The sequence below is a fragment of the Chromatiaceae bacterium genome (genome assembly GCA_016714645.1).
Taxonomy (GTDB): domain Bacteria; phylum Pseudomonadota; class Gammaproteobacteria; order Chromatiales; family Chromatiaceae; genus M0108.
Genome location: JADKCI010000001.1, coordinates 57295 through 114965, shown reverse-complemented (window position 1 = coordinate 114965; position 57671 = coordinate 57295). Strand labels below are relative to the sequence as shown.

The 57671-nt window shown below is 66.5% G+C and carries 42 protein-coding genes and 7 pseudogenes (2 of these 49 only partly in view); 25 read left to right on the top strand and 24 right to left on the bottom strand.

Translation table 11 applies throughout. The annotated features are described in order from the left end of the window. The 5 genes and pseudogenes from IPN92_00500 to IPN92_00480 form a co-directional block, all read right to left on the bottom strand. Positions 1-290, bottom strand: partial view of a DUF3991 and TOPRIM domain-containing protein gene (locus tag IPN92_00500; protein MBK8636808.1) — the 5' portion only. It extends 700 nt beyond the left edge of the window; only the first 290 of its 990 coding nucleotides appear in the window; the start codon lies at positions 288-290; its stop codon lies beyond the left edge, outside the window. Next, complete coding sequence (locus tag IPN92_00495; protein ID MBK8636807.1) at positions 287-592, bottom strand: hypothetical protein; 306 nt, start codon at positions 590-592, stop codon at positions 287-289. The genes IPN92_00500 and IPN92_00495 overlap by 4 nt, the downstream gene beginning before the upstream one ends. A gap of 139 nt (positions 593-731) precedes the next feature. Then, positions 732-1460 carry a ParB N-terminal domain-containing protein gene (locus IPN92_00490; GenBank protein ID MBK8636806.1) on the bottom strand — a complete coding sequence of 243 codons (729 nt, stop codon included), beginning with the start codon at positions 1458-1460 and terminating at the stop codon, positions 732-734. Positions 1461-1466: 6 nt separating this feature from the next. Beyond that, positions 1467-1946: pseudogene (locus IPN92_00485) on the bottom strand (nucleotidyl transferase AbiEii/AbiGii toxin family protein). A gap of 242 nt (positions 1947-2188) precedes the next feature. After that, positions 2189-2773 carry a Uma2 family endonuclease gene (locus tag IPN92_00480; GenBank protein ID MBK8636805.1) on the bottom strand — a complete coding sequence of 195 codons (585 nt, stop codon included), beginning with the start codon at positions 2771-2773 and terminating at the stop codon, positions 2189-2191. Between the two features lie 357 nt (positions 2774-3130). Here IPN92_00480 and IPN92_00475 point away from each other — a divergent pair, with 357 nt between their 5' ends. The 4 genes and pseudogenes from IPN92_00475 (at position 3131) to IPN92_00460 (ending at position 5681) form a co-directional block, all read left to right on the top strand. Next, positions 3131-3949, top strand: coding sequence for a Fic family protein (locus IPN92_00475; GenBank protein MBK8636804.1), 819 nt, complete (start codon positions 3131-3133; stop codon positions 3947-3949). A 119-nt stretch (positions 3950-4068) separates the two neighbouring features. After that, on the top strand, positions 4069-4413 hold the full coding sequence (locus IPN92_00470) for a type II toxin-antitoxin system Phd/YefM family antitoxin (protein MBK8636803.1): 345 nt from the start codon (positions 4069-4071) through the stop codon (positions 4411-4413). Beyond that, positions 4395-4883 carry a DUF3368 domain-containing protein gene (locus IPN92_00465; GenBank protein ID MBK8636802.1) on the top strand — a complete coding sequence of 163 codons (489 nt, stop codon included), beginning with the start codon at positions 4395-4397 and terminating at the stop codon, positions 4881-4883. Before IPN92_00470 ends, IPN92_00465 begins: the two co-directional genes overlap by 19 nt. A 35-nt stretch (positions 4884-4918) precedes the next feature. Continuing rightward, positions 4919-5681: pseudogene (locus IPN92_00460) on the top strand (Fic family protein). A 6-nt stretch (positions 5682-5687) separates the two neighbouring features. On the opposite strand, the pseudogene IPN92_00455 reads toward IPN92_00460, so the two are convergent. The 7 genes and pseudogenes from IPN92_00455 to IPN92_00425 all read right to left on the bottom strand — a co-directional run bounded on the left by IPN92_00455 (position 5688) and on the right by IPN92_00425 (position 14671). Next, positions 5688-6659, bottom strand: a pseudogene (locus IPN92_00455) (IS481 family transposase). Between the two features lie 176 nt (positions 6660-6835). Continuing rightward, positions 6836-7765 (bottom strand): nucleotidyl transferase AbiEii/AbiGii toxin family protein, encoded by a 930-nt coding sequence (locus IPN92_00450; protein MBK8636801.1) that lies wholly within the window; start codon positions 7763-7765, stop codon positions 6836-6838. Beyond that, entirely contained in the window at positions 7762-8385 is a 624-nt protein-coding gene (locus IPN92_00445; protein ID MBK8636800.1) for an AbiEi antitoxin N-terminal domain-containing protein, read from the bottom strand. The genes IPN92_00450 and IPN92_00445 overlap by 4 nt, the downstream gene beginning before the upstream one ends. A 247-nt stretch (positions 8386-8632) precedes the next feature. After that, the gene (gene fdhF, locus IPN92_00440) at positions 8633-11374 is read right to left on the bottom strand and encodes a formate dehydrogenase subunit alpha (GenBank protein ID MBK8636799.1); all 2742 of its coding nucleotides are present in this window, start codon (positions 11372-11374) and stop codon (positions 8633-8635) included. Between the two features lie 78 nt (positions 11375-11452). Beyond that, positions 11453-13096, bottom strand: a complete 1644-nt coding sequence (locus tag IPN92_00435) for an SLBB domain-containing protein (protein MBK8636798.1) — start codon at positions 13094-13096, stop codon at positions 11453-11455. 35 nt (positions 13097-13131) lie between these two features. Next, positions 13132-13644, bottom strand: a complete 513-nt coding sequence (locus IPN92_00430) for a histidine phosphatase family protein (protein ID MBK8636797.1) — start codon at positions 13642-13644, stop codon at positions 13132-13134. Between the two features lie 145 nt (positions 13645-13789). Next, on the bottom strand, positions 13790-14671 hold the full coding sequence (locus IPN92_00425) for a fructosamine kinase family protein (GenBank protein MBK8636796.1): 882 nt from the start codon (positions 14669-14671) through the stop codon (positions 13790-13792). Positions 14672-15172: 501 nt separating this feature from the next. On the opposite strand from IPN92_00425, the gene IPN92_00420 reads away from it, so the two are divergent. The 3 genes from IPN92_00420 (at position 15173) to IPN92_00410 (ending at position 20030) form a co-directional block, all read left to right on the top strand. Beyond that, positions 15173-17362, top strand: coding sequence for a primosomal protein N' (locus tag IPN92_00420; GenBank protein ID MBK8636795.1), 2190 nt, complete (start codon positions 15173-15175; stop codon positions 17360-17362). A gap of 111 nt (positions 17363-17473) precedes the next feature. Continuing rightward, positions 17474-19234 carry an arginine--tRNA ligase gene (locus tag IPN92_00415; protein MBK8636794.1) on the top strand — a complete coding sequence of 587 codons (1761 nt, stop codon included), beginning with the start codon at positions 17474-17476 and terminating at the stop codon, positions 19232-19234. 1 nt (position 19235) lies between these two features. Then, on the top strand, positions 19236-20030 hold the full coding sequence (locus IPN92_00410) for an SPOR domain-containing protein (protein MBK8636793.1): 795 nt from the start codon (positions 19236-19238) through the stop codon (positions 20028-20030). Between the two features lie 83 nt (positions 20031-20113). On the opposite strand, the gene IPN92_00405 is transcribed toward IPN92_00410, so the two are convergent. After that, positions 20114-22180, bottom strand: a complete 2067-nt coding sequence (locus IPN92_00405) for a GTP-binding protein (GenBank protein MBK8636792.1) — start codon at positions 22178-22180, stop codon at positions 20114-20116. 37 nt (positions 22181-22217) lie between these two features. On the opposite strand from IPN92_00405, the gene IPN92_00400 reads away from it, so the two are divergent. Further along, positions 22218-23180, top strand: a complete 963-nt coding sequence (locus IPN92_00400) for a L,D-transpeptidase family protein (GenBank protein MBK8636791.1) — start codon at positions 22218-22220, stop codon at positions 23178-23180. On the opposite strand, the gene IPN92_00395 is transcribed toward IPN92_00400, so the two are convergent. Next, on the bottom strand, positions 23159-23344 hold the full coding sequence (locus IPN92_00395) for a hypothetical protein (GenBank protein ID MBK8636790.1): 186 nt from the start codon (positions 23342-23344) through the stop codon (positions 23159-23161). The genes IPN92_00400 and IPN92_00395 overlap by 22 nt on opposite strands. A gap of 284 nt (positions 23345-23628) precedes the next feature. Between IPN92_00395 and lpdA the strand changes: the two genes are divergently transcribed. From lpdA to ruvB, 4 genes are all read left to right on the top strand, one after another. After that, positions 23629-25296, top strand: coding sequence for a dihydrolipoyl dehydrogenase (lpdA, locus tag IPN92_00390; protein ID MBK8636789.1), 1668 nt, complete (start codon positions 23629-23631; stop codon positions 25294-25296). A 60-nt stretch (positions 25297-25356) separates the two neighbouring features. After that, positions 25357-25896, top strand: coding sequence for an FUN14 domain-containing protein (locus IPN92_00385; protein ID MBK8636788.1), 540 nt, complete (start codon positions 25357-25359; stop codon positions 25894-25896). Positions 25897-25950: 54 nt separating this feature from the next. Continuing rightward, entirely contained in the window at positions 25951-28044 is a 2094-nt protein-coding gene (gene pbpC / locus IPN92_00380) for a penicillin-binding protein 1C (GenBank protein ID MBK8636787.1), read from the top strand. A gap of 92 nt (positions 28045-28136) precedes the next feature. Next, entirely contained in the window at positions 28137-29201 is a 1065-nt protein-coding gene (gene ruvB / locus IPN92_00375; protein MBK8636786.1) for a Holliday junction branch migration DNA helicase RuvB, read from the top strand. Positions 29202-29310: 109 nt separating this feature from the next. Here ruvB and IPN92_00370 read toward each other — a convergent pair whose 3' ends face one another. Further along, on the bottom strand, positions 29311-29886 hold the full coding sequence (locus IPN92_00370) for a L,D-transpeptidase (protein MBK8636785.1): 576 nt from the start codon (positions 29884-29886) through the stop codon (positions 29311-29313). 222 nt (positions 29887-30108) lie between these two features. Here IPN92_00370 and IPN92_00365 point away from each other — a divergent pair, with 222 nt between their 5' ends. The 6 genes and pseudogenes from IPN92_00365 to IPN92_00340 all read left to right on the top strand — a co-directional run bounded on the left by IPN92_00365 (position 30109) and on the right by IPN92_00340 (position 35999). Then, on the top strand, positions 30109-31122 hold the full coding sequence (locus IPN92_00365; protein ID MBK8636784.1) for a U32 family peptidase: 1014 nt from the start codon (positions 30109-30111) through the stop codon (positions 31120-31122). 26 nt (positions 31123-31148) lie between these two features. Beyond that, entirely contained in the window at positions 31149-32048 is a 900-nt protein-coding gene (locus IPN92_00360; GenBank protein ID MBK8636783.1) for a U32 family peptidase, read from the top strand. Between the two features lie 27 nt (positions 32049-32075). Beyond that, positions 32076-32657 carry an SCP2 sterol-binding domain-containing protein gene (locus IPN92_00355; protein MBK8636782.1) on the top strand — a complete coding sequence of 194 codons (582 nt, stop codon included), beginning with the start codon at positions 32076-32078 and terminating at the stop codon, positions 32655-32657. A 193-nt stretch (positions 32658-32850) separates the two neighbouring features. Next, positions 32851-33207: a transposase gene (locus IPN92_00350; protein ID MBK8636781.1), complete on the top strand. Its 357-nt coding sequence runs from the start codon at positions 32851-32853 to the stop codon at positions 33205-33207. 154 nt (positions 33208-33361) lie between these two features. After that, positions 33362-35149 carry an SLC13 family permease gene (locus IPN92_00345; protein MBK8636780.1) on the top strand — a complete coding sequence of 596 codons (1788 nt, stop codon included), beginning with the start codon at positions 33362-33364 and terminating at the stop codon, positions 35147-35149. A 712-nt stretch (positions 35150-35861) separates the two neighbouring features. Then, positions 35862-35999 (top strand): annotated as a pseudogene (locus IPN92_00340) (DUF4338 domain-containing protein). A gap of 42 nt (positions 36000-36041) precedes the next feature. On the opposite strand, the gene IPN92_00335 reads toward IPN92_00340, so the two are convergent. Then, complete coding sequence (locus IPN92_00335) at positions 36042-36989, bottom strand: IS481 family transposase (protein ID MBK8636779.1); 948 nt, start codon at positions 36987-36989, stop codon at positions 36042-36044. A 425-nt stretch (positions 36990-37414) separates the two neighbouring features. Here IPN92_00335 and IPN92_00330 point away from each other — a divergent pair, with 425 nt between their 5' ends. Next, positions 37415-39283, top strand: coding sequence for an IS1634 family transposase (locus tag IPN92_00330; protein ID MBK8636778.1), 1869 nt, complete (start codon positions 37415-37417; stop codon positions 39281-39283). 134 nt (positions 39284-39417) lie between these two features. On the opposite strand, the gene IPN92_00325 is transcribed toward IPN92_00330, so the two are convergent. From IPN92_00325 to IPN92_00315, 3 genes are read right to left on the bottom strand one after another with little or no spacing between them, the layout of a single operon-like run. Beyond that, entirely contained in the window at positions 39418-39762 is a 345-nt protein-coding gene (locus tag IPN92_00325) for a two pore domain potassium channel family protein (GenBank protein MBK8636777.1), read from the bottom strand. A 14-nt stretch (positions 39763-39776) separates the two neighbouring features. After that, positions 39777-40202, bottom strand: coding sequence for a PIN domain-containing protein (locus tag IPN92_00320; protein MBK8636776.1), 426 nt, complete (start codon positions 40200-40202; stop codon positions 39777-39779). Then, positions 40189-40410, bottom strand: a complete 222-nt coding sequence (locus tag IPN92_00315; GenBank protein MBK8636775.1) for a MerR family transcriptional regulator — start codon at positions 40408-40410, stop codon at positions 40189-40191. Before IPN92_00315 ends, IPN92_00320 begins: the two co-directional genes overlap by 14 nt. 205 nt (positions 40411-40615) lie before the next feature. Here IPN92_00315 and IPN92_00310 point away from each other — a divergent pair. Next, positions 40616-41224: pseudogene (locus IPN92_00310) on the top strand (transposase). Between the two features lie 351 nt (positions 41225-41575). On the opposite strand, the gene IPN92_00305 reads toward IPN92_00310, so the two are convergent. Next, entirely contained in the window at positions 41576-43426 is a 1851-nt protein-coding gene (locus IPN92_00305; GenBank protein ID MBK8636774.1) for a peptidase M4, read from the bottom strand. 4 nt (positions 43427-43430) lie between these two features. After that, a complete protein-coding gene (locus IPN92_00300; GenBank protein ID MBK8636773.1) occupies positions 43431-46265 on the bottom strand; it encodes a caspase family protein in 2835 nt (944 codons plus the stop codon). 238 nt (positions 46266-46503) lie between these two features. Here IPN92_00300 and IPN92_00295 point away from each other — a divergent pair. After that, positions 46504-47692: pseudogene (locus IPN92_00295) on the top strand (ISNCY family transposase). 1002 nt (positions 47693-48694) lie between these two features. Here IPN92_00295 and IPN92_00290 read toward each other — a convergent pair. From IPN92_00290 to metH, 3 genes and pseudogenes are all read right to left on the bottom strand, one after another. After that, positions 48695-49644: pseudogene (locus IPN92_00290) on the bottom strand (IS481 family transposase). Between the two features lie 79 nt (positions 49645-49723). Further along, positions 49724-50317, bottom strand: coding sequence for a hypothetical protein (locus IPN92_00285; protein ID MBK8636772.1), 594 nt, complete (start codon positions 50315-50317; stop codon positions 49724-49726). Positions 50318-50406: 89 nt separating this feature from the next. Continuing rightward, positions 50407-54111 (bottom strand): methionine synthase, encoded by a 3705-nt coding sequence (gene metH / locus IPN92_00280; protein ID MBK8636771.1) that lies wholly within the window; start codon positions 54109-54111, stop codon positions 50407-50409. 193 nt (positions 54112-54304) lie between these two features. Between metH and IPN92_00275 the strand changes: the two genes are divergently transcribed. The 4 genes from IPN92_00275 to IPN92_00260 form a co-directional block, all read left to right on the top strand. Then, positions 54305-54529, top strand: coding sequence for a hypothetical protein (locus IPN92_00275; protein ID MBK8636770.1), 225 nt, complete (start codon positions 54305-54307; stop codon positions 54527-54529). 8 nt (positions 54530-54537) lie between these two features. Then, positions 54538-55008, top strand: coding sequence for a 23S rRNA (pseudouridine(1915)-N(3))-methyltransferase RlmH (gene rlmH / locus IPN92_00270; protein ID MBK8636769.1), 471 nt, complete (start codon positions 54538-54540; stop codon positions 55006-55008). A 134-nt stretch (positions 55009-55142) separates the two neighbouring features. Further along, positions 55143-56597 (top strand): ribonuclease G, encoded by a 1455-nt coding sequence (rng, locus tag IPN92_00265; protein MBK8636768.1) that lies wholly within the window; start codon positions 55143-55145, stop codon positions 56595-56597. Between the two features lie 28 nt (positions 56598-56625). Continuing rightward, on the top strand, positions 56626-57671 hold the 5' end (the start) of the coding sequence (locus IPN92_00260; protein MBK8636767.1) for a TIGR02099 family protein. It continues 2635 nt past the right edge of the window; 1046 of the gene's 3681 nt are visible here — the first part of the coding sequence; the start codon lies at positions 56626-56628; its stop codon lies off the right edge, out of view.

Here is a 57671-nt window from a genome sequence, read left to right as displayed (position 1 = left end):
ATGGAGCACCGGCGCCGGTGCTGGATGAAGTCGATGACCGAGCCGTTGTCGCTGTCGTCGCGCACCGAGAAGTAGATCCAGTGGTCATCCTCCCCGCGGGCGATGATGATCTTGTCGCCGCTGGGGTGGCGCATGACCACGGAGTTGCGGGAGCTCGCCCGGCGGTCGAGGCGATAGCCCTCGGCCGCGGCGTACTTGGTCAGGTTGATGGCGGTCTTGAAGCGCTCCAGCTCGTCGCGCTGGCGCGGGGTGTCGGAAGGGGCAGGGTTTTTCGCATGCGAAAGTCTCATGCCTCCCCTCCCCCGCCGACCTGGCCCAGGACCTCCGCGACGGCCGTTTGCTCGTCTGGGTCGGCCAGGGCGGCATGGGCATGCAACCAAGAGGCCGCGGCCTGGACCGCCCAGAGGGGGGCCTTGGTCGCCGTCGCCCACTGCTCCAGGGCGGACCCCGGGGGCGGCCGGCGCGGATCGGAAAGCCCCCGGGCGACGGCAAAGGTCGTCAGCAAGGCGGCGGCCTCGGCCGGGGACCGATGGCAGTGGAACCGGAACGCCGAGATCACTTGCCGCCGCGTGGCATTGGGGATCGGCATCATGGGGACTGGCGCACCGGCAGGCGCACCACCTTCGGCGGTATCCCGTCATCCAGCACATGGCGCACCCCCAAGAGAAGCATCGGCGGGGCGGCCAGGATGGCCTCGCGCAGCGCGGGGAGCCTCTCGGCCAGGCGCGCGCTCAGGTCCGCCAGCGGCTCGGCGCTGCTGGTCCAGTCGCGGGCGACATGGGCACGAACCTGCTCCTGATGCGACGCCAGTTCACGCAGCAGGAGGTCCATGGGGCTTTGCTCGGGGGCGGCACGCTGGCGCAGCCGGTCCGCGAAGCCATCGACCGACTCGGGCTGAATGAGCCAGTCCGCGTTGCTGTAGCGATCGAGCGCCAGCAGGTCGATGACGGTGGTCTCCAGGCGGTTCGGGTCGAAGGGAAAGGACATCGCCAGGAGTCCGGCCGCCTCCCGGTAACGCGCCTCGCGCTCGGCTTCGGCGGCCTTCTCCTGGCGTTTGGCCCGATCCTTCGCCAGCTCGGCCGCTCGCGCGAGGCGCTCGCAGGTACCCCTGGCCTCGGCGAGGCCCTCGCGCTCCGGCAGCGACAGATAGGGGCTGATCTCCAGCTCGCGCAGCGAGGTGACCAGGCGCCGATAGCGGGCCTGGTCCTTGGCCCTGTCCTTCGAGCCTCCGAAAGACCGCCGGGCCATCGCCTCGGCAAGCTGAAGCTCAGTGAGCGGCTCCCGATCCTCGATGCGAACTCGCACAGGAAGCGCCGCGTCGGCGCCTCGATGTGCTGGGCGTGGATCACGGCGACCGTCGCCAGGCCGGCCATACCCGCCGCCCGCCAGCGCCGTTCCCCGGCCACCAGGAGGTAATGCCCCAGGGTCTCGGGATGCAGAGAGACGATCAGGGGCTCGATGACCCCCTAGGCAGTGGACGGCCTGGCCTCGCCGTATCTCGCCCGATTGCAGGGGTAGAAGCGCTGCTTGAAAGCGACGACTTCCGCGAGCAGCGGCAAGTCGGCCAGCGCCACCGCACGGACAGCACTCTCCGCGAGGCGGAATAGGTCGTAGCAGTGGCGCGAATAGCGACTGGGGATCGCCCGAGGATTGTGAGCCTGCTGGTGCAGGATGGTCGCCTATTCCCAGAAGGTCCGCTCGGCCCTGATCGCAATGACCGGACAATCGGGTTCGGCAAAGATCTTGGGGAAGGCATCGGCAGCATAAGCTCGGAAGCTGTACTCGTCGTGGGGAACCCAGGATGCCAGGGGACCGATTTCCAGTCGCACCTCGGGGCGCAGGTAGGTCTGGGCAAAGGCGGCCGGATAGTGGATCTCCACCACTTGCCCTTCGTGGTCATCGATAGACAGCCTGACTGCCGGACAAATGCCAAGCAACACCGCCAGTTGCGGGCACGGGTCTCACGGATGTAGGCCGCGGCGGCTTGGCCCGGCTGGTAGCGCGGCTGGAGCCGCTGGTGTGTATCAAGGGGTGAGGCGCCCCGCGGTGGGGCCATGTCCAGGGCGCGCCGTTACGAGGTGTCACATCAGGCGCCAGCCTTGGTGATGTGGAATAGGCTCCCGCCAGCTTGTCTTCGCCGCGCAAGTCAACCACTTGCTCTGGCAGAGAAAGGCGTGCGCGGGTTATCTCACCGCGCGATGGGGTCGCCAGGCGGCCAGTGAATCGCCATGCCCGCGATCACGCCCACCGGGGTCGGCTCCTCTAGCGCCCGGATGTCCGGCTTGCCGAAGGTGCCATCCTCGCCCAGCCGATAGATGGTCAATACCCGGTCGACCGGGTGTAGCAGCCAGTATTCCCGGACCCCGTGACGCTCGTAGAGTGCCCGTTTACGGATCTGATCATGGGCGGCGCTGGCGGGGGAGAGGATCTCGATGATCCAGTCCGGGGCACCCCGGCAGCCTTTGTCATCCAGCTTACGGGGATCGCAGATGACCGCTACGTCGGGTTGTACCACCGTATCCACGCGCGCGTCGGCCTCGTCTTTTCTGGGCAGGCGCACATCGAAGGGGGCGACATAGATGCGGCAGTCCGTTCCCTCCAGATGGGGATGTATCTGGGCGGCCAATACGACGACGAACTCCTGATGCAACCGCATCGGCGCGGGTGCCATGGCAAAGGCCTCGCCGTCGATCAACTCCCAGCGCTCCCCCTCGGGCCACTGGCAATAGTCCCCATAATTGAAGTGGTCCATTTTGCGGGCCGCCTTGGGCATCTGGGTGTCTCCTTCTTGCTAGGGATCATCGTGTCCTGTATTCGAACAAAATAGATGTTACGTCACGTCTGGCAAGTGACCAAGAGGAGCGACCCCCCTGTTCATGCACAGGTTTCATGCCGAGTTCAGTTGAAAGATAGAAGGTCCAGATGCGGCGGCAGGTTTGGTGATGCCCCTCTGGTGTAAAGGCTGCCACGGCGACCTAACCGCCGCGTAGAATCCACCTTTCCCCTTGCCTTGGAACCATGCCCATTCCAGGCCTACAGGCACGCCCTTGGGGAGGGTGTTCAGCCGGTTCGTGTTCAGGAATTCAGTGCCCTTACCCTAGCCAGTGAAGATCAGCCACGGAGCCCCGCTATGAATATTCCTCGCCTCAAGGTCCTGGCAGGGCTGGACCCGGACATTCGGGCGGCCCTGATGGCTCAGGTGCGGGACCTCTGGACCCACGGTTCCACCGCGCTCGAAGGTAATACCCTGACCTTGGGGGAGACCAAGTTTGTCATCGAGGAAGGGCTGACGGTCGGGGGCAAACCGCTCAAGGACCATCAGGAGGTGGTGGGCCATGCCCGCGCCATCGAGCAGATCTACGCCTGGACGGAAGAACCGGTGACTCTGGATCGGCTGTTCGATCTGCATCGGGCCGTGCAGACCGCCGAGGTGACGGATATCTATATGCCTAATGGCGCCTGGAAGCGTGAGCCCAACGGGGCCTACGCGGTGACCGCCGATGGCCGCCAGACCTTCATCGAATACGCCATGCCCGGTGATGTGCCCCTGCTCATGGCGACCTGGTTGACGGCATTGAACCGCTTTTGCGTCAAGCCCCTGAGCGAGGATGAGGCCCTGGCCGCTTATGCCCGGCTCCATCTGGGCTTTGTCCACATCCATCCCTTCTGGGACGGTAATGGGCGCATGGCCCGCCTGCTCGCGAACCTGCCACTGTTGCACTCCGGCCATTTGCCGGTGGTGATCGAACTGAAGGATCGCAAGCGGTATATCGAAATCCTGGCTGCCTACCAAATCCAGGCCGGACAGCTTGGGGGCCATACCGGCGTCTGGCCCAACCCGGGGCTTGAATCGGCTTTTGTATCCTTTTGCCAAGCCTCTTACGAGGCCACGCGTGCCCTGCTGTCCCAGGCCAGGGCGCAACAGGCGCGCCGCGGGCCAGGGATATGAATAGGGGAGTCACTTCCAGAGGCACCTAGAGTCGCGAGGCGACCTGTTTTCTTGGGGACTGGCGCATCGGGGTTTGCTGTTATGCTTCTTCCTATGGAACATTCCCATGGGAGCTAGGCATGGAGACGGTCAACGTCAGTGGGCTCAAGAATAACCCCAGCGAGGCCCTGCGTAAGTGCCACCAGGGCGTCGTCGTGGTGTTGAACCGCGACAAGCCCGATGCCCTGATGGTCGGGATCGAGCTGGCCGGCGTTCTGAACGCTAAGGGCGTCAAGCCCGCGTTGGCCACGGCACTGTTCCGCGACGGGAATCTGTCCCTGGCGCGGGCTGCCCATCTGGCCGAGATGCCCCTCGGCGACTTCGTGGCCCACGTCTCCCGCCTCGGCATTGCCGTAGTGAGCCTGGATGCGGACGAGGCGACGCGGGACCTGGACACCCTGGAGTCATGGCTCGCCTCGTCCTGACCGATGCGAGCCCCTTGATCGGGCTGGCCCGGGTCGACGGCCTGGCCTGGCTCGGTGCCCTGTTCGGCGTGGTCTGGATGCCCCCCGAGGTCCGCCGGGAGGTCTTGCCGAACCGGGGCCTACCGGATGAAAGGGTGATCCTGGCCGCGGAGGCAGCAGGCTGGCTGCGCGAGAGCGACCCGCCGCCGATGGGTCCGGAGCTTCCGGATCTCGACGAAGGCGAGGCGGCCTGCATCCGCATTGCCCTCGCCAGTCCAGAGCCCAGCCTGCTATTGATAGACGAGCGGGCCGGCCGGGCGATCGCCACCGAGCGCGGCCTGTGCGTGGCCGGCACCGCCGCGATCATCGGTATGGCGAAGGCAAGGGGGCTGATCGGGTCGGCGCGGGAGGTGTTCGCGCGGCTGCATGGCTCCGACTTCCGCATTTCGGCCCAGGTGATCGAGACCGTACTGCGACGGGTCGGGGAATGAATGGGGCCGGAACTGGCAGACCCAGCCAGACTGCCATGGGAGCGCCGTTTCCGCGCAGACCCAGCGTCTGCCCTGAGGAAAGGGGAAAAGGCGGGGAAAAGCGGCGGGGAAAAAGGCGTCACCATTTAGCTGTCCTGTTCAAACCAGGCTCCGGGGTCAGGTCGGCGTGCCCCGCCTGTCCCGGCGCGACGCGCGTCGGGGTCAGCGCAACATGCGCGTACGGGGTATTGCCGTTGGCCAGGGTGCGGGATCTCTGGACCCACGGTTCCACCGCGCCCTAAGGTAATACCCTGACCCTGGGGGAGCCCCAGTTTGTCATCGAGGAAGGGTTGAGGGTCGGGGGCAAACCGATCAAGGACCATCAGGAAGTGGTGGGCCATGCCCGGTGATGTGCCCCTGCTCATGGCGACCTGGTTGACGGCATTGAACCGCTTTTGCGTCAAGCCCCTGAGCGAGGATGAGGCCCTGGCCGCTTATGCCCGGCTCCATCTGGGCTTTGTCCACATCCATCCCTTCTGGGACGGTAATGGGCGCATGGCCCGCCTGCTCGCGAACCTGCCACTGTTGCACTCCGGCCATTTGCCGGTGGTGATCGAACTGAAGGACCGTAAGCGGTATATCGATACCCTGGCTGCCTACCAAGTCCAGGCCGGACAGCTTGGCGGCCATACCGGCGTCTGGCCCAACCCTAGGCTTGAGTCGGCTTTTGTGCTCTTTTGCCAAGCCTCTTACGAGGCCACGCGAGCCCTGCTGTCCCAGGCCAGGGCGCAACAGGAGCGCCGCGGGAAAGGGATATGAATAGGTGTCAAGACCCGTGAGATTATATACCTTCTTTTTGAACAGCTCTGGGCATTTCTCCTGCCAATCTTGCAGGGCCTGAACCGGCGCGATGTGCCCTAACGCGCGCTGGGGAATGTGATGATTATACAGGCGCACATAGCGGCTCAGGGTGTCCTCCAGGCGCTGGGCCGAATCGAAGCGGGTGGTGGCCAGCACCGCGCTGATGCGGCCATTGCAGCGCTCGACCCTGCCGTTGGTCTGGGGATGACGGGGCTTGATGAGGCGGTGGTCGATGTTGTGGCTCTCGCAAGTGCGATCAAAGCGATGACGCCCGGTGGGGTCACGTTCGCCGGTGGCGCAGAAGCGATCGGTGAATTCCTGGCCATTATCGGTCAGGACTTTTTGCACCGGGAAGGGGGCCTTCGCGACGAGTCGCTGCAGGAAACTGGCCGCATTCACGGCGGTTTTCTCGCCGAGAATCTCCACGTACACCCCGCGTGAGGCGCGATCGATGCCGACGAACAGCTAGCGATGTGCGTCTTCGTCCGGCATCTGTGGCAGATACTTGACATCGACATGGACGAAGCCAGGTTCATAATCCTTAGTGGTTTTCGTTGGTTGCTCGTCGGCTTCCGGCTGGGGAATTAGGGCCTGGAGGTGCGAGACGCCCTGCCGCCGCAGGCAGCGATCCAGACCCGAACGCGAGACCGCGGGATTGAGGAACTCGCGCGTCACCGCCAGCAGGTCATCCAGGGGCAGGAGCAAGGTTTTACGCAACTCGACGACGACCAGCTCCTGGGCCGGGGTGAGCGTGGTGTGCAGGCGATGGGGACGATGTGAGGCATCCTGACCGTTATCACGGCGCCGCCATTGGCGCACCGTGGCGCGGTTCAGATGGTACTCGCGCGCCAGTTCGCGCTCTGACTGGGTGGATTCGCGCAGTTCCTGGCGGATGGCCGGGGTGGTGCGCGCGTTCTTATGCAGGTTCAGATTCATCGTAGGCCGGTCTCCGGGTGGCTCGTTGCGACGTCGTGCGTGCCTCTTCTCTCAAGAGGCGCAGCACCTCCCTGGCTAAGAATAACGGATAACTCCGTCTCGGCATATAATCACACGGGACTGGACAGTGGATCTCCTCGTGGATGTCATGCACCGCATTGTATGTGCGGATACGGTCAATTGGCTCCCCGCCACGGGCGGCGCCAGTCGCCGCTGGCTTGCCAGTGATCAACCAGCGAAGTGCCGTCACTGGCGGCGTTCAGCGGCGGCAGCAGGAAGCGCCGCAGCAGGTCCAGGACATCAGCGAGCAGCACCGGGGCGAGGGCATTCTTGGCGAGGAAGGCCCTCCACTGGGTCTGTTTCTGGCGGTCCTGGGCGAAGTCCTCGGTGAGACCGAAGGGTACCCCATCGGGGAGCGTGGTTGCGCGCCGGTCGAAGGTCGCGTGGATCGCCTGGGTGAGAATGTCCCCGTCGAAGTCCGCCTGGCAGGCCAGGACCCACAGGTCGAAGTAGTCTTTCATGCGGCTGTTGGCGATGCCCAGCGTGACCAGGGCCTCGAACTTCTCGGCGACCACGGTGTAGCGCGGGTAGGCGCGAAGTCTGGGGGCCGGTAGCTCGGGGAGCATGACCGGGTAATCGACCGGCTCCGGGGCGGGCGTCACCGCGTCGCCGAAGCCGACATCGACCTGCACCGAACAACGTGCGCCCGCCAGAAGCCCGACCAGGGTGACGCGGATGCCGGCATAGTTGGCCTCCTTGCGGATCTCCCCGCCGCGGACCGTCTCTGCCTGAAAGCGAATACCGTCGTCGGGCTCGCTGGCGGCGGCGCACAGGTCGCGGAAGACCGCCTCCAGGATCGGGATCTCCGCCGGGCCGAACCCCAGGAGGTCCACGTCACGGGTCGGGCGGTGGGGGATGTCGAACCACAAGTCGAACAGCAAGGCGCCCTTGAGGAGGAAGCGCTCCGCGTGGCTGGAGCTACCCAGGCGGTACAACAGGCGCTCCAGGGCATAGCGGGTCAGGACTAGGTTGAAGTCCTGACCCTCGGCCTTCGCCTTGTTGAGCAACCGGGCGCGGATGGACGCACCGATGTCCAGCCCCGTCACGCCAGGCTCTCCAGGTAGGGGCGCATGACGTTGGCGACCCGATCAATCTGGGCGTAGCGCCAGATCTCGTCGATGCCCGCCCGGCGCGCCTGGCCATCACGTCCCAGGACATCCTTCAGCGCCTCTAGGGCCACGTCCAGTCCGATCTTGTTGCGGTATTTGAAGCAGTCCGCCACGGTCCTCGCCACCCCGGTGATGCGCACCGGCACCTCGTCGATCATGTGCTCTTCGACGCCCTCGGTTAGGCCGGCATCGGAGAACCGCACGGTGCGCAGCGGCCCAGAGAGATGCAGGCTGTCCAGGCGCGGGGGGCGGGCCTTGTTCGGGATGGCGAGCCAAACCTCGAAGGGGGCTTGGGTCGTGATGTCGTGGAAGCGTAGCGCCGAGAGTAGGCAGACCACGGCTCGGGGGTGCATGCGGGCGACCTCGGCCAGGGCGGCGTGCTCCGACACCTCGCGGTCCGGGAGGGAGTAGAGCCCGCGCCCAACCCGGGCGAGCCGACCCTGGCGCACCAGCCGGGTCAGCGAGGCCCGGGGCAGCCCGTGGGCGGTCAGGTCCAGGGGACGGAGGAGCCCGCGGGTCCGCGCAAGATCAAGGATGGATTGTTGGGTTGTCTCCATGCCCGGAGCATGCTCCAGAATACCGGTAACAGTCAACCGCAGCCTGCTTTTAGCAGCAATTCCCGCTCGCTGAATGCACAGCCGAGGCAGACAGCCACTTGGCAGTAATGAGCCGATGCGGGCACGGCGCACCCCTTGCCGCCTGGCGGCGATGCGAAGGCTTCAGGTGCGGATGCGCGCGGCGCAACTCTGTGAGCAGCCGCTTGGCGGCGTTGCGCTCGCAATCGTTCTTGCGCGCGCCATCGGGCTAGCCTTCGGGCCAGGCGGGTAGCTTGCCTGGTCCGGGGAACGCCCGCTCAAAGTCCACGGCGACCACCTTGAACTCGGGGGTAAGGGTGAATTCGTCGCCCACGTCGCTGGTGAGGTGGTTGATGGCTACCTCGGGGAAATGGAAGGTGGTGTAGAGGACGCCAGGTTTGACGATATCGGATAGCGCGACCCGCATCAGCGTCTCGGCCCGGGGGGAGCGGAGGCGGACGCTATCGCCGTGGGCAATCTGCTTGGCCCGGGCGTCGTCGGGATGGACATAGAGGAGGTCCTCCCCGACCAGTTCGGCGTTGGGGGTACGGCGGGTCATGGTGCCGCTGTTGTAATGCTCCAGCAGCCGGCCGGTGGTGAGGATGAAGGGGTAATCGGTCCCATGAGTCGCCAGTTCCGCCGTCTCCTCGAAATCCCAGACCTGAAAGCGGCCCAGGCCGCCCTTGAAGGTATCGCGATGCAGGATGGCGGTATCGGTGCCGTCCGCGGCCACCGGCCACTGTTTGCCCTGGTCGCCCAGCTCCTCCCAGCGGACCCCCTGGAAGAAGGGGACGATGCCGGCGATCTCCCGCAAGAGGTCCGGCGCCGAGTAGGCTGCCTGGGGGTAGCCCATGCGCCGCATCAAGTCGATGACGATCTGGCCATCGGGCCGGGTGCCGGCCAGGGGTGGGATGACCTGGCGCACCCGTTGGATGCGGCGCTCGGCGTTGGTGAAGGTGCCCTCCTTTTCGAAACAGGAGGAGGCCGGGAAGACGACGTCCGCCAACTGGGCGGTGTCGGTGAGAAAGAGCTCCTGGACCACCAGGAATTCCAGGCCGGAGAGGGCATGACGGACCTGGCAGGTGTTGGGGTCGGTGCGCAGCAGGTCCTCGCCCATGATCCACAGGGCCTTGAGGTCGCCCCGGGTGCTGGCGGCGAACATCTCGGGGATCTTGTAGCCTGGCTTGTTGGGGAAGGCGACGCCGTAGAAGTCCTGGTAGCGGGCCTGGACCTGAGGGTCATCCACCGCCAGGTAGCCCGGGCCCTGGTGGGGCTGGACGCCCATGTCGGCGGCGCCCTGAACATTGTTCTGGCCGCGCAGGGGATTGACCCCGGCGCCGGGCTTGCCGAGGTTACCGGTCATGAGGGCGATGGCGGCGATGAGGGCGACGGCCTTGGTGCCTTGCCAGTGCTCGGTGACCCCCAGGCCGTGGAACTCCATGGCCGCCGGGGCGGCGGCGTAGGCGCGGGCGGCGGCCTGGATCAGGTCCCAGGCGACGCCGCAGAGGCGCGTCTGGGCGGTGACGTCCAGGCCTTGCAGGTGAGCGGCAAAGGCTTCCCAGCCCTCGGTGCGGCGGGCGATAAAGTCCTGATCGACGAGGCCCGCGTCGAGAATGGCGCGGGCGAAGAGGTTGAGCACCGCCAGGTTGGTCCCCGGCCGGGGGCGCAGGTGGTACTGGGCATGGCGAGCCAGCTCGGTGCGCAGGGGGTCGATGACGATGAGGGGCACGCCGCGCTGGACCAGCGCCTTGATGCGGGCGCCGGTGACCGGGTGGGCCGCGGTCGGGTTGGCGCCAATGATCAGGATGCAGGCCGTCTGGTCGAGGTCTGCCACCGAGTTGGTGGCGGCGCCGGTGCCCAGGGTCCACTGCATGCCCAGGGCGGTGGGGGCGTGGCAGACCCGGGCGCAGCCGTCGATGTTGTTGGTGCCGATCACCACCCGGAAGAACTTCTGCATCAGGTAGTTTTCTTCGTTGGTGCAGCGGGCGGAGGAGATGCCGGCCAGGGCATCCGGGCCGTGGCAATCCTTGATCTCCTGGAAGCGGCGGGCGCTGTAGTCCAGGGCCTCGTCCCAGGTCGCCGGCTGGAGCTGGCCGTCCCTGCGGATCAGGGGCGCCGTCAACCGGTCGGGGTGGCGGTGAAATCCAAAGGCGAAGCGGCCCTTGACGCAGGTGTGGCCCCGGTTGACGGCGGCGTCCTCGGCGCCCTGGATGCCCTGGATCTGGCCATCCCTGACCTTGACCTCCAGGTTGCAGCCGACCCCGCAGTAGGTGCAGAGGGTGCGGACTTGCCGGTCGTAGGGGGCGGTCTTGGTGCCATAACGGTCGGTGAGGGCGTTGGTGGGGCAGGTCTGGACGCAGGCGCCACAGGCGACGCAGGGGGAGTCGCTGAAGGACTGGTCGGCCCCGGCGATGACCCGGGCCGCGAGCCCGCGTCCGGCGACCGCCAGGACCTGGCCGGCCTGCAATTCGTCGCAGGCCCGGACGCAGCGGTAGCAGCCGATGCATTCGGCCATGTCGGCCCGGATGTAGGGGTGGCCGAGGTCCGGGGCCGGGGCGGGATGGCGGGCGCCCGGGGGATAGCGCACCGCCGGGCTGCCGAGGGTGGCGAGGGTCCGCTGGAAGGCGGTGGGGAGCTGGCCCGGAGCCGGCTGGATGCGGTCGGCGGGGTAATCGGAAAGCACCAGTTCGAGGATGTTCTGGCGCAGCCGCCGAATCCGCTCGCTGGCGGGATAGAGGTATTGACCCGGCGCGACCGGCGTATGGCAGGCGGCCAGCACCCGGGCGGGGCCGTTCGGGGCCTGAGCCACCTCCACGGAGCAGAGGCGGCAGGAGCCGTAATTCTCCAGGTTGTCGGCCTGGCAGAGGGTGGGGATGAGGTCCTGGCCCCGGTGCCGGCGCACGAACTCGAGCAGGGTCTCGCCAGGGATGATGGCGAAGGGCCGGTTGTCGATGTAGGCGGTGTTTTCCATGTCCCTGGCCCTTGGCAAGGTGTCAGTCGCGTGAGTCAAATTGGCCCGGTGCCGACCACTAGCGCCCCGCTTTCCTGGTCAGGCATCAAGGAACAGCGGAGCGAGTTCGTCGCCAAAGTAGGTCAGGGCATTACGGACCGGCAGGGGCAGGCCGCCACCGAGGGCGCAGAGGGAACCCAGCTCCAGGGTTTCGAGCAGGTCCACGAAGAGCCTGGGGTCGATCCGGGTGCCCTGGCGGATGGCACCCTCGACCAACTCCTGGCCGCGTCGCGCGCCGATGCGGCAGGGGAAGCATTTGCCACAGGACTCCCGCGCCGTGAAGGCGAAGAGGTGGGCGAGGAGTTCGGCCAGGGGAAACCGCTCGGGAATGGCGACGATGCCGGCGTGGCCGAGCAGAAAACCCGCCGCGGCGAAGGCCTCGAAGTCGAGGGTCAGGCTGTCCACCTGGGCGACGGGTACCAGGCCACCCAGGGGGCCGCCGATCTGGAAGGCCTTGACGGGGTAGCGGGTGCCGCCGCCCAGGCCGTCGAGGACCTGGCGCAGGGGGGTCCCCATCGGTACCTCGTAAACGCCGGGGCGATTGAAGCCGCCGTCCAGGGAGACCAGCTTGGTGCCGGTACAACGTGCCAGGCCTTGGGCCGCGTAGGCCTCGCCACCGGCCGTCAGGATATAAGGCAGATTGGCCAGGGTCTCGACGTTGCTGAGGAGGGTGGGTTTGCCGAACAGGCCATGGCTGGTGGGGAAGGGCGGCCGGACCCGGACCTCGGGCCTCAGGCCCTCGATGGAGTTCAGCAGGGCGGTCTCCTCCCCGCAGATGTAGGCCCCCGCGCCCGCGATGACCTGAAAGCGAAAGGCGGACCCGGCGCCGCGCCGCCCGTCCCCCGGGAGGTCAAGGGCATCCAGTTCGCCGATGGCCGCCCGGATGGCCGCGAGCGACTCGGGATACTCACCGCGGATGTAGAGGACGCCGGTATCGGCGCCGATGATAGCGCCGATGGCCATCATGCCGGCCAGGACCGCATGGGGTCGCTCTTCCAGCAGCCACTTGTCGGAGTAGGCCCCCGGGTCGCCCTCGTCGGCATTGCAGACGACATACTTCTGGTCACTCACGGCCTCGCGGGCGGCCTTCACCTTGAGGTGGAAGGGGAAGCCGGCGCCCCCGCGTCCACGCAGCCCGGACGCCTTGATCTCGCTCAGGGCGGGTGCGGGCGCTCCCTTCAGGGCGAGCAGCGGGGCGTAATAAGCCGCGAGCGGCGGGAGGGGGGCGAGGAGGACGCTCGGCGCGGCCAGTGTGCCGGTGGGGACCGGTTTGGGGGCGGGAGATGGGGTGCCGGGCCTGTCCAGTAAGGCCAGGTCCTCCCGGGTCCAGGTGGCCTGATCGTAAAGGAAGGCATCGTTGCGATGACAATGGCCGAGACAGGTGACATGGCCTATCTCGGCCTCACTGAAGTGTCCGGACAGGGCGGCCTGGAGGCTTGCTTGCCTGCCGGATACCCGGCAGGCGGTACCCTCGCACAGGAGGACCTTTTTTCCGGCCTGGTCGAGTTGCGGAAAGTCATAAGAGGCGCTGGCCCCAATCAGGCTAGCCTCGCTCACCAGGAATTCCGCCGCGATCTCGGCGAAACGCCGACCGCCGTCTGGCCGCAAGGCCTGCTGGGTCGCCGCGTAGAGGCTCCTGTCCAGGCCTTTCCGGGCGGAAAGACCCCTGAGGTTTTGGGACACGCGGCGCTAACGACGGGCTTGAGCAGGGGCGGCCATCAGTCCGCCCGGCGGGGCCGGCGCACGCCGAGCAGCTTGGCGCTGCCGGGCGCCAGCTTGCGCCAGTCCTTGGGCATCTCCAGGCGGGCGAGGGTCGAGGTGGGCAGGAGTTTGCCATCCGGGGGTGTCTCCACCGCGTCCCCCAGCAGATAGCGCATCAGCTCTTCCATGCCCGGATTGTGGCCGATGAGCATCACGGCGCGGGGCTTGGTCCGGCAGGTAGCGAGAGCGTCGAGGAGGGCGGAGACCTCGGCCGCATAGAGTTCCTCCTGCCAGAGGATGTGCTTTTTGTGGTAATCCATGGCCGCGCACACCAGGAGCGCGGTCTCCTTGGCGCGCTGGGCTGGTGAACTGACCACCAGGTCGGGCACCAGGCCCTCTTCCAGCAGCCAGGCGCCGATACCGGGGGCATCCTTGAGGCCCCGCTTGGCCAGGGGGCGGTCGAAATCACTCAGGGCGTCCGTTTCCCAGTCGGATTTAGCGTGGCGTAGCAGTTGGAGTTCTCTAGACATGATGAAACCGGTGACCTCAATGACAGGATGGCCGGTGTTTTACCATACCCATCATCGAACTGTCACCGTGTCTCATCGCGGCCCCGGTCCTGGCCGGGCCCGGAGGCAACCCCTGCCCCCCTCTTTCCCGCGGCCGACGAGCTCATCAGTGCAGTACCGCCAGCAGGCGATCGATCATCCCCAGGGCCTGGCTCAGGTAGCCGGCGCCAAACAGATTGAGATGGTTGAGAATGTGGTAAAGGTTGTAGAGGTCCCGGCGGATTTTGTAGCCCGGGTCGAGGGGCCAGGCCTCGCGGTAGGCGGCTTGAAAGTCGGCGCCGAAGCCGCCGAAGAGCTCCGTCATGGCCAGGTCGGCCTCGCGGTCCCCGTAGTAGACCGCCGGGTCGAAGAGGACCGGCTGGCCCTCGGCGTCAAAGGCCAGGTTGCCGCTCCAGAGATCGCCATGCAGCAGGGAAGGCTGGGGGGCATGGTCGATAAGTGCGGGGCATGCCTCCCATAGCCGCCGGCCGCGGTCCTGGAGGCGGCCGCCGAAACCCTGGGCCAGGGCCAGGTCGAGCTGGGGGCCCAGGCGCCGGGCCTGCCAGAAGGTTGCCCAATCCCGCTCCTCGCCATTGGCCTGGGGCGTGGAGCCGATGAAGTTGTCCCGGTCCCAGCCGAACCGGGCCTGGCTCTGGCGATGGAGATGCGCCAGTCGCCGGCCGGCCTCGGCCCCACCCTCCCGCCGCGGCGGGCCGAAGGCAAGGTATTCCAGGACCAGAAAGGCCTCCTCCCCCGCCCGGCCCGCCCCGAGGGGGGTGGGCACGCGGATGGCCTTGGCCGCCGCCAAGGCTTCCAGCCCCGCCGCTTCCGCCTGGAACATGGCGAGTCGCTGGGCGTCGTTGATCTTGACGAACCAGGCGCTGGCCCCATGGCGGAGCACGTAGGCGCGGCTGATACAGCCGCCACCGAGCTCCTGGATGGCTCCCGGTTGGCAGGGCTGGCCCGTGAGGGCCTGGATGTGGGCCGCGATCTTGTTCCAGTCAGTCATGGGGCATGAGCCTCCGTCATGAGGTCCGCGCAGGGCTTATCGGCTGGCGACCGGCCGCCAGAGGGCCCGGGAAAACACCAGCGGCCCCTGAAGTCAAGACCCTTGTGCACAGGGTTGCGCAAAAGTTCGGCAAGGCCTGAACCGCGATCAGGGGCTTAGGGGGCCTGTGCGCAATATGCTGTTTATAAAAAATATTTCAGATTGTAAAGATTTTGGCCAATTCCGCCAGAGCCCAGCATTTTAGCCACTTTTGGGCGCTTTCCCCGCCCTTTCCCACAAACTTATCCACAGGCGAAGGGGATAAGCGGTATTTCTACCGAGTGCTCAGCAGCTTGCCGGCCTTTCGGCAACCCCGGTCGAGCAATCCTCCTCAATTGATCCGCCGACCCGATGCCCAAAGGGCCGCCGCCGATGGCGTAGAATTCCCTTGCCGGCGGCTCCCGCCCTGGCCCACCCTGAACCGCCTGGCCGAGCACCCTGCCCGAGGACCCGCCCATTATCCTGCGTATCGCCGTCCCGGTCCCCCTGCCGGGGCTTTTCGATTATCTACCGCTGGAGGCGGAGGGGAGCCCCGTACCCCAGCCGGGGATGCGCGTCCAGGTGTCCTTCGGCCCCCGGGTCCGGGTGGGCATGATTGTCGCCTTGGCCCGGGAGAGCGACCAGGAGCCGGACCGGCTCAAGCCCATCCTGGCCCTGCTCGATCCCCAGCCCCTGCTCGGCGCCGATGACCTGGAACTCATTCTCTGGGCCGCCGACTATTATCGCCAGCCCCCGGGCGAGGCCCTCTTCTCCGCCCTGCCGGCCCGGTTGCGCCGGGCCGAGCCCCCCCTGGAGCCGGTCCCTCCCGGTCAGCCGGGCTGGCGCCTGACGGCCGCGGGCCGCGACCAGGCGTCGGGGACGCGCGCCCCCCGTCAGGCCGAGATCCAGCGCCTGCTCGGCGATCACCCGGAGGGACTGGGGGAGGCCGGGTTGCGGTCCCGGCTGGGGGAGGTCAAGACCCCCTTGCGCGCCCTGGCCGAGCGGGGCTGGATCGAGCCTTGCCATCTGGTGGGTGACGAGCCGGTCAAGGCGCCGGAGTCGGGGCCGGAACTCAACCCGCGCCAGACCGAGGCGATCGCGGCGGTGAGCGCAGCCCTGGATCGCTTCCAGCCCTTTCTGCTGGAGGGGGTTACCGGCAGCGGCAAGACCGAGGTCTATATCCGCCTCCTGCTCAGGGTGCTGGAGGCGGGCGGTCAGGCCCTGCTGCTGGTGCCGGAGATCGGCCTCACCCCCCAGCTCCGGCGCCGCCTGGCGCGCCGCTTTCCGGGACGCCTGGCCATCCTGCATTCGGCCCTCAACGCCACGGAGCGGGAACGGGCCTGGCAAGCGGCGGCCAGTGGCGCGGCGGATCTGGTGCTGGGCACCCGCTCGGCGGTCTTCGTGCCCCTGCCGCGCCTGCGACTCATCCTGGTGGACGAGGAACACGACCTCTCCTTCAAGCAGCAGGACGGTTTCCGCTACTCGGCCCGGGACCTGGCGGTGCGGCGCGCCAAGCGCGCCGGCTGTCCCCTGGTGCTGGGCTCGGCGACGCCCTCCCTGGAGAGCCTGCGCAATGCTGCGATCGGTCGCTATCAGCGCCTGGAGTTGCCCGAACGGGCCGGCGCCGCCGCGCCGCCGGCCATTGGCCTCTTGGACATCCGCGCCCAGCCCCTGCGCGGCGGCCTCTCGGCGGTGCTGATCCGGCTGATGCGCGAGCAGTTCGATGCCGGTAATCAGGTGCTCCTCTTCCTTAACCGGCGCGGTTTCTCGCCGGTGCTGACCTGCCACGCCTGTGGCTGGGTGGGCGACTGCCCCCACTGCGATGCCCGGCTGACCCTCCACCTCGCGGACAACCGGCTCTGGTGTCACCATTGCGGCCTGACCCGGCCCATCCCCGTCGCCTGCCCCCAATGCGGGGGGCTCGATATCCGGGCCCTGGGCCAGGGTACCGAGCGTCTCGCGGGGGAGTTGCAGGCCCTGTTTCCCGATATCCGGGTCGCCCGGGTGGATCGCGACAGCACCCGTCGCAAGGGCGAGCTGGACCGGCTGTTGGCGGCGGCCCTCGCGGGCGACTATCCCCTCCTGGTGGGCACCCAGATGCTGGCCAAGGGCCACCATTTTCCCCGCGTCACCCTGGTCGGCATCCTGGATGCGGACAACGGCCTCTATGGCTCCGACTTCCGCGCCGCGGAGCGCATGGCCCAACTGGTGATTCAGGTCGCCGGCCGCGCCGGACGGGCGGAGCGGCCCGGGCGGGTGGTGCTCCAGACCCATCATCCGGATCACCCGCTCCTCCAGACCCTGCGCCGGCAAGGCTACCCAGCCTTTGCCGCCGCCGCGTTGCGGGAACGCCGGGAGGCCGGTCTGCCCCCCTTCACCCATCAGGCCCTGCTGCGGGTCGAAGCGAACGCCCGGGAGGCCTCCCTGGGCTGGCTGCGCCTGGCCCGGGAGGCCGCGTGCCACCTGGGCGGCCCGCGCATCAGCCTCTTTGGCCCCGTGCCGGCCCCCATGGAGCGGCGCGCCGGCCGTTATCGGGCCCAGCTCCTCGTCCAGGCCCGGGAGCGGGCCGAGTTACAGGCCTTCCTCGCCGTCTGGGTGCCCCAACTCTACGGTATCAAGGGGCAGGGCGCCGCGCGCTGGTCCCTGGACGTGGACCCTCAGGAGATGTACTGAAGCATCATCAGTGCGATTCCTGCTATCCTTAATACCCTGCCTTTCGCCGGTCCCCCCGGGACCTGGCCCTCCCCATCCATCCACGCCCAGCCGTTCGCCATAGCCAAGCCGATGAAGCAACAGGTCAAGGAACTCCTCTCAGCCGCATGGCGGCATCTGGCCGCGACCGGTCAGGTCGCTGGCGCTGACCTCCCGGATCCTCAGGTGGACCGCACCCGCGACCCCGCGCATGGCGATTTCGCCACCAATCTGGCCCTGGTCATGGCCAAGGTGGTCGGCGGCAAGCCCCGTGACCTGGCGGCGCGACTGGTCGCGGCCCTGCCGGCATCGGCGCTGATCGCGCGGACCGAGATCGCCGGGCCCGGCTTCATCAACTTCTTCCTGGCCCCGGGCGCGCATCTGGGCCTGATCCCGACCATCCTCGCCGCCGGGCCCGACTATGGCCGCAGCAAGTTGGGCGCGGGCAAGCGGGTCCAGGTCGAGTTCGTCTCCGCCAATCCCACCGGCCCCCTGCACGTCGGCCATGGCCGGGGCGCCGCCTATGGCGCCGTGGTGGCGGACCTGCTGGCGGCGGTCGGCTTTGCGGTCCATCGCGAGTATTACGTCAACGACGCCGGCCGGCAGATGGACATCCTCGGCACCTCCCTCTGGCTGCGCTACCTGGAACTGGCCGGGGAGGACATCCCCTTCCCTAGCAATGGCTACAAGGGCGACTATGTCTGGGACATGGCCGCGACCCTGCACCGGGAGCATGGCGACGCCTACCGTCATGGCGCCGAGGAGGTCTTTGCCGACATCCCGGCGGACGAGCTGGCGGGGGGCGACAAGGAGTTGCATATCGATGGCCTGGTGGCGCGGGCCAAGGCTTTGTTGGGCGACAACCGCTACCGCTACGTCTTCGAGCTGGGCCTCAACACCATCCTCGATGATATCCGCGACGACCTGGCCCTCTTTGGGGTGACCTACGACGAGTGGTTCTCGGAGCGCTCCCTGACCGAGAAGGGCGCCGTCAACCGCGCCCTGGAGCGGCTGCGCGCCGCTGGCCATCTCTACGATAAGGATGGGGCCCTCTGGTTTCGCGCCACCGCTTTCGGCGATGAGAAGGACCGGGTGGTGGTCCGTGACAACGGCCAAACCACCTACTTCGCCTCCGACATCGCCTACCACATGGACAAGATGGAGCGCGGCTTCGACCGGGTCATCGACATCTGGGGGGCGGATCATCACGGCTATGTGCCGCGCATCAAGGGCGCCCTCCAGGCCTTGGGCGACGACCCGGCCAGGCTCGATGTCCTGCTGGTGCAGTTCGCCATCCTCTACCGGGGCGGCGAGCGGATGCAGATGTCCACCCGCTCCGGGGAGTTCGTGACCCTGCGCGAGTTGCGACAGGAGGTGGGACGCGATGCCGCCCGCTTCTTCTACATCATGCGTCGCTGCGAGCAACACCTGGATTTCGATCTCGATCTGGCCAAGTCCCAGTCCAGCGATAATCCCGTCTATTACGTCCAGTACGCCCATGCCCGCGTCTGCAGCGTCCTGCGCCAGGCGGCGGACAAGGGCCTGGCGGCGGAGCCCAGCCCGGGGGTGACGCATCTGGAACACTTGACGGAGACCCATGAGCAGGATCTGCTCAAGACCCTTGCCCGCTACCCGGAGTTGGTGGAGGAGGCGGCCCTCAACGAGGAGCCCCACCAACTCACCCATTACCTGCGCGAGCTGGCCAACGACTTTCACACCTACTACAACGCCCACCAGTTCCTGGTCGAGGACGCGGCCCTGCGCGATGCCCGACTCAAGCTCATCCTGGCGGTACGCCAGGTGCTGCGCAACGGCCTCAACCTGATCGGCGTCTCGGCGCCGGAGACAATGTGAGATGACGCGGGAAAACAGCCCCAACCCGCCACCAAGGCCCCGCCATCGTCGTAATGGCTCCTGCTTTTTCTGGTTCCTCACTGGCGGCCTGCTCGGCGCCCTGGCAGTGGCCATCGTCTGGATGATGGACGAGCGCGGTGATGCCGCCGGCCCGGTCGCGGCGGGCACCCCGCGCTACGCCCAAACCCAGCCCAAGCTCCGTTACCAGTACCCGACCATCCTGCCGGAACTGGAGGTGGTGGTCCCCGACGAGGACACCTCGGATCGCCCGCCGGCCCTGCCCCCGCCGCCGCCCTCGCCGGAGGAACTCAAGGCACTCGCCAAGGCGGAGGCCGCCAAGGAGGCCGCCGCCGCCAAGGCCGGGGCCAAGGAACCCGCCAAGCCGGCGGCCAAGGAGCCCCCGAAGGATCCCGCCAAGGCCACCGGCAAGGAGGCGGCCAAGACCCCAGCTAAGGAGCCCGTTAAGGATCCCGCCAAGACGGCCAAGACGCCCGAGAAACCCCCGGCGAAGCCCGCCGAACAGACCACGAAACCGCCGGAAGCCGCCCCCACGGGGGGTGATAACGAGACCTACATCCTCCAGGTCGCCTCACTGGGGTCGCCGGAAGAGGCCGAGCGTTTCAAGGCCAAGCTCGCGCAGCAGGGTATTTCTGTGAGCATCCAGCAGGCCAGCGTCGATGGCAAAACCCATTATCGGATCCGCACCGGCCCCATGAAGGGCAAGGAAGCCGCCAGCAAGGCCAAGTCACAGTTGGCGGGCAAGGGCTTCTCGCCCATGATGATCAAGCTTAAATAGCGCCGCGATCCAGCCTGATCGCGGCGCCCAGTCCGCCGAAGGAAGCCTGCCGGGGCTAAATGCCCGGGCAGGCGTCGGGTCCCCTACACCAGATCGAAGCGCTCGAATTCCATGCTGAACTGGCCGCGCCCCTGGGTCTGGCTGCGCAGGTCCGTGGTGTAGCCGAGTACCTTTTCCAGGGCGACCTCGCAGTCGATGGTGATGCGGTCGCCCTCGGCGCGCGTGGCACGGATGAGGGCATGCCGGGACTGGAGGTCGCCGAGCACGGCGCCGAGATTTTCCTCGGGGGCCACCACTTCCAGGGTCATGAGGGGCTTGAGGGCGGCGGGACTGGCCTCCTCCAGGGCCTTGTGGATGGCGCGGGCGGCGGCGGCCCGCAGGGCGTCGGGGGTGGAGGCGGCGCCAAAGACTTCGACCCGCAGGATGCGCGCGGCCACGTCCTCGACGGGCGTCCCCAGCAGGGGACCGGACTCCAGGGCGGCATGCAGGCCGGCGCGGACCGCCGCCGCCTGCTCCAGGTTGAGGGTCGCCCCCGCGGGCAGGACCTCGGGGATGTCGTCGGAGATCTGGGTCCCGGTACCCCGATCCCGGGCCTCGACCGCCACCACCACCCGCGCCCGTCGTTCCGGAATCCGCTGCTCAATGATGGGCGGCGTGGCATGGATCATGTCGGCAGTGCCCGAGCCCAGGATGGTCTCGCGGACCGCCACCGCCGGCCGGCCACTGCGCACCCCGACGCGGAATTCGCGGTCCAGGCGCTCAATGACGATGGCCAGGTGCAGTTCGCCCATGCCGCGCAGCAGGCGCTGGCCGGTCTCCGGGTCCTCTTCCAGGCGCAGGGTGGGGTCCTCCTCCAGGACCTTTTGCAGGGCCTCCAGAAGCTTGTCTTCGTCCGTGCCGGCGGTGGGTTCGATGGCCAGGCCCAGCACCGGCTCGCGGGCCTCGATGCGCTCCAGGCGCAGCAAGTGGCCGGGGGTGCAGAGGGTGTCGCCGGTGGTGGCGTGGCGCAGGCCGGCGAGGAGGACGATATCCCCAGCCTTGGCCAGGTCCAGGCCGGTCTTGCGCCCGGCATCCACATCAAAGATGCGCGACACCATCTCGGTCGGGACGCGCCCGTCGGCGGTCAGGAACTGGACCTTGTCGCCGGGCTTGAGCTGGCTGCGGTAGAGGCGGGCGAAGACGTGGCGCCGACCCTCCCACATCTGCACCTTGAAGGCCAGGGCGACCAGGGACCCCTTGGCGTCCAGGGCCACGGATTCCTCGCTGCCATCCGGTCTCAGGGCCAGGGATGGCGGGCGGTCGAGGGGGGCGGGAAGGAGCTTGATGACGCCATCGAGGAGGGGTTGGACGCCCAGATTGCGCAGGGCGCTGCCGCCAAAGCAGGGGAAGTGGGTCCCCGCCAGGGTGCCCTGGCGCAGGGCGGTCCACAGCTCCTCCGGCTCCGGGTCCTCGCCGGAGAGGACCCGGTCGGCCAGCTCCTCGTCCTGCTCGGCGCAGGCCATGAGCAGGGCCTCGCGTTCGTCCGCGAATTGCTCCCAGATATCATCGGGGCAGGCTTCATCGATCAGCTCGGTACCCTGGTCGCCGGTGAAACCGATGAGGCGCCGCTCGATCAAATGCACCACGGAGGGGCGATCCAGGGTACCTTCCGGCAGGGGAATGGTCACGGGCACCGGCTCGGCCCCCAGCCGCTGGCGCAGGCTCTCCAGGCTGTGGCGATAATCGGCACCCGGGCGGTCCATCTTATTGACGAAGAAAAGGACGGGGAGGTTGAAACGGCAGCGCTGGCGCCAGACCGTTTCGGTCTGGGGCTCGACGCCGCGCACCCCGTCGATCACCAGGATGGCGCCGTCGAGGACGCGCATGGAGCGCTCCACCTCGACGGTAAAGTCCACATGGCCGGGGGTATCGACGATCTGGAGCAGGTGGCCTTGCCAGGGGGCCTTGGTGACGGCGGAGGTGATGGTGATGCCGTGCCGCTGCTCCTCGGCCATGTAGTCCATGTGGGCGGCGCCGTCATGGACCTCGCCAATTTTGTGGGAAGCGCCGGTATAAAACAGTATCCTTTCCGTCAAGGTCGTCTTGCCGGCGTCCACGTGAGCGGCGATACCAATGTTGCGAACGTGCGAGAGCGGCGAGGGCTTAGACATCGAAATCCATGAGGCTGTGAAATTCGTGAAAAGACAAATGTTGAGATTGAATAAGGGGCGGGCGCTGTCCCCCCTGGCGGCCGGCATGAGCCTGGCCCTGATGGCGTCTGGCTGGACCCTGTCCGCCGACGCCGCCGTCTTCAAACTGACCGACCCCAACCAGGAGGTCGTAGGTCGGGCATTCTATGTAAAGAGCCGCAAGGAAGACACCCTTCTCGACATCGGCCGTCAGAACAACATGGGCTATGACGATATGCGCATGGCCAATCAGAAGGTGGATATCTGGGTGCCCAAGGCGGGGGATGACGTCCTGGTGCCGGAGAGCTTCGTGCTGCCGGATGCGCCGCATCAGGGCATCGTGCTCAATCTGGCGGAGAAGCGCCTCTATTTTTTTCCCAGCAACGGCAAGGAGGTGGCGACTTTCGCCATCAGCGTCGGCCGTGATGGTCTCAACACGCCGCTCGGGCGTTTCAAGGTGACGTCCAAGGTGAAGGACCCGACCTGGACGCCCACGGCGGCCCACCACGCCGATCGCGCCAAGGAGGGACGCGAACCCTTGCCGGCGGTGGTGCCGGCCGGCCCCGACAACCCCCTGGGCGAGTTCGCCCTGCGCACAAGCGCGCCGAGCATTCTGATTCATGGCACCAACAAACCCTGGGGCCTCGGCATGGAGGTGAGTCGCGGTTGTATCCGCATGTATCCCGAGGGGGTGGCACAACTCTTCCCGATGGTATCGGTCAACGAACCCATCACCATTGTCGATCAGCCCTATAAATTTGGCTGGCGCGGGAATGAGTTATATCTGGAGGTGCATCGTGATCCCGAGGGGACCGCGGCATCATTTCACGATGTGGTTCCGGCGCGACTGGCACAGTCCCCGGACGTAAATTTGGATTGGAATGCGGTGAAGCGGGCGGTGGAAGGGAACGCCGGCATCCCACAGCGCGTGGGAGGCCGGCAAAGCACGGCGAACCGGCTTTACTTGGACATGATCTTTTGATACATGCGGTCAACGCGCTGAGTGGTGGCGTCGCAGCAAGCCTGAGCGGCTTCGGCCTTCTTCAGGGCGTCGGCGGCGGTATCACGAGCCTGCTGATCGGTACAGCCAGACAGGAGACCCAGGCCAAGGAGGGCGGCGGCGGACAGGGAAATGATCTTAGTCATGAATTAACTCTCCAAGAGTTGTTTGAAAATAGGGGTTTCGCCCAAGGGGGCTAGTTCATTTATAGCACAATGCCAAGCGTAAGTGCGAGCACTTGTCGCGGGTTTGCCCCTGGGGGCGTCATTCTGACCCCTGTTTCGCGTCTTTGGCAAGCGAATGCACGCCTTTTGGTCGCGCGGCTCCATATCCGGGTCCTGCCCGCTCGGGGCCCCGACCTAGTATCATGAGGCCGGGCCTGGCTGGATGCGGTCTGCCCACCACCAAAGTTATGAGGATAATAAACAAGATGAACAACAACATTGAGGTTCGCGTGCCCGCGATCGGCGGACGGGTGGCGGTCGTCGAGGTGTTGGTCGCCCCCGGAGACCGGGTGCTGAAGGATCAAGCCCTGGTCACGCTGCAAGGCGACAAGGGGGCCGTTGGGGTTGCGGCACCGGCCTCGGGTACCCTGGCCCGGATCCAGGTCAAGGCGGGCGACGGGGTGGCGGAGGGCGATCTCCTCCTGGTCCTGAACGCCGAGGCGGCGGGGGAGACCGCCGTTACCGAGATCGCCACCGAGGTGGTCGTGCTGGGCGCGGGCCCCGGCGGCTACACGGCGGCCTTCCGTGCCGCCGACCTGGGGAAACAGGTGGTCCTGATCGAACGCTACCCAAGTCTGGGGGGCGTTTGCCTCAATGTCGGTTGCATCCCCTCCAAGGCCCTGCTCCATGCCGCCCAGATCATCAACGAGGCGGCGGAGATGGCGCACCTGGGCGTGCGTTTCGGCGAGCCGGACATCGATCTGGACACGCTGCGGGCAGGTAAGGATAAGGTGGTGCAAAAGCTGACGGGCGGTCTGGCGGGTCTGGCCAAGGCGCGTAACGTCCGGGTCATCCAGGGCACCGGGCGCTTCGAGGCGCCGAACCGGCTGGCCGTCGAGACCCGCGAGGGGCGCGTCCGGATCAGCTTCGACCAGGCCATCATCGCCGTCGGCTCGACGCCGGTGAAGATCCCCGGCTTCCCCCACGAGGACCCGCGGGTCATGGATTCCACCGATGCCCTGACCCTGCCGGACATCCCCGGGCGGCTGCTGGTCGTCGGCGGCGGCATCATCGGCCTGGAGATGGCCACCGTCTATCAGGCCCTGGGTTCGCGCATCGACATCGTGGAACTCCAGGACCAGCTTATCCCGGGTTGCGACAAGGACCTGGTCAAGCCTCTGGAGAAGGTCATCAACAAGCGTTACGACCGCATCCTGCTTGGCACCCGGGTCACCGCCATGAGCGCCACCGCCGAGGGCATCAAGGTCGGCTTCGAGGGCCCGGACGCGCCGGCCGAGGATACCTACGACCGGGTCCTGGTGGCGGTGGGCCGCCGGCCCAATGGCAAACTCATCGCCGCCGAGGCGGCGGGCGTGACGGTGGACGAGCGGGGCTTCATCCCGGTGGATCAACACATGCGCACCAATGTCCCCAACATCTTCGCCATCGGCGACGTGGTGGGCAACCCCATGCTGGCGCATAAGGCCACCCACGAGGCCAAGGTCGCCGCCGAGGTCATCGCCGGCTTGCCGGCCCTGTTCGATCCTCTCACCATCCCTTCGGTGGCCTACACGGACCCGGAGGTGGCCTGGATGGGCCTGACGGAGAACGAGGCCAAGGCCAAGGGCATCGCCTATGAAAAGGGGGTCTTCCCCTGGGCCGCCAGCGGTCGCGCCCTGGGCATCGGCCGGGACGAGGGCCTGACCAAGCTTCTCTTCGACCCCACCACCAAGCGCATCCTGGGCGCCGGTATCGTGGGTCCCAATGCGGGTGAACTCATTGGCGAGACCGTCCTGGCCCTGGAGATGGGCGCGGACTACGAGGATATCGGCCTGACCATCCACCCCCATCCGACGCTGAACGAGACCATCGGCCTGGCGGCGGAGGTGGCCCATGGCTCCATCACCGACCTGCCGCCACCCCGTCGGCGCTAGGCGGAACCGGCGGGACGGGGTCTTGAATGGGGCGCCGGGGGCCAGGGGGCGGGGCGAGCGATGCGGCCCCTGACCCTGGTGGGGAGCGCGCTGGGCCTGGCGGGCGCCGTGGCGGCGAGTTCCCATCTGGCCCGTCAGTCCGAGGCCCCGGCCCTGGCCACCCCGGCACATGGGCGGCCCCCGACCGAGAGCTTTCCGGCGGACGTGAGGGCGGACACCCTGGCGCCGCCCGCGCCGGAGTCGGCCTTGCCCTTCCCGCCCGCTGGTATGGCCAGGGGCCCGGGCGCCGATCCGGCCCTGTTTTCCCCCGAGCATCTGCTGAACCTGGGATTTTCCTTTATCGTCGGGCTGGCGGTGGGCTTTGCCTTCAAGATCGCCTTCAAGATCGCGCTGGTGGGGGGCGGTCTCCTCCTGATCGCCCTCTTTGCCCTGCAGCACGCCGGCTTCATCGGCATCAACTGGTCCGGCATGGAGGCCGGCTACGACAGTTTTGCCGCCTGGTTCGGGGCCTACGCGGGCGGGCTCCGGGACTTCATGTCGAAAAACCTCTCCAACGCCGCCTCCTTCACCGCCGGCATCCTGCTGGGCCTCAAGATCTGACCGGCGCGGGCTGGGCCTTCGCTGCAATCCGGCTATGAGAAAGCGCTTGCCATCATGAGGTTGAAAGGGCCGGCTGGTCCTCGTCGCGGTCCCGGCCGCTGGCTCTTGATCGCCCTCGGGATCGGGTTCCTGGCTGGGCTCGCCGCCTTGGCAAGTCTCCCCTTCCTGGTCAACGCCCTGGAGCCCCGCCTGGGCGCCGTGCCGACCTCGCCCCTGGTCCTGGATCGTCATGGCCGCCTGTTGCGGGCCTTTACCGTCGCCGATGGTCGCTGGCGCCTGCCGGTAACCCTGGCGGAGGTGGACCCCCTCTTCATCCGCATCCTCCTGGCCTGCGAGGACCGGCGCTTCCACGACCATGGCGGCGTCGATGTCCTCGCCCTGGCCCGGGCGGCGGGGCAGTGGGCCGCGAATGGGCGCATCGTCTCCGGGGCCTCGACCCTGACCATGCAGGTGGCGCGCCTGCAGGAGGGCCAGCCGACCCGGGGCCTGGCGGGCAAGACCCGGCAAATGGTCGCGGCCCTGGCCCTGGAGCGGCGGCTGGACAAGGTGGCCATCCTCGAACGCTATCTGCTCCTCGCCCCCTATGGCGGCAATCTTGAGGGCCTTCGCGCCGCCACCCTGGCCTGGTTTGGCAAGGAGCCCGGGCACCTGACCCCGGCCCAGGCGGCCCTGCTGGTGGCCTTACCCCAAGCCCCCGAGGCGCGTCGTCCGGACCGGGACCCGGCGGCGGCCGAACGCGCGCGCGATCGGGTCCTGGCGCGGGCGGTCGCCGCGGGCATCCTCGACCAGGATGAGGCCGAGGCCGCGCGGCGCGAGCCCGTGCCCCGCCAGCGCCGCCCCTTCCCCTTGTTGGCCCCGCACGCCACCCAGCGGGCGCGGGTAGCGCATCCAGACCTGGCGGTGCAACGGCTAACCCTGGATGCGGACCTCCAGGCTCGGCTGGAAACGCTCGCCGCCGAGCGCGCCCTGGCCCTGGGCGAGCGCCTGTCGGTGGCCCTGCTGGTGGCGGATCACGGCACCGGCGAGATCCTGGCCGCCGTAGGTTCCGCCGGCCTGCTGGCGGGGGATCGCGAGGGCTTCATCGACATGACCCGAGCGGTGCGCTCGCCGGGATCGACCCTCAAGCCGCTGATCTACGGATTGGCCTTCGAGGCCGGTATCGGCCACCCGGAAAGCTTGATCGAAGACCGCCCCGCGGGCTTTGGTCGCTATGTCCCCGCCAATTTCGACCGCGACTACCAGGGCACGGTGACCCTGCGCCGCGCCCTTCAGCTCTCCCTCAACATCCCTGCCGTCAAGCTGCTGGAGGCGGTGGGTCCGGCGCGCCTGGTGGCGCGGCTGAAGCGGGCCGGGGCCCGACCGGAACTCCCAGACCTGTCGCCACCCGGTCTCGCCATCGGCCTGGGCGGGGTGGGGCTGCGCCTGACGGACCTGGTGGCGGTTTATGGGGCCATCGCCCGGGGCGGGCGGGCCCTGCAGTTGGTGGAGAACCTGTCCGCGACCCCGGCCACCCAGGACTCACCTGGCCAGCAACGGGTGTTGGAGGCTGGCGCCGCCTGGCAGGTCGCCAACATTCTGGCCGGTGTGCCGGCCCCCGAGGCCGCCAGCGCCGCCGGTCTGGCCTTCAAGACGGGCACCTCCTACGGCTACCGCGATGCCTGGGCCCTGGGTTTCGACGGCCGGCATGTGATCGGCGTCTGGGCCGGCCGGCCGGATGGTGCCCCCGTGCCCGGGCTCACCGGCATCACCGCCGCCGCGCCCTTGCTGATCGATGCCTTCGCTCGCCTGGGACCGCGTCAGCCCCTGCCCCCGGCACCGCCGGGAGTCTTGCACACGACCACCGCCAAGTTGCCCCCACCGCTACGCCAGGTCGGGGGCTCGGCCGCGACCGCCGGCCCGCGCATTGCCTTTCCCCCCGCCGGCGCTCGTCTCGCCCTGGCCCCCGGCGGGGAGGCCGAGCTGACCCTCAAGGTCCGCGACGGTCAGCCGCCCTTCACCTGGTTTGCCGACGGCGCCCCCATTGCCCGGGAGCCCTACGCCCGCGCCACCCACTGGCGCCCCGCCGGTCCTGGCTTCGTCAGCCTCGCCGTCGTCGATGCCGAGGGCCGTTCCAGCCGGGTCCGGGTCTTCCTGGAGCCCGGGCCCTGAGTGCAATCGCGGGCCCGCCGTGTCAAACTGATCTCATCCGCGGCGCCTGACCCGCTCTGCCTCAGCCGCCTGACCCCAGTCCCCGAGCCTTGATGTCCGCCTCCCCGCCTGCCCCCGATCGCCTCATCAGCCCTGACTCGGCCCCGGAAGACAAGGCGCTGGACCGGGCCATCCGCCCGCGCAAGCTGGTGGATTACGTTGGCCAGCCGGCGGTGCGCGAGCAGATGGAGATTTTCATCGGCGCCGCCCGCCAGCGCCGCGAGACCCTGGATCACGTCCTCATCTTCGGCCCCCCCGGCCTGGGCAAGACCACCCTGGCCCACATCATCGCCCATGAAATGGCGGTGGGCCTGCGCCAGACCTCGGGCCCGGTGCTGGAGAAGCCCGGTGACCTGGCCGCCCTCCTCACCAATCTGGAGCCGGGGGATGTCCTCTTCGTGGACGAGATCCACCGCCTGAGCCCGGTCATGGAGGAGGTCCTCTACCCGGCGATGGAGGACTACCAACTCGACATCATGATCGGCGATGGCCCAGCGGCGCGCTCCATCAAGCTCGACCTGCCGCCCTTCACCCTGGTGGGCGCCACGACGCGCGCCGGCCTCCTGACCTCGCCCCTGCGGGATCGGTTTGGCATTGTCCAGCGTCTGGAGTTTTATTCGGCGGAGGACCTGGCCCACATCGTTGCCCGCTCCGCCCTCATCCTCGGCATCGAGACCGAGGAGGCCGGCGCCGCCGAGATCGCCCGCCGCTCCCGGGGCACGCCGCGTATCGCCAATCGCCTGCTGCGGCGGGTGCGGGACTTCGCCCAGGTCAAGGCCGACGGTCGCATCACCGCCGCGGTGGCGGATGGCGCCCTCTCCATGCTCAAGGTGGATGTCCTGGGTTTTGATCACATGGACCGCCGCCTGCTGGCGGCCGTCATCGAGAAATTTGACGGCGGCCCCGTCGGCGTCGAGAGCCTGGCCGCCGCCATCGGCGAGGAACGCGGCACCATCGAGGATGTCCTGGAACCCTTCCTCATCCAGCAGGGCTATCTTATGCGCACCCCACGCGGCCGCATGGCGACCCAAACCGCCTACCTGCATCTGGGTATCCGCCCGCCGCGCCCCGCCGAGATCCAGGCCGGTCCCCCGGGGGACTTGTTTGGCGAGGTCTGAGCTGGCTTACTGATTGCGCAGGCCGCCTTGATCGCGGCTTTGGTCAAGCGAGTCTCGCGCGACCCCCCCTTTTTTCTTGTCGTCCGGAAATCAGCAGATAGATGGGCCTTCAAAACAGCGGGAAGGGAAAGGCGTCGCCAAAGGGGTTTGCCGACCGTGCCCGTCCCTCGTGTTTGATGAGGACCGGATCACCGACCTGGACGCGGCTGAAGAGGAGTTTGGCGTCCTCGTATTTCAGCCGTACGCAGCCGTGGGAGTCGGCGTGGCCCGGCAGCCAGCCCTCATGGATGAAGTAGGGGCCATGAAATTGCAGGGAATAGGGCATGGGGGTGTTCTGGTCGAAGTAATTGGTGTACTTGCCGGAGCGCTTGTCCTCGTCCTTGGACAGGACACGAAAGTCCCCCGCGGGGGTCGGGTGCTCGGGCGAGCCGGAGGAGATGGCGCCGCTGGCGAAAATCCGGTCATCCTCGCGATATTCGTAGGTCTGGGAGTCGAGAAAGATGGTGATGGCCCGCTGCCGGGCCGGGGGGATGGCTTGGCGCGGGTCTTCCGGGGGACGAAAGCGACCTGCCTCGGCGGTGCCCTCGCCCGGGAGGGTCTCCAGGGCCTCTTCTTGATGGGCGCAGCCGCCGCCCGCCAGGGCACTGGCCAGGAGGCTGGCGAAAACAAGGTGGCGTTGCGGCATGGATACTCTCCCAATCCTTCCTCAAGCATGATCCAGGATTTTGTCGGGCGCAACCAGGCCAGGCGCGCTCATCCTGGCGGGTCTGCCAAGGGCTGGCGGTTGAGTTAGCAGGGCATAGGCCAAGCCAAAGGCCTGGGGTCTCACTCGGGCTTGAAGCCTGTCATGACCCGATGGCGCGGGGCAGATATAATTAACCGATTCTCTCTCCCGGTCGCTTCACCCATGTCCGCATCCCCCCAGCTCGAACTCGTCTGCCCCGCCGGTAGCCTGCCGGCGCTGAAAACCGCTATCGACCATGGCGCCGATACCGTTTATCTCGGTTTCAAGGACGCCACCAATGCCCGCAACTTCACCGGCCTGAATTTCGATCCCCCGCGCCTGCGGGAAGGCATTAGCTACGCCCATGCCCGGGGTCGCAGGGTGCTGCTGGCCCTCAACACCTATCCCCAGGCCGGCAACTGGCCGAGCTGGACGGCGGCGGTGGATCGTGCGGTGGAGTTTGGGGTCGATGCCGTCATCCTCGCCGATCCCGGCCTCATGGACTACGCGGCCAAACGGCATCCGGGGTTGCGGCTACACCTCTCGGTCCAGGGCTCGGCGACCAGCTACGAGGCGATCAACTATTATCACGAGCGCTTCGGCATCCAGCGCGCCGTCTTGCCGCGGGTCCTGTCGCTGGCGCAGGTGGAGAGCGTCATCGCCCGCACCCCGGTGGAGATCGAGGTCTTCGGCTTCGGCGGCCTCTGCGTTATGGTGGAGGGGCGCTGTGCCCTCTCCGCCTACGCCACCGGCGAGTCGCCCAACTGCCAGGGCGCCTGCTCCCCGGGCCGCTGGGTGCGCTGGGAGGAGACGCCCCAGGGCATGGAGACCCGCCTCAACGGTATCCTCATCGACCGCTTCGCCGAGGGGGAACGCACCGGCTACCCGACCCTCTGCAAGGGGCGTTTCGAGGTGGAGGGCGAGACCTATTACGCCATCGAGGAACCCGCCAGCCTCAACACCCTGGAATTGCTGCCCGAATTAGCGCGCGTGGGTATTCGCGCCATCAAGATCGAGGGTCGCCAGCGCAGCCCGGCCTATGTGGCCCAGGTCACCCGGGTGTGGCGAGCGGCCATCGACGCCGTCATGGCCGCCCCGGAGCGCTTCCAGGTGGCCCCGGCCTGGATGGCCGAACTCAACAAGGTCTCCGAGGGCCAGAGCCATACCCTCGGCGCCTACCATAGGCCATGGAAATGACCCCGCCTCCCCCGGAGCCTCGCCCGATGAAACTTGCCCTCGGTCCGTTGCTTTACTACTGGCCCCGCCATGAGGTCCTGGATTTTTATGCCGGGATCGCCGCCAGCCCGTTGGACGTTGTCTATCTGGGCGAGACCGTCTGCTCCCGCCGCCATGAACTGCGCCTGGACGACTGGCTCGAGGTTGGCCGTCAACTCGCGGCGGCGGGCAAGGAGGTGATGCTGGCCTCCCAGAGCCTGATCGAGTCCGAGTCCGATCTCAAGACCCTGCGCCAGATCGTCGGCCAGGATGAATTTCGGGTCGAGGCCAACGACATGGGCGCCGTGCGCCTGCTGGCGGAGGCCGGGGTGACGAACTGGGTCGCCGGGCCGACCCTCAATATCTTCAACCCCCGGACCCTGGAACTGCTGATGGCGAGCGGCGCTGGCCGCTGGGTGGTCGCCCCCGAAATTCCCGGGGCCGAACTGGCCGCGATCCGCGCCGGCCTGGTCCCACCCATCGAGACCGAGGTTTATGCCTACGGCCGCCTGCCGCTGGCCTTCTCGGCGCGCTGCTTCACCGCCCGCCATTTCAACCTGCAAAAGGATGCCTGCGAATTCCGCTGCCTCTCCATCATGGACGGCCTGCCACTGCTCACCCGCGAGGGCGAACCCTTCCTCACCCTCAATGGCGTCCAGACCCAGTCGGCGCGGGTCCACAACCTGCTGGCCGACCTGCCGGGGCTGGCTGGCCGTGCCGAGTTACTGCGCATCAGCCCTCAGGGTGCCCATACCCTGGAGATCGTCAGGCTCTTTCGCGCCGCCTTGGAGGGGCGACTGACCCCGGCTGCCGCCCTCGACGCCAGCCGCGACTATATGCCCGAGTCGCCCTGCAACGGCTTCTGGCATGGCCGCCCCGGGGTCGAGCAATACGTTGCCGCTGAGTAACCCCTTTTTCGTCCTGGAGCCCTGACCATGAGCTTCCCGCCCCGTTTGCCCCGTCCGCCCCGCCTCATCGCCGCCCGGCTCGACCGGCTTCGCGAGCGCATCGAGGCCCGGCTGGAAAACCCCCGTATCCCGGACTTCAACCTGCCGCCCGCCCTGGCCCGGTTCCTGGCCCTGCTACCCGCGCAACCGCCCGCCCTGGCGCTGACCCTGGCCCTCAATCTGGCGCTCGACCGCATCCTGCCCCGCGACACCCTCGAACCCCTGACCGGGCGCTGGTTGCGCATGATCGTCACCGATGCCGGACTGACTCTCGACTTCCACTTGGGCGAGCAGGGCTTTCGGCCGGGCCGGCCCCGGGGGCACGCCATCGGCGGCAAGCCGGATCTGACCCTCTCCGCCCGCACCCGCGACTATCTGGCCCTGGCCCTGCGCGAGGAGGACGCCGACACCCTCTTCTTCAGCCGCCGCCTGCGCATGGAAGGCGAGACCGACCTGGGTCTGCTGGTCAAAAACACCCTGGATGCCGTCGATTGGGATGCCTTCAGGGAGCGCCTGGAGCACTTCCTGCCACCGCGCGACCCCAAGACCGCCGGGTTCTCCGCTGTCTGACCAAGGTCTGGCCGCGCCGGGTGCTGGCCTGGCGGTTGTCCAACACCCTGGAGGCGGGTTTCTGCGTGGACTGTCTGGAAGAGGCCCTGCGGGTCCATGGTCGGCCCGCGGTGTTTAACACCGACCAGGGGTCGCAGTTCACCAGCACGCGGCGTTCACGCGGGTCCTCCTGGACGCCGGCATCGCCATCAGCATGGATGGGCGTTGGGCGGCGCTGGACAGCCGCTTCGTCGAACGCCTGTGGCGCACCGTGAAGTACGAAGACGTGGACATCAAGGGCTATGCCAGCTTGCCCGAGCACTTCGCTTTCTACAGCGGCGAGCGCCCGCACCCATCCTTGGGCTACCGTACGCCCGCTGACGTGCATCGCGCGGGTGAAGGCGGCGCAACAGCAACAGCTTTTTTCTTGGCTACCGGCCGGGATAACGATCAATGGCTCGTTGTCGATTACGACAACGACCACGACCACGACCACGACAACGACAACGACAACGACAACGAGGATCGTGGTAAAGGTGTTCACTCGTCGAGTTGTTTAACTTATTTTTGAACCGTTCCTAACCTTCAGATGACATGGTCAATTTCTTGAATATGACCACCCCACTGTCCCTGCGCTGCCCCGACGGCACCGACACGATCATCGTGGTCTGTGTGACTCGTCCGCGCGATTGCCCGTCGGCCCAGTGCCTGGGTTTGTCGGCGCCATGAGCCTCCTCCTTGAGCTAAGCTGGGAAGGCTGGTTCAGCCTCGGCATCGTGATCCTCTGCTTCGGGCTGTTCGCCTTTAGCCGTGCCGCGCCGGACGTGGTGACGGCAGGCGCACTGACCCTGCTGTTGCTGTTCGGCATCCTCACCCCCGCCGAGGCGCTGAGCGGCTTCTCCAACCCCGGCATGCTGACCGTCGGCGTGCTCTATGTGGTGGTCACGGGTTTGACCCAGACCGGCGCCGTCGGCTGGATCGGCCCCAGTCTACTCGGGCGTCCGCGCGGACCGACCGACGCTCGTCTGCGCCTGATGCTGCCGGTTGCGGCGGTCAGCGCCTTCCTGAACAACACCCCGGTGGTCGCCATCTTCATCCCGGCCGTTCAGGACTGGGCCAAACGCCACCGCCTTGAGCTGTCGCGCCTGCTGATCCCGCTCTCTTACGCGAGCATCGCAGGCGGACTCTGCACCCTGATCGGGACCAGCACCAACCTGGTCGTCAACGGACTCTATATCGAGCGCGTCGGGGGCGACGGCTTTGGCTTGTTCGAGCCCATCTGGGTCGGGCTCCCGGTCACCGTTGCCGTGCTGGTGTTCATGCTCACCGCCGGCAACTGGCTGCTTCCCCGCCGCGTCCCGGCAGCCGAGAGTTATGAGGATGTGCGTCAGTACATCGCCGAGATGCTGGTACAGCCGGACAGTCCGCTGATCGGCAAGAGCATCGAGGACGCGGGCTTGCGGCAGCTTCCGGGGCTGTTCCTGATCGAGATCGAGCGTGGTGATCAGGTGATGGCGGCGGTCTCCTCCGAAGAGCTGCTCCAGGCCAACGACCGCCTCGTCTTCGCCGGCATCCTCGATTCGGTGATGGATCTGCAGAAGACGCGCGGCCTGATCCCGGCGACCAATCAGGTCTTCAAGCTCAACGTCCCGCGCCCCGGACGCTGCTTCGTTGAGGCGGTGTTGTCCGACAAATCACCGCTGGTCGGCAAGAGCGTGCGGGAAGGCCGTTTCCGCAACCATTACAACGCCGTGATCATCGCGCTGGCCCGCAACGGCGAGCGGGTGGCCTGCAAGATCGGCGACATCGAACTCGCACCCGGCGACACGCTTCTGCTGGAGACGCGTCCGGATTTTGTCGAGCAGCAGAGGAACTCGCGCGACTTTCTGCTGGTGAGCCAGATCGGCGACTCGCACCCGATCGAGCATGAGCGGGCGCCCCTCGCTATCGCCATCGTGGTCGCGATGGTCGCCGTCGTGACCATCGGCTGGTTCAGTATGCTGGAGGCCGCACTCCTGGCCGCCGGGCTCCTGATCCTCACCGGCTGCACCAATAGCCGCACCGCCCGGCGCTCACCGAACTGGCAGGTTCTGGTGGTGATCGCGACCTCCTTCGGCATCGGCGCTGCCCTGGAGAAGACGGGCGCGGCATCGCTCTTGGCAGGCGGTTTGATCGGGCTTGCGAACGGCGATCCCCTGATCACGCTCTCGTTGGTCTTTGTTGCAACGGCGATCCTCACCTCGCTGGCAACCAACAACGTGGCAGCGGTCCTGATCTTTCCGATCGCCCTGCAGGCGGCCGAGAGCATGGGGGTGTCGCCCACACCCTTCATCCTGACCCTGATGGTCGCGGCATCCGCGAGCTTCGCCACCCCGATCGGTTATCAAACCAATCTGATGGTGTTTAATGTCGGCGGCTATCGCTTCGGGGACTTCGTGCGGGTCGGCGTGCCCTTGACCCTGGTCGTCGGGCTGGTCACTGTCCTGGTGGTTCCCCTGGTGTGGTCCTTTTAACCTGAACGCGGAACGAACCAACTCGCATGATGGGCAGAACGAGAGCCAAAAGTAAGCATTCGGTCACGCCTTTCGGGACGCAGAGAAAGTAAGGAACACAGACGCAGAAATGACGTAAAACGTGCGCCATGGAAGGCACGACACGTCTCGATCCATCTGGGAGCGACCGTATCCAGGCCTCGGCACGGCTGACGGCAAGGGGTGGCGTTTAGCTCGGGAATGGGTAACGATCAGCAAACAGGAGCACATTGACCTGCGGGCGCGAGCCAGCTCCTGGGAAGCGCAGCATGCCCACGCAAAGATCTAGCTCGAGGAGCTGAAGCGGGAGCTCGCGCTCAAGGACGCCACCATCAAAGACCTTCGGCAGCGGTTTTTCGGCAAGAAGAGCGAAAAGTACGGTCCGCTGCCCTCGGAGAAGAACCGGGGCGAAGGCCACGACGCGCCCAAGCGCACGCGCGGCCAGCAGCCAGGCGGTGCGGGGTATGGCCGGACCGCGCGCCCGACGCTGCCCGTGGTCGCCGAACAGCACGATCCGGCCGATGGGCAGAGCGCGTGTCCCCACTGCGGTTTGCCTTATCGGCGCACGCCGGCGCTGGACGAGGAAAGCACGGTGATCGAGGTGCAGGCCCCCAGTGTCAGGATAGAGGTCACCTCCCCGTCAGAGATTTTTTTGTGAGGATGGGGCATCCTTGTTATCGAGGGACTTGGCGCGGGCTACCGCCCGCTGCTGCTGGAGACCTTTGTCGAGACACCACGCTTCTGCGGCACCTGCTACAAGGCCGCCAACTGGACCTGCTTGGGACAAACCAAAGGCCGCGGAAAACTCGGCCAGGCCGGTAAACAAGGCTAGGCAATCAAGGATATATGTGTCAACCCCGTGAGATTCTATACCTTATTTCTTGAATAATTCTGGGCGTTTCTCTTGCCAATCCTTCAGCGCTTGCACTGGCGAGAGGTGTCCTAACGCTTTCTGCTGGATCTGATAATTATAAAATCGCACATAGCGGGTCAGGGCCTCTTCCAGGTTGGCGGCCGCATCGAAGTGCGTGGTCGCCAGCACCTCGCTGATGCGGCCATTGAAGCGTTCGACCATGCCGTTAGCCTGGGGATGACGGGGCTTGATCAACCGGTGGTCGATGCCGTGGGTATCGCAGGTGCGATCAAAGCGATGACGCCCGGTGGGATCGCGTTCGCCGGCGGCGCAACAGCGATCGGTAAACGCGTTGTCGTTATCGGTCAACACCTTTTGGACCTTGAAGGGCGCTGTGGCGGCGAGCCGCTGGAGAAATTCGGCGGCATTGTTCGCCGTCTTTTCGCCCCAGATTTCCACGTAAATCCAGCGGGAGGCGCGATCAATGGCCACGCACAGGTACCGATGCGCGGTCTCGTCTGGCAGGGGCGGAAGAGCCTTGATATCGGCGTGAATGAATCCAGGCACATCATCCTTAAAGGTTTTCTTTGGTTGCTCCTCGTCTTCCGGCTGGGGAATCAGGGCTTGGAGATTGGAGACGCCATGCCGCCGCAGGCAGCGATCCATGCCTGAACGCGAGACGGCGGGATTGAGGAACTCGCGGGTCACCGCCAGCAAGTCATCCAAGGAGAGGAACAAGGTGGTGCGTAACTCGACGACAACCCGCTCTTGGGCCGGCGTCAGGGTCGCATGCAGGTGATGGGGACGATGTGAGGCATCTTCGCCGGTTTCGCGCTGCCGCCATTTACGCACCGTGGCGCGATTCAGGTGGTACTCGCGGGCCAGTTCGCGCTCTGACTTGGTGGATTCGCGCAGTTCCTGGCGAATCGCGGGCGTGGTCCGCGCATTTTTATGCAGGTTCAGATTCATGGTTCGCCGGTCTCCGGTCAGTCGTTGCCCTAATAACGGATAACTTCGTGTCGGTATATAACCATACGGGGCTTGACTGCGATTCGGTTTCGATTCGTTCGGTTAGGTCTTCGGGGAGTTTTTTGGGCATGGCTCCAAGGCTGTTTGGCGCGATTACCGCCTAACGCGCCAAAAACTAGCTTTATTGGCGCGATCAGTCAAGATTCGCGCCATTCCTATTGGCGCGATAGGGGTGAGGCCCGCCCTGGTCCTAACCCATCTTTGTCATTCCACCCCCCTCATCCGCCCAACACCCCCGCCTTTCCGCCGCGGCGAGGCGGGTGGCCCAAACCGGGTCAATGGCTTAGCGATTCGCGTCGCCGCGTAGTGCCATAATATTGTTAATAACCCTTGCCAGGGTCCGGCGCAGGGGCTAAGCTGCGCCCATGTATATTCGTCGCACCACCATCAAGAGCCGCGAGACCGGCGAGCCCTATTACACCTACCGCCTGGTAGAGTCGGTGCGCACTTCGACGTCGGTGCGCCAGGTCACGCTGCTCAATCTCGGGCGCCAGTTCGAGGTGCCGCGCCCGCAGTGGGGCCCATTGGCCGGGCGCATCGAGGCCCTGGTGCAGGGGCAATTGGATCTGATCGCCGACGGGTTGGATCCGCAGTGGGAGGCGCTGGCGCGGGACTGTGCGGCCCGCCTGGTCAGCCGCCGGGGCACGACGGTGGCGGCGAAGGCGGCCGCCGCGCAGTGCGACTATCAGCGGGTGGACCTGGAGCGCCTGGAGGTCGTTCGCCCGCGCAGTGTCGGGGCCGAGCAGGTGGCGCTGGAGGCGTTGCGGCGGCTGGGGTTGGACGTCAAGCTGGCGCAATTGGGCTTCAATCGTCACCAGTTGGGCGCCGCCATCGGGGCCATCATCGGGCGCATGGTGCGCCCGGGCAGCGAGTTGGCAACCCACCAGTGGCTGCAACTGCGCAGCGGTCTGGGGGAATTGCTGGACTACGACTTCGCCGCCCTGGACCTGAATCAGTTGTATCGGGTGAGCGACCGGTTGTTGGCGCACCGCGCCACGCTGGAGGGCTTTCTCTACCAGCAGGAGCGCGACCTGTTCGCGCTGGCCGAGACCATCACCCTGTACGATCTGACCAATACCTTCTTCGAGGGCACGGCGCGCGGCCATGCCAAGGCCAAGCACGGTCACTCCAAGGAGCAGCGCTCCGATGGCCCCTTGGCGACCCTGGCCCTGGTGCTCGATGGCAGCGGCTTCCCCAAGCGCAGCAAGGTCTTTGCAGGCAACATCAGCGAGCCCAAGACCCTGGAGCAGATGCTCGAGCGCCTGGCGCTCGCCCCCGCTGCGGTGGCCCCGACGGTGGTGCTCGATGCCGGCATCGCCACCGCAGCCAACCTCACCTGGCTCAAGGACCAGGGCTACCGCTATTTGGTCGTCAGCCGCGAGCGCCACCAGGAGTTCGATCCCGAGCAGGCGATCCTGATTCGCGAGGCGGGAGCGACCCGCATTCGCGCCCAGCGCGTGGTTGACGAGGCCAGCGGGGAGGTACGCCTGTACTGTCATTCCACCGGCCGCGAGGCCAAGGAGCGGGGCATCGAACAACGCTTCTCCAACCGCCTGGAGGCGGACCTAAAATACCTGGCCGAGGGGCTCAATATACCCCGTCGCGTCAAGGGCTACGACCAGGTCCAGATCCGCATCGGGCGGCTGCGCCAGCGTTACTCCAGGGTGATCCGCTTCTACGACATCCACCTGGAGAAAGACACAGCCAGCGGCAATGCCAAGGCCCTGGTGTGGACGCGCATCATACCGACCGAGGACACCCTCCCCGGGGTCTATTGCCTGCGTACCAACCAGGCCGACTGGGATGAGCGCACCCTGTGGGATACCTACACCATGCTCACCGATCTGGAGGCGGTGTTCCGCTCGTTGAAGTCGGAGCTGGGCCTGCGCCCGGTCTATCACCACCAGAGCGCACGGGTCGACGGCCATCTGTTCCTCTCGGTATTGGCCTACCACCTGGTCCACAGCGTGCGTCTGCAACTCAAGGCTCAGGGCATTCACCTGAGCTGGGAGAGCCTGCGCAACCAACTCGACGGCCAACAGCGGGTGACCGTCATCCTCCATCGCGACGACGGTCAGATCTACCACATCCGCAAAGCCACCCGCCCCGAACCCCACCAGCAGGACCTCTACAACGCCCTCGGTCTGCCCCACCTGCCGGGCAAGACGGAGAAGACTCTCATTGACCCGAACGCCCCGCCGATCCCACATGTAGTGACCAACGCCGCCGGATGATCATCGTAACCAATTGTATGTAAAAGATGCTATGGGTTGGGGTGACAAAGATAGGCTAACCCTTTTCCAGCCCAGCGAGGAGTGCCACCGACCCATCTATCCCGCCGTGTTTGGGATCGGCCTGGGGCGGGTGGCTAATTCTTGGGTTGGTCCGCCGAGAAGGGGGCGTTTTGTGGGTCCCGGCCGGTGATGCGGGCGTATTGGGCGGCATGGAAGGGCCTGAGCATCATCATCATGATGCCCGTGGTCCAGGCGAAGGAGAACATGCCGGACAGGGCGATGATCATGGTCATCACTTTCCAGCCTTCGGGCATCAGATCGCTGTTGTAGCCGACGGTGGTATAGGTACTGCCGCAGAAGGTGATGGCTTGACGAAGGGTGTCCACCAAGTCCAGTTGAAAGACGAGGATGGCCCAGAGGCCCTCGTGCTTAAAAGCGAAAGTGAGATGGCCGCTGAAAGTCGGCGTGTTACTGGCCACCTAAACTGACCCACCTACCGGCTCTCGGGCTTGAATGGATTGGCAATTCGCAGACCGTCGATGACGCGTCCGTCCTGCATGTCTTCGGAATACAGCACCCGCCATTGGGCCTTGAGCGCCATGGTGACGATCAAGGCATCCCAAATCGAAAAGCCGTGCAGGCGGTGGAGATCAATGGCGCGCAGGATGTCGTCGTGGCCAATGCTCAGCATCTCCAAGCGGCCAAAGAGCTCGACCTTGCGGCGCGCGACGGCCGCATCGACGCCCAGCTTGCGGGTGACCGCGGCGAAGTACTCCTGCAACACCTGCGTGGACAGCACGCCGTTTCCAGTTGCCCATCCCGCGCGCAACAGCGACAAGCTGGTTGCCTGCTTGGCCGGTGCGTCGGCGTCGTCGGTGTAAACCAGAACGTTGGTGTCCAGGAAGCTACGTTCTTTCATGCAGCTCGTCGCGGTCGAAGTGCCAGCCTCGGGAATGACCTGTCCCGCTCAGCGATTCGAGCTCCTGCCAATCCGCGCGGTGGTGCTCCACGCCCGTCAGCCGTGCAAGCTCGTCGCGAATCAGTTGATTGAGGCTCTGCCCGCGAGCAGCCGCGACCTTGCGCGCTGCCGACAGCGTCTTCTCATCGATGGAAAGGGTGATACTCATATCACAGGCCCCGCTTACACTGGTTATGTGCAAATTAGCAGGGCATGGCGGAAATTTCCAGGACGTCGGATGCGGCAAGTGCGGCGAGACCGATCTGTCTAGCGCCACGCCGACAGCGAGCGCTACCCCCACGAATGTTGAAACCACCAACGCTTGATGATTCCCGGTCACAAAGGGTGCGTGGAACGTCCCTCGCTAAGCATGCTGTGCCCGTCCGCCCTTCGCCCTTGAGCGCCTCGAGCAGGTCAACGATGAGCGGATCGTCTATCGCCTGCCGAGGCCCCAGCGCGACGGGCGCACCGCGCTGTCCCTCATCCCGCTGGAGTTCATCGACCACCTCGCGGCCCTGATCCCCCCGCCGCGGCTGCACCGCCATCGCTACCATGGGGTGCTCGCACCCAATGCGCCACTGCGCCTGGCCGCCACCGCCTACGGGCGCGATGCGGACCCCGACCTGACTCACCCACCGCCTGTGGCGGCTGCGCCGCCACCTTCACCGCCCGCTGCCGCGCCACCCAGTCACCGCTCCCCGGCGCACTACCTGTGGGCCATGCTGCTCGCACGCCTGTTCGCGTCGCTGCCCTTGGCCTGCCCCAACTGCGGTGCCGACATGCGCATCATCGCCTTCGTTACCGAAGCGGCCCCGCTGCGGCGGATACTCAACCACATCGGCGAACCCCCCGAGCCGCCACGCATCAGCCCGGCCCGCGGACCGCCGGCCTGGGACGACCCACCGGTCGAGGCCGTACCCGACTGGGACGCCCTGGCGCAACCCTCACCCGAGTACGTCTTCAACCAGGAAGTGCAGTGGTAGCCTCCTTCCGTCCTCGCCACCGGCCAGCGACGCGCCGCTGCCTGCACCCAGGCCGCCGGCAGACCACCCCTCACGCCCACTCGGCCCCCTCCGAGAGGGCTACCTCGCCCCCGTTCCTGCCAGTCAGCTCCCTCGCGGGGCTTGCCGGGCCTTGCCACGCCCCTCCCGGCGATGCTACGTTAGCGCTGCTTCAGCCGCCGGTGCGGTTGAACTTCCTATCCCTATCCCTATCCCTATAGGCAGTCCTCATCTGCCGCGGTAGCGGCTTCGTCCAACCTGCGCCCTGCTCGATTGCGAACCCGGTGTGAGACCAGCGTTCTCTCGCCGGCACGATAAGCTCGGTGGCGGCGCTCATGGCGTTTTAGGCTCGTGGAGAAGCTTAAATGCGTTGCTGATCGGCGCTAGCGCGCCCCCTCGCAGCTCGCAAAACGGCCTTCCCGCGCCGTGGATGAATTCCCGCTGGCTGGTGAGCCGATCCTCGTTGAGGACGTTTTTCGCGATGACGTAACGGAATTCGCCCTTGGGGCCGATGATCACGGTTGCGCCGCCGAAGGTGTCGAAGGCGCCGCGCGGATCGCGGACGGTGCGGCGTTGCGTGACTTCGGCCACGAGGTCGAAGACGATCTGGCCATCCGGGCCGACGCGACGGGAACTGCGGATCGATTGCACCCGCGGCAGGTCGACGGTGTCTTCCCCGAGCTCGGGGTCGTTGCTGCGCGCCAGACCGAAGTGTGCGAGGTGCTCAGGGCGACCGACCACCGCGCCGAGGGCGCGCGCCTGGCGGAGTAACTCCTCCGGACTGGCCGGGGCCGCGGGATCGCCTGCAAACTGTAGCCGCGCGAAGCTCAACTCCGGGATGCTCGCGACGGAAAGCGCCGGCGCCTGCCAGCGCAGGCTCTCCTCCGAAAGGCTGCTCAACTGCGGCGGGTAGATGCCGCGTACGCGAAAGGCGTCGATGAGCGCCTCGCGATAACCCCACGGGTCGTCGGGCACGAGGTCGTGATCCGCGGTGATCAGCGCCCGGAGATACTCGCCGAGGGCGATGTCCACCGGCGGGCAGTAGTCAATCGCGCGGATGCAGATGCCGAGGAATTGCTCCGCCAGCTTGCTGGCCTCCTCTGCGAAGATGTCTCGTAGATCGGCCGGCGCCTGGCTCGGAGGAAGACGGCCGGCGCCGGCGGTTGCGAGGCGGACATAACGCTCGACCTTGCGGTTGAAGATCGACATCCACGCCTCGAAGACCGCCTGGACCAACACCTCACCGATTTCATGCGCCCCCTGCGTCGGATCGTATCGTTTCGGTTCATGCTTTGCATCGGCCATGTGCTTGAAAGCCGTGCGCAAGGGCTGGATCGAGCCGCGGCTCTGCGAAAATTGATGAGCGATCCCGGTCAGCAGGGTCGCGTCTTCGAGGTGACCCTCCGACCGGCGGATGGCCGCTTGCACCACCTCGCGGTGACTGAAATGCTGAAAGACCGCGACGAGATCGGCAAAGCCTTCGTGGAAGCCGAGGACGTCGGGACCGGTCGGCTGGCAGAAGTGCGCCCGCAGACCGTCGAGCAGGGCATGCGTGACCTCGTGCGCAATGATGTCGTGCGAGAGGCAGGTGTAGACGACGCCGCCCGGCGGAGTGCGGCCGTGGGGTTTGTCGGTGGCGGAGAAGTAACCAAAGAGCAGTTCCCCGGTCGTGCGGTCGTAGAACGCGTTCTGACCGACAAAGGCATGCGGCAGGATGCGTAACCGCGTCGGTTGTCCCTCTTCCCCCGGGCGCGCATCGAAATCCCAACTCACATGGCGTCCGAGCGCCTTGCGGAAGGTTTGGTAGACCGTCGCGCAAACGACATAGACCATCTGCTGGTGGAACAGCGGGTTCGTCGTCGATGGGGTGTGGCCGTTGCGGAGCAGGACGGTGCGGTCGTCGAGGTCGGCACGACCCCAGTGGGTCCCTTGGGCCGCGTCCACATCGTCCACTGCGAAAACCGCGCCGATGGGTCCAGGCTGGAGCGGTTCGTAGGGCGCCTTGACCTCGGCAACCGCGCCGTCCCGTTGGGAGACGGCGGGGTCCAGGCTGAAGATCCGCAGTGGACGATGCATCGGATCGTCCGGCTTGCGCTCGTAGGGCCGGCCTTGCGCGGCGCGTTGGACGCCCTCGTCGATGGTGAAGTCGCGCCCTTCCGCCGCGCCTGGATTCTCCGCTTTCATGGCCCTAACCGCGCACGAGGCGAGCTGTGTCTTCGAGGAGGCGTGCGACATCCTCGCGGGAGTCGCCGGGGCTGCCCGGCTGGCTGGCGATGGCGCGTCCGCCCGCGGGGGAGGAGACGGGTGCGAGGAGCAAGCGGCCTCGCAAGTGGGGGGTGCAGTGGAGTTCCGGGTTCTGGCTGGGATTCGGCCCAAAGGCGCTGATCACGCGGGTCTGGAAATCGGCATTGGTCAGGCCGTCGATTCCGGTGGCGAGAACGCGCGTGGCCTGTACGGTGAAGTGGCCGTGACCGTTGCTTTCGAGCGCCACCTCCTGCGAGCGGCAGGCGCAAAAGAGCACTTCGCGCGCCTGATCGTAGACCCCGCGCGAGGTCGAGGCCCGGCTGCCGTCGAGCGTTGCGCGGAAGGCCGCGTGCGCCGCCTTCATTTCCGGCGTGGCCGTGACGAAGCGTTTCTTTACGGCGCCGCCAGTCGTCGTGGCCGATGGCGTGCCGATGGCGAACCGCGTGATCGTCCCGGAGTGGCAGCAGTCCGTGAAGACGGTGACGCCGACGCCGTCCGGGATCGTGTTGAAGAGGGCGGCGAGGTCGTCGTCGATTACGAAGCGCCCGCGGTCGAAGTCCACCGGGCAGAGCGCCTCGTCCAGCCCCGGCGAGTCGCCCCCCGCTTCGTCGCCGTTGAGATCGGGAAGCTGGGTGCCGTGGCCGGCGAACTGGAAGGCGAGGACATCACCCGCCCGGCTCGAACGGATCAGGTCGCTGAGTTCGCGCATGATCGCGCTGCGGGTGGCCTGTTCGTCGATAAGGAGGATCGGGGTGTCGAAGCCGAGCGCGCGGAAGGTCTCGCGCCAGGCGCGGGCATCGTTCGCGCAGCCCTCGAGCGGGGCCGTGGGATAGCGATCGATCCCGACGCACAGGGCGCGCCGGCCGCCGCCGCCCGCGGAGGGGGCGGCGGTCGGCGTGAGGGACGTTGGCGCTTGCGGGGAGGTCGTGGACGGCCGAACGTATTCGGCCAGCGCGGGGTCGAGATGGCTGAGCGAGTCGATCAGGCCGAGCCCGCGCTCTTCCGTACCCGTAAAGGGCGTGACCTCCTTGTCCAGGATGCGCTGCGCGACGCTTTGCATGGTCGGCGCGTCATTGTTGAAGCCGCCGTGGGTGCGCGAGGTCGTCGCCGAGCGTCCCGTGGTGTCTTTCGACACGGACCAGATGACTTCCCCGGCCGCGTTGCCCTTGCGGTCGAGGTCGAAGAGCCGCTTCAGCCTGGCGTTGTCGCGGATGGATTCTTCGAGGCCGAGGATCGGGGTCTTGCGGTCCGGCTCCAGCCCGTAGTAAATGAGATAGAGGAGCGACTTGCGGTAGACCGAGAAGCAGTTGTCATCCTCTTCGAAGGCGCGTGCCATGGTGAAGACGCTGAGGTGATCGACGCCCTTGTCTTTGCCGATCCTCTTCAGCAATTGCTGCTCGAAGGTATCGACCCGGACGGCCGGTGCGAGGAAGTGCAAGCTACGGAAATTCGGGGCGCCCTCATCGAGCGCAGCGGGGACAAAGTAGGCGTGAAAGATCGAGCCTGCGCTATGACCAACCGCGTGCAGCTCGACGCGATCTTTGTATGCGTCACAGAATGCCTTGAGCTTGCGCGCGGCGTAGCGCGCGCCGCCGTTTGCGTCCGACGCCCGCTCGGCGCTGACCTTCATCCCGGACCAGATCTTCACGCCCCCGAGGGTGCGGGCGGCCGTCTCGATCAGGAAATCACTGGGCGCGGCGAAATCGATGTCGCGTCGGCGCCCGGGCGCGATGAGCTGGCCGAGCGTTTCGAGCAAGCCCGTCTCCCAAACGAAGTGAATCGGGTAGGCGCCGTTTGCCTTCCACCACTCGACCTGCTCGACCGCGGTGAGTAGCCCGCTTTCCTCCGAGGTCAGCCCGCCGTGCGCGTAAAAGACGATCGGAATCTTCCCACCCCGCTGCGCCGCCCACGTCGGCAGATGCTCCTCGAAGATCGCGTCCACATCCGCCTCGCGCGTCTTGAAGAGTCCCTCCGACGACAAGCGTCCGAGGTTCAGATTGATGACGTGAGGCTGTAGCTGGTGGAGCGCCTCGGGTGTGAGCAACTCGCCGCCACCCCGCGCGCCATGACCCGCCGGAGCGGGGACGGTGCTGCGGGAAAACGCCGCCTCGCTCGTCGAGTCGTGGAGGCAACCCTCGGCATCGACATCGTTCGTCGCGACGGTGGTACGCAACGTATCGATGACCCGAAAGATCGCGCGGGCGCTGTCGTTGAACGGGAAGTTCCGGGGGGCGGCGCGCGGCGCCGCCTGGGCGTCGATCTCGGCGCGGATCTCGGCGACCTCCTTGAGTATCGTCTCGTAATCCACGCCACTGCCGGGGCAGGTCTTGCTGGACATGCGGTTGTGGAAGCGGAGCGTGTCCGGCTTCAGCTTGAAGTGCCTTTGCACGAGGGCGATGACGGACAGGACCGTGTGTTTCTGCGGGCCGTCGAAGGGATCCTTGCCGACATCGAAATCCCCGATGATCTCGAACATAAACGGCCCGGCGGTGCGGTTGCCATTAAAGCCCGAGGCGCTGGCAGGCGGCTGGTTCCAATTGCGTCCGGTCCAGATGCTCCCGTCCGGCGCGATGGAAATGTGCTGCGCGATATCCGACCAACCGTTGGTCTGGGTATGAAAGGTCCACATGCCCTCGATCGTGGACAGGCCCCGGTACTGACTGCGATTGGGCCGCCAGGTGTGGTGCATGTGCACGGACTCGATGGCGCGAGTGAATGGGAATTTTTCGAGCAGCTCGGCGAACTGGTCGAGGGTGATTTGGTGAAATGGCTTGGGCATGGTCTTGATCCGCCTTTGGGTTGCAGAAAAGTCCGAAGTCGTGTCGCAGTCTTCCATTGGTGCTTAAGTCAGTCACAGAAAGTCTTCAGTACCTTAGACCCATGATCTGGTAATGCTTATGGCCTGGCAAGTGCTAAAGACTTATTTGTTAGCCCAAAGTAGTAATGTCCCCTTTGTGCAGTTTAGAAATGTCCCCTTTTGGTTAACGGGGGGGGCGATGCCAGAGGAGATGATCGAGTTGACGAAGCGAGCGCTACACCGCCTGAAGGTCGTCGAGGCGGTCACGGACCGGCGGCTGACACAGGCGGAGGCCGGGCGGCAAATGGGACTCACGACGCGGCAAGTGAAGCGTCTGGTGGCGGCCTACCGGGCGCAGGGGGCCGCGGGACTGGTCTCCCGGCGCATCGGGGAGCCGTCGAACCGACGGCTCAAGGAGCCGCTACGCGAGGCGATTCGCGCCCTGCGGGGGGCGGTGGCGACCCAAGCGGCGCAAGGCCGCGCGGGCACATCAGCTACGCGAGCGGCGAGGGCGCTTCGGCGAGCTGATCCAGATCGACGGCTCACCCCACGACGGGTTTGAGGGGCGCGGCCCGCGCTGTACCCTGATCGTTTTCATCGACGACGCCAGCGGGCGCCTGGTGCAGTTGTGGTTTGCCCCCAGCGAAACCACCGCAGTCTACATGCAAGTGCTACGGTGGCATCTGGAGCAGTACGGGCGGCCGGCAGCGTTCTACTCCGACCGCCATAGCCTCTTCCGCATCACCCAGGTGGAGCCCGCCAACGGCGCCACCACCACCCAGTTCGGACGCGCCCTCACCGGACTTGAGATCGAAGCGATCCACGCCCGCACCCCGCAGGCCAAGGGGCGCGTAGAGCGGGCCAACCAGACCCTCCAAGACCGGCTGGTCAAGGAGTTGCGTCTGCGCGGCATTAACGATCTGGAGAGCGCCAACGTCTACCTGCCGGAGTTCATGGCCGACTTCAACCGGCGCTTCGCAGTAGCCCCCAGTTCAGGAGAGGACGCCCATCGTCCCCTCGTGCATCGCCCGCGGGAACTGGACCTGCTGCTCTCGGAGCAGGAGGAGCGGACCCTGTCCAAGAACCTCACCGCGCAGTACCGCAACGTCGCCTATCAGCTGCAACACCCTGGACCGGGATACCGCCTACGCGGGGCTAAGGTGACTGTCTGCGCCCTAGCCGACGGGGGAGGTCGTGCTGCTCGGGAGGGCCGCGAGCGGCCTTACACCACCTACCGCAAGGGGGAGCAACCGCCGCCGGTCGCGGACGAGAAGACCCTCAACGAGCGGGTCGATGGCGCTCTTGACAAGCAACAACGGCAGCGTGCCAAGCCGGCCCTCGATCACCCGTGGCGCCAGGCCGTGGCGAGGGCAGCCGCCCGCACCGCCACCTCATCCGCCGCCCCCTGACCCCGCACGACCACACGCCGCCGGCTGGGCGGGCCAGACGCCCGTCGCCCTCCGGGCTCCTGCCGTCTGGCCCGCCCAGCCGGCGTACCCCCCGGTTCTACCCCCTCCCTAGCCGAGCCGAGCCGCTAACAGGGGACATCTCTATTTTGGACAGAAGGGGACATTTCTACTTTGGGTTGACAGTGCTAAAGACTTATTGTGGGTGACTTACTGCGTCCCGGGGGAATGCTGGCGTGCCCCGTCTTGCCCAACGCGTCCTGCGCCTGATGGTAGTGTAGTTACACACATAACGGGTCTGCGATAGCTGGATATGCACAGGGTGGCGCGCCTTGAAGGCGAACGGAAATCCTGCGCACTCTGGTATGAGTTTTCCTGGTATCTCAGAGGTTGTGAAAATATCGACGACCGTAGCGAGGGCGACCCTGAGCGCCTGTGGCAAGGCGCGCTACGCGAACAGGGCGGGAGTTTAGCGGGCTAAATGACCGTCCTGTTCGCGTAGCGCAACGCCGCCACGGGTGCTCAGGGGCGTCCGCAGTAGGTCGGCGATTTTTTCACAACCTCTCAGCCGAACGGCGGCAGCGATCAACAGGCTGGGGTTTGTAACCCGACCCGCAACGATTAGCTTCAACTGATCTCGCTGTAACGGTGCGGGCGGGATTACAAATCCCGTCCTGCTGCGGGCAACGTGCTGTATCCCGTTGCATCCATCCTTCCGGTGGACGCCAAGGGGGGCATGTGCCGCGTGGGGCAAGCGGGGCCGACGGCTCGCAGAGCCGCAGGCAGGCCGCGTAGACCCGCAGTGGCGAACGATGGGGTTACATGCGCTTCGCGAGCGCGGCGGCGCGGGGTCGGCCATCCCGTCCAGTGATTCGGCCTTCAAAACGATTAATTCCAAGGTGGGTGGCGCAAAAGCGCAGATATTCCAGCCACTGTCCCTTTTCCTCGCCGGGAGCCAGGAACGGCGGGATCCAAGGTTTGTCAAGAACCGTGAGATTCTATACCTTAATTCTTGAACAATTCTGGGCGTTTCTCCTGCCAATCCCCTCAGCGCTTGCGCGGGCGAGAGGTGTCCTAACGCTTTCTGCGGGATCTGGTGATTATACAATCGCACATAGCGTGTCAGGGTCTCTTCTAGGGTGGCGGCCGCATCGTAGTGCGTGGTGGCCAGCACCTCGCTGATGCGGCCATTGAAGCGTTCGACCATGCCGTTAGCCTGGGGATGACGGGGCTTGATCAACCGGTGGTCGATGCCGTGGGTATCGCAGGTGCGATCAAAGCGATGACGCCCGGTGGGATCGCGTTCGCCGGCGGCGCAACAGCGATCGGTAAACGCGTTGTCGTTATCGGTCAACACCTTTTGGACCTTGAAGGGCGCTGTGGCGGCGAGCCGCTGGAGAAATTCGGCGGCATTGTTCGCCGTCTTTTCGCCCCAGATTTCCACGTAAATCCAGCGGGAGGCGCGATCAATGGCCACGCACAGGTACCGATGCGCGGTCTCGTCTGGCAGGGGCGGAAGAGCCTTGATATCGGCGTGAATGAATCCAGGCACATCATCCTTAAAGGTTTTCTTTTGGTTGCTCCTCGTCTTCCGGCTGGGGAATCAGGGCTTGGAGATTGGAGACGCCATGCCGCCGCAGGCAGCGATCCATGCCTGAACGCGAGACGGCGGGATTGAGGAACTCGCGGGTCACCGCCAGCAAGTCATCCAAGGAGAGGAACAAGGTGGTGCGTAACGCGACGACAACCCGCTCTTGGGCCGGCGTCAGGGTCGCATGGAGGCGATGGGGACGATGTGAGGCATCTTCGCCGGTTTCGCGCTGCCGCCATTTACGCACCGTGGCGCGATTCAGGTGGTACTCGCGGGCCAGTTCGCGCTCTGACTTGGTGGATTCGCGCAGTTCCTGGCGAATCGCGGGCGTGGTCCGCGCATTTTTATGCAGGTTCAGATTCATGGTTCGCCGGTCTCCGGTCAGTCGTTGCCCTAATAACGGATCACTTCGTGTCGGTATATAATCATACGGGGCTTGAAAGCTAGTTCTTGGGTTGGTCCGCCGAGAAGGGGGCGTTTTGCGGGTCCCGGCCGGTGATGCGGGCGTATTGGGCGGCATGGAAGGGCTTGAGCATCAGCATCATGATGCCCGTGGTCCAGGCAAAGGAGAACATGCCGGACAGGGCGATGATCATGGTCATCACTTTCCAACCTTCTGGCATCAGATCGCTGTTGTAGCCGACGGTGGTATAGGTACTGCCGCAGAAGGTGATGGCTTCACGGAGGGTGTCCACCAGGCCCAGTTGGAAGACGAGGATGGCCCAGAGGGTGATTTCGCCCAGGTGGGTCATCATGAGTAAAAACATGCTGAAAAGAAACAGCATTTCCACCCGCCAATAGGTCCGCCGGTGCAGCATGTCACGGCTGCGCTGCATGAACCAGGGGTAGACGAACGCGATGCAGAGGCCATGAAAGAAAAGGACGGCCATGAGGCCCGCGCCGCCGAATAAAAAGTCCAGGAGGTCGTAGTTGACCGCGAGGCTGTCAAGGTGCTCGACGACCTGGGGCGGCACAACGGGGGCCATGGCCTGTGCGACCGCCTCGGCGACTGGTCCGGGTGGGACGGGGTCCGGCATCTCAAAGGCTCCTGACGGGCAAGGGTAGTGGCGGAGGCCTGGGACAGGGCGTTACCCCGCCCCATGCGGGCTTGCCGCGGGCCGGGGCCCTAGCCGCCACCCGGTTCGTAGGCCAGATTGGGCGCCAGCCAGCGCTCCATCTCGGCCAGGTCGAGGTTCTTGCGCTCGGCGTAGTCGACCACCTGGTCCCGGCCGATCTTGCCGACGGCGAAGTAGCGGGCTTCGGGGTGGGAGAAGTAGAGGCCGCTCACCGCCGCCGTGGGCACCATGGCCTTGGATTCCGTGAGCCAGATGCCGGTCGTGCGCTCCGCGTCCAGCAGTCGCCAGAGGATATCCTTTTCGGTGTGGTCCGGACAGGCCGGATAGCCGAGGGCCGGGCGTATGCCCTGGTAGCCTTCGGCGATCAGGTCCTGGCTGCTCAGGTCCTCGTCCGCCGCGTAACCCCAGTGGCGCTGGCGCACCCGCAGGTGGAGGGTTTCGGCCAGGGCCTCCGCCAGGCGATCCGCCAGGGCCTTGAGCATGAGGGCTGAATAGTCGTCGTTATCGGCCTCGAAGGCGGCGACCCGTTCGTCGATGCCGATGCCAGCGGTACAGGCAAAGCCGCCGAGATAGTCGTTGAGCCCGGTGTCCAGGGGGGCGATGAAGTCCGTCAGGCACTCGTTGGCCTTGCCGGGGGGCTGGCGGCCCTGCTTACGCAGGCCATGGAAGCTGGCGATGGGCTCGAAGCGCTCCTCGCTGGCGAAGACCTGGATGTCGTCGCCGACGCTGTTGGCCGGAAAGATGCCAATGACGGCGGCGGCCCGCAGCCAGCGCTCCTTGACGATGTGCTCCAGCATGGCGTGGGCGTCATCATAAAGCTTGCGCGCCTCCACGCCCTTGTCCGCGTCCTCCAGGATCTGGGGAAAGCGCCCCTTGAGCTCCCAGGCGTGGAAAAAGAAGGTCCAGTCGATATAGGGGGTGATCTCCCCCAAGGGGATGTCCGGGAAGACCTGGAGGCCGGGCTCCCGGGGCGCGGGGGGCTGGTAATGCTCCCAGTCGATGGGGGTGGCGTTGGCGCGGGCCTCGGCGAGGGTGACCAGATCCTTGCTTTCGTTGGCGGCGGCGCGGCGTGCCCGGACCTGGACGTATTCCTCGGCGATGCCCCGCGTGTAAGGCCCCTGCAATTCCGCGGAGAGCAGTTGGCCGACCACGCCCACGGCGCGGGAGGCATCGGGGACATAGACCACCGGATGATCGTACTTGGGCGCTATCTTCACCGCCGTGTGGGCCTTGGAGGTGGTGGCCCCGCCGATCAGGAGCGGTAGGGTAAAGCCCTGGCGCTGCATCTCCGCCGCCACCAGGACCATCTCCTCCAGCGAAGGGGTGATGAGGCCAGAGAGGCCGATGATGTCCACGTCCTGGTCGCGGGCCTGCTTGAGGATGGTCGCGGTGGGGACCATGACCCCCAGGTCGATGACCTGATAGTTGTTGCACTGGAGGACGACGCCGACGATGTTCTTGCCGATGTCGTGGACGTCGCCCTTGACCGTGGCCATGAGCACCTTGCCGGCGGCCTTATGCACGCCACCGGCCTTCTCAGCTTCCAGGAAGGGCTGGAGATAGGCCACCGCCTTCTTCATGACCCGGGCGGATTTGACCACCTGGGGCAGGAACATCTTGCCCGCGCCGAAGAGGTCGCCGACCTGATTCATGCCATCCATGAGGGGTCCCTCGATGACCTTGAGGGGTGACCCCAGCACCTGGCGGGCCTCTTCCGTGTCCGCCTCCACGTATTCCGCGTTGCCCTTGATCAGGGCCTGGGCCAGGCGCTTGGCCACCGGCCAGTCACGCCAGGCCAGGTCCTGCTTGACCGCCCCCCCGACGACCCCGCCCTGGAAGCGGCCCGCCAGCTCGATCAGGCGCTCGGTGGCATCGCCGCCGTCCTTGGGGGTGCGATTGAGGACCACGTCCTCCACCGCCTCCTTGAGTTCGGGATCGATCTCGTCATGGATCGCCAGTTGCCCGGCGTTGACGATGCCCATGTCCATGCCAGCGCGCACGGCGTGGTAGAGAAAGACGGCGTGGATGGCCTCCCGCACCGGGTCGTTGCCCCGGAAGGAAAAGGAGACATTGGAGACGCCGCCTGAGACCAGGGCATGGGGCAGGCTGGCCTTGATGGCGCGGGTGGCCTCGATGAAATCGACGCCATAGTTGGCGTGCTCCTCGATGCCGGTGCCGATGGCGAAGATGTTGGGGTCGAAGATGATGTCCTCGGCCGGGAAGGCGAGGCCCTCCGTCAGCAGCCGGTAGGCGCGGGTGCAGATCGCGACCTTGCGGGCCTGGGTGTCGGCCTGGCCCTGTTCGTCGAAGGCCATGACGATGACGGCGGCGCCGAGACGGCGGCAGAGTTTGGCCTGGTGGAGAAATTTCTCCTCGCCCTCCTTGAGGGAGATGGAGTTGACGATGGGCTTGCCCTGGACGCACTCCAGCCCGGCGGCGATGATCTCCCACTTGGAGGAATCGATCATGAAGGGCACCCGGGCGATGTCGGGCTCCGTGGCGCAGAGGTTGAGGAAGCGGCGCATGGCGGCGACGCCATCCAGCATGGCCTCGTCCATGTTGAAGTCGATGACCTGGGCGCCGTTCTCGACCTGGGCCCGGCAGATGTCCAGGGCCTCCTCGTAATTACCTTCGAGGATGAGGCGCTTGAATTTGGCCGAGCCGGTGACGTTGGCGCGCTCGCCGACGTTGACGAAGTTGAGGGCCTTGTCGATGTTGAGGGGCTCCAGCCCGGACAGCCGGCAGGCTGGGGCCAGGCTGGGCAGGCGGCGGGGTCGCTTGCCCGCCACCGCCTGGGCAATGGCGCGGATGTGGTCCGGAGAGGTGCCGCAGCAGCCGCCGACGATGTTGAGCAGGCCCGCCTCGGCCCACTCGGCGATCTCCTTGGCCATCGCGGCGGGGCCCAGGTCGTAGCCGCCCATCTCGTTGGGCAGGCCGGCGTTGGGGTGGGCGGAGACATGGGTCTCGGCGACGCGGGCCATCTCGGCGACATACTGGCGCAGCTCATAGGGCCCCAGGGCGCAGTTGAGGCCGATGGAGATGGGCTGGACGTGACGCAGGCTGTTATAAAAGGCCTCCGTCGTCTGGCCGGTCAAGGTGCGGCCCGACTGGTCGGTGATGGTGCCCGAAATCATGACCGGCAGGCGCTGGCCCTGCTTCTCGAAGACCTCCTCGCAGGCGACGATCGCCGCCTTGGCGTTGAGGGTGTCGAAGATGGTCTCGATCAGCAGCAGATCGGCCCCGCCCTCGATCAGGCCCTCGGCGGCCTCGACGTAGGCCGCGACCAGGGTCGGGAAGTCCAGGTTGCGGAAACCGGGGTCGTTGACGTCTGGCGAGATGGAGAGGGTACGGTTGGTCGGCCCCAGGACACCGGCCACGAAGCGCGGCTTATCCGGGGTCGCGGCGGCGTCCGCCAGCCCCCGCGCCAGGCGCGCGGCGGCCAGGTTGATCTCGCGGCTCAGGTCCTCCATGCCATAGTCGGCCATGGAGATGCGGTTGGCGTTGAAGGTGTTGGTCTCCAGGATGTCGGCGCCGGCCTCCAGGTAGGCCTGGTGGATGCCACCTATCACCCGCGGTTGGGTCAGGGTCAGCAGGTCGTTGTTGCCCTTGAGGTCCCGGGGCCAGTCCGCGAAGCGCTCGCCACGATAGTCTGCCTCGCTCAGGCTGTGACGCTGGATCATGGTGCCCATGGCGCCATCCAGGATGAGGATGCGTTCGGTCAGCAGGGCCTGAAATCGGGACGACAAATCTTGCATGGGGAGAACCTGCTCAGGTGGTGGCGCCGAGTTTGGGGACCCGGGGACTTTAGATCTGAATTATATACCGAAGCCCCACGGCCAAATCCGGCCAGGCCAAATGATGACCAAAGGGGGGAAAAGGCGACGCTATACCTATATCATGTCCCGAAGTGGGCCCGGATGGGCCCCATCCCCAATGAGGTATCCGAATATGACCGATCGACTCATGATCCTGCCGAGCAAGGACCCCGGGCGGGTCCGGCTGGTGACTATCCCCACGGACATCTCCCCCCACGAGGCTTACCGCTATATTACCGGTCTTGTGAGCGAAGTACCCCGCGAGGACGAGGAGAGCTGGCTGGAAGCCGTGATGGACACCCTGGAGGATAAGGGCTTCGGGCAGGTGCCCTTCCTGCTCGGCCCCGCCCTGGACTGAAGGGGGCGGTGCGCATCCATCTGTTGAGCGTCGGCCGGCGCATGCCGGTCTGGGTGGATGCGGGTTACCGGGAATACGCCAAACGCCTGCCCCCCGAGTGCGCCCTGCGCTTGGTCGAGATCGAGCCGGGACACCGGGGCAAGGGGGCCAGCGCCGAGGTGGCCCGGCGGGAAGAGGGGGTGCGGCTACTGGCTGCCCTGCCCAAAGGCGCGCAACTCGTGGCCCTGGATGAGCGGGGCACCGCCTGGAGCACGGCGCAACTGGCGCGGGAACTGGCGGGTTGGCTGGGGGAGGGCCGGGACCTGGCCCTGCTGGTCGGGGGTCCCGAGGGCCTGGACGAGGCCTGCCGCGCCCGTGCCGACCGTATCTGGTCCCTGTCGCCCCTGACCTTCCCGCACCCCCTGGTCCGGGTCATTCTGGCCGAGCAGCTTTACCGGGCATGGAGCCTCCTCGGGGGTCATCCTTACCACCGGGCCTAGCGGTTGGGCCTGCCGCTCCGCGCGACGGCGCTCTTGCTCGCCGAGGAGGGAATTCTTTTGCTGGGCGATGGCCTAACCGGATGTTCGTCCCCACTTTCCACTTCATAAACCGCTACTGAATCCCAAGGGCCGCCATGAGTGAGGAAATCCTGGTCAATGTCACGCCGCCGGAGACCCGCGTCGCCGTGGTCGAAAATGGCGTGGTGCAGGAGATCATCATCGAGCGGCTGGAACGCTGTGGCCTGGTGGGCAACATCTATAAGGGCCGCATCTGCCGGGTGCTGCCAGGGATGCAGGCGGCCTTCGTCGAGATCGGCCTGGAGCGGGCCGCCTTCCTGCACACCTCCGATATCGTCGGCGTCGAGGGCGAGCCCCGAGGCGATCAGATCCACGATCTGGTGAGCGAGGGCGATACCTTGGTGGTGCAGGTGGTCAAGGACCCCCTGGGCACCAAGGGCGCCCGCCTCACCACCAATATCTCCATCCCGTCGCGCTACCTGGTCTTCATGCCCACCCTGCAAAACACGGGGGTGTCCCAGAAGATCGAGGACGAGGAGGAGCGCCGCCGCCTGCGCGACATCCTCCAGCGCTTCGTCAATGAGCATGAGGGCGAGGGCGGCTTCATCGCCCGCACCGCGGCGGATGGAATCACCGAGGAGGCCCTGATCAATGACATGAGCTTCCTCGCCAAGCTCTGGCATGACATCAAGGAACGCTGTCGTACCGCGCGCGAGATAGGTCTGATCCACGAGGATCTGCCCCTGGCCCTGCGCGCCCTCCGCGACCTGGTGGGCCCCGAGGTGGAGCGGGTTCGCTTCGACTCCCGCATGACCATGGACAAGGCCATCGCCTTCGCCGACCAGTACATCCCCGATATCCGTGAACGGCTGGAGTATTACCAGGGCGAACGGCCTCTCTTCGACCTTTACGGCGTGGAGGAGGAGATCCAGAAGGCCCTGCAGCGCAAGGTGCAGCTCAAGTCCGGCGGCCACCTGGTCATCGACCAGACCGAGGCCATGACCACCATCGATGTCAACACCGGGGCCTTCGTCGGCCACCGCAACCTCGAGGAGACCATCTTCAAGACCAACCTGGAGGCGGCCCAGGCCATCTGCCGCCATCTGCGCCTGCGTAACCTGGGCGGCATCATCATTATCGACTTCATCGACATGATGGACGAGGACCACAAGCGCCAGGTGCTCCGCGCCCTGGAAAAGTGCCTGTCCCGGGATCACGCCAAGACCCACATCAGCGAGGTCTCCTCCCTCGGGCTGGTAGAGATGACCCGCAAGCGCACCCGCGAATCCCTGGAGCATGTCCTCTGCGAGCCCTGTCCCTGTTGCGGGGGCCGCGGCACCGTCAAGACGGCGGAGACCACCTGCAACGAGATCTTCCGCGAGATCATGCGCGAGGCCCGCCAGTTCGAGGTCGAGACCCTGCTGGTGCTGGCCTCCCAGGATGTCATCGATCGCTTGTTGGACGAGGAATCGGGGCATCTGGCGGAGCTGGAGGAATTCATCGGCAAGCCGATCCGGCTGCAGGCCGAGGCCCTCTATCCCCAGGAACAGTACGACGTCGTGCTGATCTAGTCCTTCCCCGGTCGCGATTTCCCGCTTCATGCCCCCCGTCCCGAGGTCCCTGGCCTCGCGCCTCTGGCGTTTCCTGGTGATATTCAGCCTGGTCGTGGGTCTGCCCCTGGCCGCGGTCAGCCTGGCCCTGCCGGTTGTGGAGGACTGGCTGCGGGCACCCCTGGCGGCGGCCTTGACCGAGCGGCTGGGGCTGGAGACGCGCCTGAGCCGCCTCCATCTGGGGTTGGCCGGCCTGGTGCCTCGGGTTACCCTGGAGGAGGTGGACCTGCTGGCCCCTGGCGACCCCCTTCCCCGACTCCAGCTGCGCCGCCTGCACATGGACCTGGACCCCCTGGCCAGTCTGGGCACCCTGAGCCCCCGGGTGACGGATATCACCCTCGAAGGACCGCGGCTGCGCCTGGCGCGGGGAGGGGATGGCCAGATCGCCCCCGCTGGGCCAGGGGCGGGCGGGGGCTGGGAGGTCGGCAAGCCGGAGGCCCTGGCGGCCTTTCTGGCCCAAGGCCGGTTGCGGCTGACGGATGGCGAGATCGAGTGGCTGGATCGGGACGCCGACGCCCCCGTCCTCCTCCTGTCGGACATCCATCTCGACCTCGATAATCGGGGCTCCGCCCACCGTCTTGATCTGGAGGCGCGCCTGGCCGCCGCCCCCAGCGCCGGGCTGCGAGTGACGGCGGATCTCCAGGGCGATGCGGGCCAGTTCGATGACTGGTCCGGGGTGCTGGATTTCACCCTGGACGCCGGCGAAGACCCGGGGCCGCCAACGGCGGGGCTCCTGCCCCAGGGCATCCAGGTGGCCGAGGAGCGGCTCGCCCTGGAGGGCCATTATCGGGTCCAGGGCTCGCGCCTGGCGGCGGGCCAGGCGCGGCTGCGCCTGGAGGGCCTGTCGCTCCAGGGCCAGGTTCCCGGCCAGGGGGCCCTGGGGTTTCAGGCGGCGCGGCTGGACCTGGACCTGACGACGGACCTGGCGGGCGGGCGGCTCCAGGTCGCCGGGGAGGGTCTGTACCTGAGCCTGCCAGGGGTCTTTGGCGACCGGCCACCGCTCCGGCTGGATCGCCTGGTCGGTCCCCTGACCTG

What these genes read in the sequence shown, in the direction of transcription:
- pbpC (MBK8636787.1), top strand. Translation starts at nt 25,951, where the DNA reads ATGAGGTTGAAAGGGCCGGCTGGTCCTCGTCGCGGTCCCGGCCGCTGG.
- IPN92_00330 (MBK8636778.1), top strand. Translation starts at nt 37,415, where the DNA reads ATGTATATTCGTCGCACCACCATCAAGAGCCGCGAGACCGGCGAGCCC.
- IPN92_00405 (MBK8636792.1), bottom strand. Translation starts at nt 22,180, where the DNA reads ATGTCTAAGCCCTCGCCGCTCTCGCACGTTCGCAACATTGGTATCGCC.
- IPN92_00475 (MBK8636804.1), top strand. Translation starts at nt 3,131, where the DNA reads ATGAATATTCCTCGCCTCAAGGTCCTGGCAGGGCTGGACCCGGACATT.
- IPN92_00480 (MBK8636805.1), bottom strand. Translation starts at nt 2,773, where the DNA reads ATGCCCAAGGCGGCCCGCAAAATGGACCACTTCAATTATGGGGACTAT.
- fdhF (MBK8636799.1), bottom strand. Translation starts at nt 11,374, where the DNA reads ATGGAAAACACCGCCTACATCGACAACCGGCCCTTCGCCATCATCCCT.
- IPN92_00300 (MBK8636773.1), bottom strand. Translation starts at nt 46,265, where the DNA reads ATGCCCAAGCCATTTCACCAAATCACCCTCGACCAGTTCGCCGAGCTG.
- IPN92_00350 (MBK8636781.1), top strand. Translation starts at nt 32,851, where the DNA reads ATGGATGGGCGTTGGGCGGCGCTGGACAGCCGCTTCGTCGAACGCCTG.
- IPN92_00315 (MBK8636775.1), bottom strand. Translation starts at nt 40,410, where the DNA reads ATGAGTATCACCCTTTCCATCGATGAGAAGACGCTGTCGGCAGCGCGC.
- IPN92_00410 (MBK8636793.1), top strand. Translation starts at nt 19,236, where the DNA reads ATGACGCGGGAAAACAGCCCCAACCCGCCACCAAGGCCCCGCCATCGT.
- IPN92_00425 (MBK8636796.1), bottom strand. Translation starts at nt 14,671, where the DNA reads ATGACTGACTGGAACAAGATCGCGGCCCACATCCAGGCCCTCACGGGC.
- IPN92_00365 (MBK8636784.1), top strand. Translation starts at nt 30,109, where the DNA reads ATGTCCGCATCCCCCCAGCTCGAACTCGTCTGCCCCGCCGGTAGCCTG.
- IPN92_00415 (MBK8636794.1), top strand. Translation starts at nt 17,474, where the DNA reads ATGAAGCAACAGGTCAAGGAACTCCTCTCAGCCGCATGGCGGCATCTG.
- IPN92_00305 (MBK8636774.1), bottom strand. Translation starts at nt 43,426, where the DNA reads ATGAAAGCGGAGAATCCAGGCGCGGCGGAAGGGCGCGACTTCACCATC.
- IPN92_00445 (MBK8636800.1), bottom strand. Translation starts at nt 8,385, where the DNA reads ATGGAGACAACCCAACAATCCATCCTTGATCTTGCGCGGACCCGCGGG.
- lpdA (MBK8636789.1), top strand. Translation starts at nt 23,629, where the DNA reads ATGAACAACAACATTGAGGTTCGCGTGCCCGCGATCGGCGGACGGGTG.
- metH (MBK8636771.1), bottom strand. Translation starts at nt 54,111, where the DNA reads ATGCAAGATTTGTCGTCCCGATTTCAGGCCCTGCTGACCGAACGCATC.
- IPN92_00465 (MBK8636802.1), top strand. Translation starts at nt 4,395, where the DNA reads ATGGCTCGCCTCGTCCTGACCGATGCGAGCCCCTTGATCGGGCTGGCC.
- IPN92_00430 (MBK8636797.1), bottom strand. Translation starts at nt 13,644, where the DNA reads ATGTCTAGAGAACTCCAACTGCTACGCCACGCTAAATCCGACTGGGAA.
- IPN92_00400 (MBK8636791.1), top strand. Translation starts at nt 22,218, where the DNA reads ATGTTGAGATTGAATAAGGGGCGGGCGCTGTCCCCCCTGGCGGCCGGC.
- IPN92_00370 (MBK8636785.1), bottom strand. Translation starts at nt 29,886, where the DNA reads ATGCCGCAACGCCACCTTGTTTTCGCCAGCCTCCTGGCCAGTGCCCTG.
- IPN92_00470 (MBK8636803.1), top strand. Translation starts at nt 4,069, where the DNA reads ATGGAGACGGTCAACGTCAGTGGGCTCAAGAATAACCCCAGCGAGGCC.
- ruvB (MBK8636786.1), top strand. Translation starts at nt 28,137, where the DNA reads ATGTCCGCCTCCCCGCCTGCCCCCGATCGCCTCATCAGCCCTGACTCG.
- IPN92_00355 (MBK8636782.1), top strand. Translation starts at nt 32,076, where the DNA reads ATGAGCTTCCCGCCCCGTTTGCCCCGTCCGCCCCGCCTCATCGCCGCC.
- IPN92_00495 (MBK8636807.1), bottom strand. Translation starts at nt 592, where the DNA reads ATGATGCCGATCCCCAATGCCACGCGGCGGCAAGTGATCTCGGCGTTC.
- IPN92_00345 (MBK8636780.1), top strand. Translation starts at nt 33,362, where the DNA reads ATGAGCCTCCTCCTTGAGCTAAGCTGGGAAGGCTGGTTCAGCCTCGGC.
- IPN92_00275 (MBK8636770.1), top strand. Translation starts at nt 54,305, where the DNA reads ATGACCGATCGACTCATGATCCTGCCGAGCAAGGACCCCGGGCGGGTC.
- IPN92_00385 (MBK8636788.1), top strand. Translation starts at nt 25,357, where the DNA reads ATGCGGCCCCTGACCCTGGTGGGGAGCGCGCTGGGCCTGGCGGGCGCC.
- IPN92_00335 (MBK8636779.1), bottom strand. Translation starts at nt 36,989, where the DNA reads ATGAATCTGAACCTGCATAAAAATGCGCGGACCACGCCCGCGATTCGC.
- IPN92_00395 (MBK8636790.1), bottom strand. Translation starts at nt 23,344, where the DNA reads ATGACTAAGATCATTTCCCTGTCCGCCGCCGCCCTCCTTGGCCTGGGT.
- rng (MBK8636768.1), top strand. Translation starts at nt 55,143, where the DNA reads ATGAGTGAGGAAATCCTGGTCAATGTCACGCCGCCGGAGACCCGCGTC.
- IPN92_00360 (MBK8636783.1), top strand. Translation starts at nt 31,149, where the DNA reads ATGAAACTTGCCCTCGGTCCGTTGCTTTACTACTGGCCCCGCCATGAG.
- IPN92_00285 (MBK8636772.1), bottom strand. Translation starts at nt 50,317, where the DNA reads ATGCCGGACCCCGTCCCACCCGGACCAGTCGCCGAGGCGGTCGCACAG.
- IPN92_00320 (MBK8636776.1), bottom strand. Translation starts at nt 40,202, where the DNA reads ATGAAAGAACGTAGCTTCCTGGACACCAACGTTCTGGTTTACACCGAC.